At 55.6% G+C, this 57671-nt stretch carries 54 protein-coding genes and 1 pseudogene (1 of these 55 only partly in view); 23 read left to right on the forward strand and 32 right to left on the reverse strand.

The window, feature by feature from the left end; all coding sequences use genetic code 11:
* Positions 1-52 precede the first annotated feature (52 nt).
* The 3 genes from C2E16_RS18765 to C2E16_RS18775 form a co-directional block, all read right to left on the reverse strand.
* Entirely contained in the window at positions 53-1000 is a 948-nt protein-coding gene (locus tag C2E16_RS18765; RefSeq protein WP_084970121.1) for an OmpA family protein, read from the reverse strand.
* Between the two features lie 138 nt (positions 1001-1138).
* Positions 1139-1285: a helix-turn-helix transcriptional regulator gene (locus C2E16_RS21465; protein ID WP_084970147.1), complete on the reverse strand. Its 147-nt coding sequence runs from the start codon at positions 1283-1285 to the stop codon at positions 1139-1141.
* A gap of 233 nt (positions 1286-1518) precedes the next feature.
* Positions 1519-1908 carry a hypothetical protein gene (locus C2E16_RS18775; protein ID WP_084970122.1) on the reverse strand — a complete coding sequence of 130 codons (390 nt, stop codon included), beginning with the start codon at positions 1906-1908 and terminating at the stop codon, positions 1519-1521.
* Between the two features lie 870 nt (positions 1909-2778).
* On the opposite strand from C2E16_RS18775, the gene C2E16_RS20670 reads away from it, so the two are divergent.
* The gene (locus C2E16_RS20670) at positions 2779-3048 is read left to right on the forward strand and encodes a hypothetical protein (RefSeq protein ID WP_146107491.1); all 270 of its coding nucleotides are present in this window, start codon (positions 2779-2781) and stop codon (positions 3046-3048) included.
* A gap of 239 nt (positions 3049-3287) precedes the next feature.
* Here C2E16_RS20670 and C2E16_RS21260 read toward each other — a convergent pair.
* Both C2E16_RS21260 and yghX read right to left on the reverse strand, forming a co-directional pair.
* Positions 3288-3502 (reverse strand): annotated as a pseudogene (locus tag C2E16_RS21260) (hypothetical protein); the annotation flags it as partial.
* Positions 3503-3518: 16 nt separating this feature from the next.
* Positions 3519-4406 carry a YghX family hydrolase gene (yghX, locus tag C2E16_RS18785; RefSeq protein ID WP_084970123.1) on the reverse strand — a complete coding sequence of 296 codons (888 nt, stop codon included), beginning with the start codon at positions 4404-4406 and terminating at the stop codon, positions 3519-3521.
* 278 nt (positions 4407-4684) lie between these two features.
* Between yghX and C2E16_RS18790 the strand changes: the two genes are divergently transcribed.
* Together C2E16_RS18790 and C2E16_RS18795 are read left to right on the forward strand one after the other, a co-directional pair.
* The gene (locus C2E16_RS18790; RefSeq protein ID WP_084970124.1) at positions 4685-5575 is read left to right on the forward strand and encodes a helix-turn-helix domain-containing protein; all 891 of its coding nucleotides are present in this window, start codon (positions 4685-4687) and stop codon (positions 5573-5575) included.
* A 359-nt stretch (positions 5576-5934) separates the two neighbouring features.
* The gene (locus C2E16_RS18795; RefSeq protein ID WP_038623806.1) at positions 5935-8331 is read left to right on the forward strand and encodes a glucose/quinate/shikimate family membrane-bound PQQ-dependent dehydrogenase; all 2397 of its coding nucleotides are present in this window, start codon (positions 5935-5937) and stop codon (positions 8329-8331) included.
* A 43-nt stretch (positions 8332-8374) separates the two neighbouring features.
* Here C2E16_RS18795 and C2E16_RS18800 read toward each other — a convergent pair whose 3' ends face one another.
* The 7 genes from C2E16_RS18800 to C2E16_RS18830 form a co-directional block, all read right to left on the reverse strand.
* Entirely contained in the window at positions 8375-9592 is a 1218-nt protein-coding gene (locus tag C2E16_RS18800; protein WP_104951605.1) for an MFS transporter, read from the reverse strand.
* A 122-nt stretch (positions 9593-9714) separates the two neighbouring features.
* Positions 9715-10617, reverse strand: a complete 903-nt coding sequence (locus tag C2E16_RS18805) for a LysR family transcriptional regulator (protein ID WP_038623801.1) — start codon at positions 10615-10617, stop codon at positions 9715-9717.
* A 107-nt stretch (positions 10618-10724) separates the two neighbouring features.
* Entirely contained in the window at positions 10725-11621 is an 897-nt protein-coding gene (locus C2E16_RS18810) for a manganese catalase family protein (RefSeq protein WP_038623799.1), read from the reverse strand.
* A gap of 73 nt (positions 11622-11694) precedes the next feature.
* Positions 11695-12201 carry a ferritin-like domain-containing protein gene (locus C2E16_RS18815; RefSeq protein ID WP_038623797.1) on the reverse strand — a complete coding sequence of 169 codons (507 nt, stop codon included), beginning with the start codon at positions 12199-12201 and terminating at the stop codon, positions 11695-11697.
* Between the two features lie 324 nt (positions 12202-12525).
* Complete coding sequence (locus C2E16_RS18820) at positions 12526-12711, reverse strand: con-10 family general stress protein (RefSeq protein ID WP_038623795.1); 186 nt, start codon at positions 12709-12711, stop codon at positions 12526-12528.
* A gap of 325 nt (positions 12712-13036) precedes the next feature.
* Complete coding sequence (locus tag C2E16_RS18825) at positions 13037-13393, reverse strand: helix-turn-helix domain-containing protein (RefSeq protein ID WP_052133841.1); 357 nt, start codon at positions 13391-13393, stop codon at positions 13037-13039.
* Positions 13390-13998: a TetR family transcriptional regulator gene (locus tag C2E16_RS18830; protein ID WP_038623793.1), complete on the reverse strand. Its 609-nt coding sequence runs from the start codon at positions 13996-13998 to the stop codon at positions 13390-13392. The genes C2E16_RS18825 and C2E16_RS18830 overlap by 4 nt, the downstream gene beginning before the upstream one ends.
* 488 nt (positions 13999-14486) lie before the next feature.
* Between C2E16_RS18830 and C2E16_RS18835 the strand changes: the two genes are divergently transcribed.
* The 5 genes from C2E16_RS18835 to C2E16_RS21270 all read left to right on the forward strand — a co-directional run bounded on the left by C2E16_RS18835 (position 14487) and on the right by C2E16_RS21270 (position 19185).
* On the forward strand, positions 14487-15356 hold the full coding sequence (locus C2E16_RS18835) for a nucleoside-specific channel-forming protein Tsx (protein ID WP_038623791.1): 870 nt from the start codon (positions 14487-14489) through the stop codon (positions 15354-15356).
* Between the two features lie 672 nt (positions 15357-16028).
* Positions 16029-16835, forward strand: a complete 807-nt coding sequence (locus C2E16_RS18840; protein WP_084970125.1) for a histidine phosphatase family protein — start codon at positions 16029-16031, stop codon at positions 16833-16835.
* Positions 16836-17069: 234 nt separating this feature from the next.
* The gene (locus C2E16_RS18845; RefSeq protein ID WP_084970126.1) at positions 17070-18383 is read left to right on the forward strand and encodes an OprD family outer membrane porin; all 1314 of its coding nucleotides are present in this window, start codon (positions 17070-17072) and stop codon (positions 18381-18383) included.
* 29 nt (positions 18384-18412) lie between these two features.
* Positions 18413-18844 (forward strand): histidine phosphatase family protein, encoded by a 432-nt coding sequence (locus C2E16_RS21265; RefSeq protein WP_257152237.1) that lies wholly within the window; start codon positions 18413-18415, stop codon positions 18842-18844.
* Positions 18845-18864: 20 nt separating this feature from the next.
* On the forward strand, positions 18865-19185 hold the full coding sequence (locus C2E16_RS21270) for a histidine phosphatase family protein (RefSeq protein ID WP_257152238.1): 321 nt from the start codon (positions 18865-18867) through the stop codon (positions 19183-19185).
* Between the two features lie 172 nt (positions 19186-19357).
* On the opposite strand, the gene C2E16_RS18855 is transcribed toward C2E16_RS21270, so the two are convergent.
* Positions 19358-19996 carry an RpiB/LacA/LacB family sugar-phosphate isomerase gene (locus C2E16_RS18855; RefSeq protein ID WP_084970127.1) on the reverse strand — a complete coding sequence of 213 codons (639 nt, stop codon included), beginning with the start codon at positions 19994-19996 and terminating at the stop codon, positions 19358-19360.
* A gap of 443 nt (positions 19997-20439) precedes the next feature.
* Here C2E16_RS18855 and C2E16_RS18860 point away from each other — a divergent pair, with 443 nt between their 5' ends.
* Positions 20440-21606 carry an oligogalacturonate lyase family protein gene (locus tag C2E16_RS18860; RefSeq protein WP_084970128.1) on the forward strand — a complete coding sequence of 389 codons (1167 nt, stop codon included), beginning with the start codon at positions 20440-20442 and terminating at the stop codon, positions 21604-21606.
* A 19-nt stretch (positions 21607-21625) separates the two neighbouring features.
* Complete coding sequence (locus tag C2E16_RS18865; RefSeq protein ID WP_084970129.1) at positions 21626-21949, forward strand: cupin domain-containing protein; 324 nt, start codon at positions 21626-21628, stop codon at positions 21947-21949.
* Between the two features lie 89 nt (positions 21950-22038).
* Here the strand turns inward: C2E16_RS18865 and C2E16_RS18870 are convergent, their stop codons facing one another.
* The 3 genes from C2E16_RS18870 to C2E16_RS18880 are packed head-to-tail and all read right to left on the reverse strand — an operon-like array spanning position 22039 to position 25900.
* Positions 22039-23364 (reverse strand): c-type cytochrome, encoded by a 1326-nt coding sequence (locus C2E16_RS18870; protein ID WP_084970148.1) that lies wholly within the window; start codon positions 23362-23364, stop codon positions 22039-22041.
* Positions 23365-23375: 11 nt separating this feature from the next.
* A complete protein-coding gene (locus tag C2E16_RS18875; RefSeq protein WP_038623785.1) occupies positions 23376-25157 on the reverse strand; it encodes a GMC family oxidoreductase in 1782 nt (593 codons plus the stop codon).
* A gap of 2 nt (positions 25158-25159) precedes the next feature.
* Positions 25160-25900: a gluconate 2-dehydrogenase subunit 3 family protein gene (locus C2E16_RS18880; RefSeq protein WP_038623784.1), complete on the reverse strand. Its 741-nt coding sequence runs from the start codon at positions 25898-25900 to the stop codon at positions 25160-25162.
* Positions 25901-26222: 322 nt separating this feature from the next.
* Between C2E16_RS18880 and sbmA the strand changes: the two genes are divergently transcribed.
* From sbmA to C2E16_RS18895, 3 genes are all read left to right on the forward strand, one after another.
* Positions 26223-27452, forward strand: coding sequence for a peptide antibiotic transporter SbmA (gene sbmA, locus C2E16_RS18885; RefSeq protein ID WP_084970130.1), 1230 nt, complete (start codon positions 26223-26225; stop codon positions 27450-27452).
* 150 nt (positions 27453-27602) lie between these two features.
* Entirely contained in the window at positions 27603-27845 is a 243-nt protein-coding gene (locus tag C2E16_RS18890; RefSeq protein ID WP_084970131.1) for a hypothetical protein, read from the forward strand.
* On the forward strand, positions 27842-28396 hold the full coding sequence (locus C2E16_RS18895; protein ID WP_084970132.1) for a helix-turn-helix transcriptional regulator: 555 nt from the start codon (positions 27842-27844) through the stop codon (positions 28394-28396). Before C2E16_RS18890 ends, C2E16_RS18895 begins: the two co-directional genes overlap by 4 nt.
* Here C2E16_RS18895 and C2E16_RS18900 read toward each other — a convergent pair.
* The 4 genes from C2E16_RS18900 to gltP all read right to left on the reverse strand — a co-directional run bounded on the left by C2E16_RS18900 (position 28389) and on the right by gltP (position 34550).
* The gene (locus C2E16_RS18900; protein ID WP_084970133.1) at positions 28389-30026 is read right to left on the reverse strand and encodes a dihydroxyacetone kinase subunit DhaK; all 1638 of its coding nucleotides are present in this window, start codon (positions 30024-30026) and stop codon (positions 28389-28391) included. The genes C2E16_RS18895 and C2E16_RS18900 overlap by 8 nt on opposite strands.
* Positions 30027-30340: 314 nt before the next feature.
* Complete coding sequence (locus tag C2E16_RS18905) at positions 30341-31885, reverse strand: methyl-accepting chemotaxis protein (protein ID WP_084970134.1); 1545 nt, start codon at positions 31883-31885, stop codon at positions 30341-30343.
* Between the two features lie 272 nt (positions 31886-32157).
* A complete protein-coding gene (gene murQ / locus C2E16_RS18910) occupies positions 32158-33075 on the reverse strand; it encodes an N-acetylmuramic acid 6-phosphate etherase (RefSeq protein WP_038623775.1) in 918 nt (305 codons plus the stop codon).
* Positions 33076-33248: 173 nt separating this feature from the next.
* Positions 33249-34550: a glutamate/aspartate:proton symporter GltP gene (gltP, locus tag C2E16_RS18915; RefSeq protein ID WP_038623773.1), complete on the reverse strand. Its 1302-nt coding sequence runs from the start codon at positions 34548-34550 to the stop codon at positions 33249-33251.
* A 507-nt stretch (positions 34551-35057) separates the two neighbouring features.
* On the opposite strand from gltP, the gene acs reads away from it, so the two are divergent.
* The 3 genes from acs (at position 35058) to actP (ending at position 39124) form a co-directional block, all read left to right on the forward strand.
* Positions 35058-37013, forward strand: coding sequence for an acetate--CoA ligase (acs, locus tag C2E16_RS18920; RefSeq protein ID WP_104951606.1), 1956 nt, complete (start codon positions 35058-35060; stop codon positions 37011-37013).
* A gap of 141 nt (positions 37014-37154) precedes the next feature.
* The gene (locus tag C2E16_RS18925) at positions 37155-37463 is read left to right on the forward strand and encodes a DUF485 domain-containing protein (protein WP_084970135.1); all 309 of its coding nucleotides are present in this window, start codon (positions 37155-37157) and stop codon (positions 37461-37463) included.
* Positions 37463-39124 carry a cation/acetate symporter ActP gene (actP, locus tag C2E16_RS18930; RefSeq protein ID WP_084970136.1) on the forward strand — a complete coding sequence of 554 codons (1662 nt, stop codon included), beginning with the start codon at positions 37463-37465 and terminating at the stop codon, positions 39122-39124. Before C2E16_RS18925 ends, actP begins: the two co-directional genes overlap by 1 nt.
* A 100-nt stretch (positions 39125-39224) precedes the next feature.
* On the opposite strand, the gene C2E16_RS18935 is transcribed toward actP, so the two are convergent.
* Together C2E16_RS18935 and C2E16_RS18940 are read right to left on the reverse strand one after the other, a co-directional pair.
* Positions 39225-39923, reverse strand: a complete 699-nt coding sequence (locus C2E16_RS18935) for an LrgB family protein (protein WP_038623765.1) — start codon at positions 39921-39923, stop codon at positions 39225-39227.
* Positions 39916-40341, reverse strand: a complete 426-nt coding sequence (locus C2E16_RS18940) for a CidA/LrgA family protein (protein WP_038623763.1) — start codon at positions 40339-40341, stop codon at positions 39916-39918. The genes C2E16_RS18935 and C2E16_RS18940 overlap by 8 nt, the downstream gene beginning before the upstream one ends.
* Before the next feature lie 106 nt (positions 40342-40447).
* On the opposite strand from C2E16_RS18940, the gene C2E16_RS18945 reads away from it, so the two are divergent.
* Positions 40448-41350: a LysR family transcriptional regulator gene (locus C2E16_RS18945; RefSeq protein WP_038623761.1), complete on the forward strand. Its 903-nt coding sequence runs from the start codon at positions 40448-40450 to the stop codon at positions 41348-41350.
* 31 nt (positions 41351-41381) lie between these two features.
* Here C2E16_RS18945 and C2E16_RS18950 read toward each other — a convergent pair whose 3' ends face one another.
* The 4 genes from C2E16_RS18950 to soxR form a co-directional block, all read right to left on the reverse strand.
* Positions 41382-43034, reverse strand: a complete 1653-nt coding sequence (locus tag C2E16_RS18950; RefSeq protein WP_084970138.1) for a Na+/H+ antiporter — start codon at positions 43032-43034, stop codon at positions 41382-41384.
* A gap of 210 nt (positions 43035-43244) precedes the next feature.
* Positions 43245-44594 carry an NCS2 family permease gene (locus C2E16_RS18955; protein ID WP_038623757.1) on the reverse strand — a complete coding sequence of 450 codons (1350 nt, stop codon included), beginning with the start codon at positions 44592-44594 and terminating at the stop codon, positions 43245-43247.
* A gap of 350 nt (positions 44595-44944) precedes the next feature.
* Complete coding sequence (locus C2E16_RS18960) at positions 44945-45610, reverse strand: glutathione S-transferase (RefSeq protein ID WP_084970139.1); 666 nt, start codon at positions 45608-45610, stop codon at positions 44945-44947.
* Between the two features lie 41 nt (positions 45611-45651).
* Complete coding sequence (gene soxR / locus C2E16_RS18965) at positions 45652-46119, reverse strand: redox-sensitive transcriptional activator SoxR (protein ID WP_038623753.1); 468 nt, start codon at positions 46117-46119, stop codon at positions 45652-45654.
* 90 nt (positions 46120-46209) lie between these two features.
* On the opposite strand from soxR, the gene soxS reads away from it, so the two are divergent.
* Positions 46210-46638: a superoxide response transcriptional regulator SoxS gene (gene soxS / locus C2E16_RS18970; RefSeq protein WP_038623751.1), complete on the forward strand. Its 429-nt coding sequence runs from the start codon at positions 46210-46212 to the stop codon at positions 46636-46638.
* Here the strand turns inward: soxS and C2E16_RS18975 are convergent.
* A complete protein-coding gene (locus tag C2E16_RS18975) occupies positions 46635-47945 on the reverse strand; it encodes a diguanylate cyclase domain-containing protein (protein WP_084970140.1) in 1311 nt (436 codons plus the stop codon). The two genes, soxS and C2E16_RS18975, sit on opposite strands and share 4 nt — an antisense overlap.
* Positions 47946-48487: 542 nt before the next feature.
* On the opposite strand from C2E16_RS18975, the gene C2E16_RS18980 reads away from it, so the two are divergent.
* Positions 48488-48775, forward strand: a complete 288-nt coding sequence (locus C2E16_RS18980; RefSeq protein WP_038623749.1) for a YjcB family protein — start codon at positions 48488-48490, stop codon at positions 48773-48775.
* A 77-nt stretch (positions 48776-48852) separates the two neighbouring features.
* On the opposite strand, the gene C2E16_RS18985 is transcribed toward C2E16_RS18980, so the two are convergent.
* Positions 48853-49812, reverse strand: a complete 960-nt coding sequence (locus C2E16_RS18985; RefSeq protein ID WP_084970141.1) for an ATP-grasp fold amidoligase family protein — start codon at positions 49810-49812, stop codon at positions 48853-48855.
* Between the two features lie 7 nt (positions 49813-49819).
* Positions 49820-51076: an oligosaccharide flippase family protein gene (locus C2E16_RS18990; RefSeq protein ID WP_084970142.1), complete on the reverse strand. Its 1257-nt coding sequence runs from the start codon at positions 51074-51076 to the stop codon at positions 49820-49822.
* Positions 51077-51604: 528 nt separating this feature from the next.
* Between C2E16_RS18990 and C2E16_RS18995 the strand changes: the two genes are divergently transcribed.
* Complete coding sequence (locus C2E16_RS18995) at positions 51605-52003, forward strand: transposase (protein ID WP_084970143.1); 399 nt, start codon at positions 51605-51607, stop codon at positions 52001-52003.
* Positions 52004-53192: 1189 nt separating this feature from the next.
* Here C2E16_RS18995 and C2E16_RS19000 read toward each other — a convergent pair.
* The 3 genes from C2E16_RS19000 to C2E16_RS19010 form a co-directional block, all read right to left on the reverse strand.
* Complete coding sequence (locus tag C2E16_RS19000; protein ID WP_038623743.1) at positions 53193-54755, reverse strand: methyl-accepting chemotaxis protein; 1563 nt, start codon at positions 54753-54755, stop codon at positions 53193-53195.
* 143 nt (positions 54756-54898) lie between these two features.
* Complete coding sequence (locus tag C2E16_RS19005; protein WP_084970144.1) at positions 54899-55204, reverse strand: helix-turn-helix domain-containing protein; 306 nt, start codon at positions 55202-55204, stop codon at positions 54899-54901.
* A gap of 15 nt (positions 55205-55219) precedes the next feature.
* Positions 55220-55435, reverse strand: coding sequence for a hypothetical protein (locus C2E16_RS19010; RefSeq protein WP_052133836.1), 216 nt, complete (start codon positions 55433-55435; stop codon positions 55220-55222).
* Between the two features lie 10 nt (positions 55436-55445).
* Between C2E16_RS19010 and C2E16_RS19015 the strand changes: the two genes are divergently transcribed.
* The 3 genes from C2E16_RS19015 to C2E16_RS19025 form a co-directional block, all read left to right on the forward strand.
* Positions 55446-56294 carry an MFS transporter gene (locus tag C2E16_RS19015; protein WP_084970145.1) on the forward strand — a complete coding sequence of 283 codons (849 nt, stop codon included), beginning with the start codon at positions 55446-55448 and terminating at the stop codon, positions 56292-56294.
* 83 nt (positions 56295-56377) lie between these two features.
* A complete protein-coding gene (locus C2E16_RS19020) occupies positions 56378-57289 on the forward strand; it encodes an aminoimidazole riboside kinase (RefSeq protein ID WP_084970146.1) in 912 nt (303 codons plus the stop codon).
* Between the two features lie 134 nt (positions 57290-57423).
* Positions 57424-57671, forward strand: the 5' end (the start) of a protein-coding gene (locus C2E16_RS19025; RefSeq protein ID WP_104951607.1) for a carbohydrate porin. It continues 1378 nt past the right edge of the window; 248 of the gene's 1626 nt are visible here — the first part of the coding sequence; the start codon lies at positions 57424-57426; its stop codon lies beyond the right edge, outside the window.

Genomic DNA, 57671 nt, shown 5'->3' on the forward strand with positions numbered 1-57671 from the left:
ATCCTTGTGTAATCAAAGAAACACATTAATGTTCAGAACGCTTCCTGGGCCTTTATAAATTTTTCAGCCCATAGACTTCCACTTCGACTCTTCTGTTTGGCTGATTACAATCAGCAACTTGCTGTCGATTTAAATGACGCTGGTGGCAATCCGCCACAATAAGGTTTGATGCGCCCATTCCTTGCGCAGTAATAATATCGATGGGTAGCCCTGACTCGCTCAGCAATAATGCGACAGTCTGCGCACGCTGCTGCGACAGTAGCTGGTTTTTATCGTTATTTCCTGTAGGATCGGCATAGCCATTCACGATAATTTTATCCAGGGAGGAATAATCCTTTTGCATCTGCTCAGCCAGGCGCTGAATAGACTGCATAGCGCCGGGCAGCATGCCGCTGCGCTCATACTGGTTCAGCTTAAAAAGTGCTGAAGCATTGATGCTGTAAACGCTGCTGGGGCAGCTCTGACTATCCGCTACGCGCGAAAGCGTATGAGTCTGCACCTTCACATGCGCCAACACCTCTTTCGCCTGATCGCGATCGACCCAGCGGGCAAATATTTTCCCGTTATTATCAACGGCGACCTGATAGAAATAGAGCGTCTCTGGTTCTAACCGCGGCGTTTTTTGCGTCGAGCGGGCGAGATCGTCGCTATCGGCATCTATTTTTCCCAGCGTGACGCCCAGTTCTTTCGTTCCGGGACAAAGCGACAGGGCAATAGCCTGATGTTCCGGCAACAGACTGGCATGATAACTGCCGTTAAGAAATATATTAAGGGGCTTATTGGCCAGAGCTTCTTTGTCGCGCGCCAGGCGGAAAACAATGACGCGCGCGCGCGATTTTTCCGTAATCCACTGATTTTCTCCCGGCGGAGCATCCAATACCCATGGTGTTTTTTTCTGCGGCTCCTGTGCGTGAGCACCGGTATTCCAGGCAGCGCTGATAAATAACAGACACATCAGCCATGATAATATTTTCCTGTTCACAAGCATTCTCTTTTCCATGTTTATTATTTATGAAAATCCATCTCCAAAGCGTCTGCATCCACTTAGCGATCAATAAGCCTCTGGCTTAAGGATACACGCTGGAAACCTCTTTTTTTCTTGCAATAAAACGCTTAATACAGACCAACGATCGGCTGCTTATCCTCCTGATGCCCAGTTTATTGAACGCGCTGAGCTTAGATGTGGAAAAGGTTTTACTGAAATATTTAATTTATGTGATATCTCCTTAGGCTTTTCGCCATTAATATAGTGAGCTAAAACCGTGCTTTCTCTGTCAGAAAGTATGACGGAAAAACCTTATTGAACAGCGGCATCGTTGACGCGCTATTGCGCAGGACAAAAATCACGCGCCGCGCCAACAATTTCTTTTATCGATCATGGCATCTCACGGGTGTTATCAGACCTACCTGCCATTTAACGCGCCCTGGATAAAAGCGCGAGCATACCGATTTTAAAAAAGTTATCATTCGAAATGGCGTATGCTTTCATAGCGAAAGTGTCCATGCGACTAATTTTAATTACGCATCCTCTGTAAGAAGGTATAAAGGCCTTACCATATTTTTCTTAATTGAATAACCTTTCACCTCACTCGTTTTAATACGCATAATAAAGTCGTGAGGTACGCCTAACATGGCTAATCTGAAGCGTAAGGTCTGCATCACCTGGCAGAGCCGCTGGCTGGAAGACTTCAGTCCATGTAAATCCCATACGTGATAAAGTATTTCCTCATTCGTCACTATGCGATCGCAGGCGTTTTGCAGCAGATAGAGAAACAAACGCATCATGGTGTCCCGCAGAATAAAAAAATTCTGTGGCCTGCCAAAGGGATCATATTTTGCTACTTTCCTGTAAGCGATATCGAGTTGAATATTCTCTCCGATATAGTATCCAACGAGTTCTTTTTCCATAAAAGAATTGCTCCATTATTGGGATAGCTAAACAATCCGAATATCTCATACCGCGATATGTCGTCCTTACATGATATTTTTTATTCCAAAAAAAGAAAGACACTTTAAAAAATTGAAATCACTCAAAATATTTATCGTATCAAAAATGTAAAATCAGAGTTTACTGCTAGTTGAGAACCAAAATGGCAACAAAAATTAACATTTAAATAACATTTTTTAAAGAGTAGTTATCTAACGGACCAAAAAAAAACATAAAAACAAAGTATCGAATTTTTCACAATAATGGCATAACCTTTCAACTGAGACTCAGTCCCCCGCCTCACTACCCACTATTAGTCAACGCCTCATCTTCGTCAACTCTATATATATTATTTTATTTATATAAGACAAAAAAAATCACTCACAGGAAAATAAGAAAATAAAACGATAAATTTCATTAACTTACATAATACTTAAACACTCAATTAAGATTTCAAGAACGAAAGTCAATTGTTACATTAGAAATAAAGGGGCCTGTAAGAAGGCTCAAAATCAGGGTTATGCTGGTTAAAGTGAATACTGTCGCAGTCTAAGGCCAACAGCCGGGCGGGCGGCTGCTGTCAAAGCCATAATAGCTATCCGCCACTATAAAGCTTATTTATTGTGCACTTTTTAATAGTTTCACCGAACGCTTTCGTAAATTTACGACGATGTTTTTTATGCAAAAATGTAATTTTTAACAAAAATTCCAATTTCATCCATATAATAATTCACACATTCGGCACAGCAGACCCGGCTATATCATCATGTTGCCCTTGCAGCTTTTGGCTGCTCTATGCTGCTTCTGGAAAAACGGGATATCGTGACGCATAAAGCGTTTTATAGCTACGTTTGAAGACAACTGGCAGAGGAGATAACGTCTGGAATGTTTATCAGAACCTTTCCTTACGGCGCAAAGCGCTACGGACTATCTCACAAGATGGTCATAGCAGGATTATTACCGTCACCCGCAAAGGATTAAAAATTTCATCAGCGCCAGAGCTTGGTGTCAGTATAAATGAAGAATACCGCTTAATGGTGAATATGAAAAATTCACTGCCTCCCTGCGCCAGCGTCGCTCTTCCAGGAAAAGAGCAGACCCATGCGCTTTCGCTTAAATAGCCCGCTCTTCGTTATTATAATGGTAATTTGCACTGTTCTGCGGCTCTTCCTTTTTGATTGATTGCTCCTCAGAGAGGCGAAAGTTATCGAAGAGAATTTTTTTCAAGAGGTGGAACTGTGCAATATCTATATTAATAAAAAGGCCCACCCCAGATGTTCATGATAAATTCGTCCTTCTAACGGCGCGCAAGGGTAAGCGTCCGCCCTATATACATAACTGCTTACAGAATACGACGACGTCAACAGAGGAGAAATACAGGCGTCGGCAAATGCAGCATGACTTTAATAGCGTCATTTTGCTGCGCGCGTTCGAAAGCCTTTGCCGCTTCGCTGACCGGAAAAAAATATCAGTAACCAGATCGCGGGTGTCGAAACGGTCATCGGCCAGCCACGGAATCACCACATAGAAATCTTCCGGAATATAGATAGCGACATTCAGCAGATCGCGTTCAAAAATCCTGCCCGCCCGCTTAAGCCAGATAGCGATGGAACCAGGCAATAGTGCGATCCCACGCCAGCTCCGCCGCCTTACGATCATAGCGCGGCGTGGAATCGTTGTGAAAACCGTGATTCACGCCGGGATAGATCCAGGCTTCATAATGCTTGCCCGCCGCCTTTAGCGCCGCTTCATATTCCGGCCAGCCTTCATTGATGCGCGTATCCAGCTCCGCATAGTGCAACAGCAGCGGCGCCTGAATGCGCTCCACCTCTTTCGCTGGCGGCTGACGACCGTAAAACGGCACCGCAGCCGCCAGTTCGGGATAAGCGACCGCCGCCGCATTCGCCACGCCGCCGCCGTAGCAGAAACCGGTAATGCCGACCTTGCCGGTAGAGTGCGGATGCTGCATCAAAAACGCGATCGCGGCGAAAAAGTCATTCATCAGTTTGGTCTGATCGACCTGCTGTTGCAGCTCGCGTCCCTTATCATCATTGCCTGGGTAGCCGCCGACTGAGCTGAGCCCATCCGGCGCCAGCGCGATAAAGCCCGCTTTCGCCACGCGGCGCGCCACATCTTCGATATAGGGATTCAGCCCGCGATTTTCATGCACCACTACCACCGCCGGCATTTTCTCCCGGCTCGCCGTCGGACGCACAAAATACCCGCGCACCGACTGATGGCCGTTCGGCGACGGATAACGCAGGTATTCGGCATGGATATCAGGATCGGTAAACGCCACCTGCTCCGCTAAGGCATAGTTGGGGCTGAGCAGGGAAAGCAGGCTGGCCGCCGTCAGGCCGCCAATGGCATATTTCGCCGCCTGCGAAAGAAATTCGCGTTTGCTCAACATGCCGTGAGCGTAATAATCGTAAAGCTCCAGCAGCTCTTGCGGAAAGTCTTCTGCGGTCAAATGTGCCATATCTCGCTCCTTCTGTCGGGGTTGCTCACAATGTAAACAGCGCCCCGCCAAAAAAGAAGCATTATCTTGGGCGCTGCCTGTCTCTCCGTTACCAACGAGCCGCGCCCGTATCGCTCACGTTTATTACATACCTTTAACAAAAAGGGTATTTATCACGGCCTTTTCATCACACTTATTTACAGTGAGTGCCATTTTGTTACGGCGAATTTTGCTAAATTAGTCACCCTAAAAATTGTATCCATTAAAATTATAACTATCGTTACTGTCTGGGTGGAGAAATGGGCGAAACGCAGAAAACGCAGTACATTCAGGATCTCATCGCGTGGATTGAAGACAATCTTACAGAGGAGCTGAATATCGATACCATCGCGCAAAAATCAGGCTATTCAAAATGGCATATGCAGCGGCTGTTTAAGGAGATGACCGGCCAGACCGTCGCCGCCTACGCCCGAAAACGCCGCCTGACCAAATCCGCCATGGCGCTGCGTCTGACACGCCTGTCGCTAATCGATATCGCCGTGCGCTACGGTTTTGACACGCAGCAGAATTTCACCCGCGCGTTTCGCAAACATTTTTCTTTAACGCCGCATGCCTGGCGTTACGCCAGCGAGCTGAATACCGCGGCGTTTCATAGCCGCTTCGACCCGTCGCGTCATCATCACAGCGAGCCGGAACTGTTAACGTTGCCGGATCGCGTTGTTTATGGCGAACGACAGACCTGGCCCTGTTTATATGGTGAGTTCGTTGAGGATAAGCAGGAAATCCTGACGCAATATTTGACCGAGTTTGTGCGGGAAAATAAGGGCAGCCGGGCGCAGGGATTTATTACACTGGAATTCGCTCCCTGCGCGGAACGCAAAGAGTACCATCTGGTGACCTTAATGCGCGGTCTGGAGCAGCGCGAGGGAGAATATTCCTTACAGGCGCAGCGCGACATTTTACCGGGCGGTTTATGGCTAAAGCTGCCTTTTCAAGGCCACCCACGTCATTTCAGCGCCTTTATTAGTGAAGTTTATTATCACCACCTGGCGCAGCCGGGTTTGGCGCGTCGTCCGGGCGCCGAGCTACAGACGTTCGATCTCGCCCGCTGCCGTCCCGACTGGCTGGAGGGCCATTTTTATATTCCGGTCAGCTTCCATCTGCCAGCTGGCGTTCCACTCGCCTCGTGAACAATAACGCATTTTCTTTGCCGCCGCGCTTTATTCCGGCGCGGCCTGTCGCTGTGCGGTTAATCGTTGTCCGATGGTGAAAAATAAGGCGGTTTTTCCGCCATAAGACGATTCTTAGGGTTATTTTTTGCCCACAAATCAGCCACAGCTGCTATATAAAAAGCAATGAATAATGTTTCCTGCCAAAAAAGTCAGAACTTGTAACGCATATTCATATAAAATTTAACGCATCAGGAACATTGCGCTTACAGGAAGAGCGATATCAGGAACACTGAATACCCGTACTTTATTTATCTGCTGGTATACAGCCAGGCTGGTTGTTTACTTAAGTTTATGGCAACACTCAAGAGGACTAAATTATGGGGAAAGACTCCTCATCTTCGCGCTTCATACGGTTTTTAACCGTCCTGTTCGCAGCACTTTGCGGCGCGTATCTGTTGGTTGGCGGCCTTTGGCTCTCAACCATAGGTGGTAGCTGGTACTACATCATCAGCGGCATCGCGATGCTGGTGACGGCATTTCTGCTGTACCGTCGCCACAGCGCCGCGCTGGTAGTTTATGCGCTGCTGCTGCTCGGCACCCTGGCCTGGGCAGTATGGGAAGTCGGCTTCGACTTCTGGGCGCTGGCGCCGCGTACCGACGTCTGGGTTATCTTTGGCATCTGGCTGCTTCTGCCGTTCGTCTACCGCGGCATTACCCACGGTCCTCGCGGCGGCAAAGCGGGCGCGTCCCTGATGGGCTTAAGCCTGGTGGTCAGCGTCATCGTGCTGGCCTGGGCGGTGTTCAACGATCCGCAGGAGATCAACGGCACGCTGCCGACCGCCGATCAGGCTGCGCCGGCTGCGGCTGACAGCGCGATTCCGCCGGGCGACTGGCCAGCCTATGGCCGCGATCAGGCGGGTACCCGTTACTCTCCGCTGAATCAGATCAATGAGAAAAACGTGAAGGACCTGCAAGTCGCATGGACCTTCCGCACTGGCGATCTGAAAACGCCGAACGATCCGGGTGAAATCACTAACGAAGTGACGCCGATTAAAGTCCGCGACACGCTTTATCTCTGCACCGCGCATCAGATTCTGTTCGCGCTGGATGCGGTAACCGGTAAAGAGAAATGGAAGTTCGACCCGGAGCTGAAGCCTAATCCAACCTTCCAGCACGTTACCTGCCGCGGCGTTTCTTATCATGAAACGCCTGCTGCCGCCGACGCGGGCAACGCGGCTCCGGCGCTCTGCGCACGCCGTATCATCCTACCGGTGAATGATGGTCGTCTGTTCGCGCTGGACGCGGAAACCGGCAAACGTTGCCCGGACTTCGCCAACAACGGCGAGCTGGATCTGCAGCACAAACAGCCGGTCACCACGCCGGGTGCCTATGAGCCAACGTCTCCGCCGATCATCACTGATAAAGTCATTGTGATTGCGGGCGCGGTAACCGATAACTACTCCACGCACGAACCGTCAGGCGTGATTCGCGGCTTTGACGTGAATACCGGCGCGCTGCTGTGGGTATTCGATCCGGGCGCGAAAGATCCAAACGCCATTCCGGCCGACGGTCAAAGCTTCGTGCCGAACTCGCCGAACTCCTGGGCGCCTGCGGTCTATGACGCCAAACTGGATATGGTTTATCTGCCGATGGGCGTCTCCACCCCGGATATCTGGGGCGGCAACCGTACGCCTGAGCAGGAGCGTTACGCCAGCAGCGTGCTGGCGCTGAACGCCACCACCGGTAAGCTGGTGTGGTCTTATCAGACCGTCCATCATGACCTGTGGGATATGGACCTGCCCTCTCAGCCGACGCTGGCTGACATTACCGATAAAGATGGCAATACCGTACCGGTGATCTACGCGCCGGCGAAAACCGGCAATATCTTCGTGCTGGATCGCCGTAACGGTAAGCTGGTAGTGCCTGCGCCGGAAACACCTGTGCCGCAGGGCCCGGCGGAAGGCGACCGCCTTTCTCCGACCCAGCCTTACTCTGAGCTGACCTTCCGTCCGAAGCAGAATCTTTCTGGCAAGGATATGTGGGGCGCCACCATGTTCGACCAGCTGGTGTGCCGCGTGATCTTCCATCGTCTGCGCTATGAAGGTCCGTTTACCCCGCCGTCTGAGCAGGGCACGCTGGTCTTCCCTGGCAACCTGGGTATGTTCGAGTGGGGCGGCATCGCCGTTGACACCAACCGTCAGATCGCTATCGCTAACCCTATGGCGCTGCCGTTTGTTTCCAAACTGGTGCCACGCGGTCCGGGCAACCCCATCCAGCCGGCGGAAGGCGCTTCTGGCGGCTCAGGCACTGAAACCGGCATTCAGCCGCAGTACGGCGTGCCGTTCGGCGTGGAGTTGAATCCGTTCCTGTCGCCGTTTGGCCTGCCGTGTAAACAGCCTGCCTGGGGTTATATCTCCGCGCTGGATCTGAAAACCAACGAAGTGGTCTGGAAGAAACGTATCGGCACCGTTCGCGACAGCGCGCCGGTTCCGCTGCCGTTCAAAATGGGCATGCCGATGCTGGGCGGCCCGGTAACGACGGCAGGTCACGTCTTCTTTATCGCCGCGACCGCTGACAACTACCTGCGCGCTTTCAGCACCAACACCGGTGAGAAGCTGTGGGAAGGTCGTCTGCCGGCCGGTGGTCAGGCAACGCCGATGACCTATGAAGCCAACGGTAAACAGTACGTGGTGATCGCCGCTGGCGGCCACGGTTCCTTCGGCACCAAGCTGGGCGATTACATCATCGCCTACGCCCTGCCGGATCAGAAATAAGCTGTTCCGCTGTAAACCAACCCCGGCCTGCGCCGGGGTTTTTTTATGCCTTTCGCCCTGCCCGCCGCATCTGATAATGGTTATAGAACGCGCCTGCCGCCATCACCGCGCAGGTGGCGAGAAACACCGATCGCATCCCAAACGCGCCGCCGACAAACCCGCCGAACAGCGGCCCGCTCACCTGCCCCACATATTGCGCGGAAGTGGAGAAGCCTAGCGCTTTGCCCGTCTGTCCGGCAGGCGCATGATGCCGGATCAGGCTGGCGATGCAGGGCAACAGTCCGCCTAACGCGACGCCCATACAGAAGCGCAGCGCCACCAGCTGCCAGGCGGAGGTGATAAACGCCTGCGGGATCAGCAACAGCGCGGCGACAGCCTGCCCCGCGATCAGCACGCGCCAGTGGCCGATGCGATCCGCCAGCCTTCCCAGCCAGGCGGCTGACAAAATACTCCCCAGCGCCGCCGCCGACATCGTGACGCCAGCCATCAGCGTCACCTGATGCGGTTGATGAACAAACTGCGCCACGTAGAGGGTAATAATCGGCTCCACGGACATATTGGCGAAGATCAGCAGCATGCCGGAAAGCAGCATAACCGGCAGCATTCCCTGGCGCAGGCTGAGCGCGGCGGTTTCTCTCTGTCGCTGCTGCGGCGCAGGACGCGGCGCCTCTTTCAGTAGCAGGCTGGTGGCGAGAAAGGCGAGAAAGATGACGCCGCCCGCCAGCCAGAAGGTAGCGCGAATGCCGATCAGCGGCGGCAGCAGGCCACCGATCAACGGCCCGACCACATTGCCCGCCATCACCCCAGACGAGAGCATTCCCAGCGCCCAGCCGGTATGAGCTTTCGGCGTCTGGGCGGCGATGAAAATGGTCGCGCCCGAAGCGTAGCCGCCGAGCAAGCCCGCCAGCAGCCGCAGCGCCACCAGCTGCCACGGCGCGCTGGCCATGCCGATTAACGACATGGCGATCGCCATGCCGAGGCTGGCGCGGATTAGCATCAGTTTGCGTCCGTAACGGTCCCCCAGGCGTCCCCATAATGGCGCGGTGAGCGCGGCAGTGAAAAAGGTGGCGCCGTAGGCGACGCCTGACCAGCGGGCGACAGCGGCAGGCTCGCTCACGCCCAGCTCCGCCACATAGAGCGGTAAAAAAGGCAACAGCAGCGTCATCGCGATAAGCGTCGTGAACGATCCCGCCATGCAGACCCATAAATTACGTCGCCAGTAGCGTTCCGGCTCCGCTTCCCCGTCCGATTGTTGCGTCATGGTTTTTTCTCCCGTCATTATCCGACCACCATGCTAACAAGCTATCGGCGTTAAGCGGCGCAGCGCGCCAGAAGTTCTCCAGCCGCACGCTTTTGTTTACGCCAGGAAACAATCGCCGTTATTCAGACTTCCGCTGCGGCCAGCGCCGTCCGTAACTTTTCACAGAACAGCGCCGTCAGCGCGCTGGCGGGTTCAGTGACGCCCGACACCAGGTAGCTGTGATAGCAGTCCATCCGCCAGCCGGACAGCAGACGCACCAGATGCCCCGCACGCTGTGCCGAACGGGTGATGTAGCAGGGAAGATAAGCGATGCCCGCGCCCGCGATAGCGGCGCTCAGCAACGCCTCACTGTTGTTGATGCGAAAACGGCTGTGCACGTCGATATGCAGCTTCTGTTTTCCCTGGCGAAACGGCAGGGAGAGCGTATGCGCCGGGCCGCGAAACAGCAGAAAGTCGTGACGCGGCAGCTGGTGCGGATGAATAAGCGGCTCGCGTGCGACCGGATAGTCCGGTGCCGCAAACAGTCCCCACTCCACCTGCGACAGCGCGTGACAGGCGGCGACCGGCGGAGGCGCCGGCCCGACCGTCACCGCCAGATCGTAGCGATCGCACTGCCAGTCAATTGATCGATCGGTCAGATCGAGATCGACCTGCACATGAATATGCCGCGCTACAAAAGCATTCAGCACCGGCAGGACAAACTGGCGACCAAAATTGACCGGCGCGATCAGCCGTAGATTGCCCGCGGGTTCCTGATGGTAGTCGCGGATAAAGGCGTCGGCGTTGTTCGCCTCCTGCAATGCCTTCGCGCAGAACTGATACCAGGCGCGCCCAACCTCGGTTACGGCAATGCGTCGGGTGGTGCGCTCCAGCAGTTTGACGCCAAGGCGGATCTCCAGCTGCGCAATCTCTTTACTGACGAAGGATTTTGACAGACCGAGGCTGTTCGCCGCTTCGGTAAAACTGTGGGTTTCCACCACGCGCGCGAATACCATCATCGCGGTGATATTTTCAATCGAATGCATGTAACGATCCCGTCAGAGCGTGACGGACAGAGTGGCAAAAAGAGGGGGTAAAAGCCAGCGTTCGGAGAGGGTGAAAAAGCGGGGCCGCCAGTCAGCGGCCCAGCGGATTATTTTTTCTTCTCTTTCTGCAACTCAGCAGGTACAGCCTGAGAGCCCAGCTCAGCGCCGGTCATCGGATTGACATCGGGGTTGGAGCTGGTGCGCAGCGCCATGCTTTCCAGATCGGCTTTTTCGCCTTTAGAGAGCATGACCGACGCCAGGCCGTCGCCGCCGTCAACCGCCGGCTGCGGATCTGCGACGTAATCGAAATTCTCGTCGGAGTTCCAGCTGCCGCGCACTTCACCGCCTTCAGACATATTGAAGTAGGTGTTGGCATACTGCTCGATCGGGGGCAATTTGCCCGGCGGGAAGTTATTGCGAATTGAATACAGGGCTTTTTCAAACGAAATCTGGTGCGCGACTTCACGCGTCATCAGGAAGCCCAGCGCATCTTTGACGCCCGGATCGTCCGTCAGGTTGATCAGACGCTCATAGATGATTTTCGCACGCGCTTCTGCGGCGATGTTAGAGCGCAGATCCGCCGTCACTTCACCAATGGTGTCGATGTAGGCTGCGGTCCACGGCACACCGGCAGAGTTCGTCAGCGGCGGCCCACCACCGTACAGCAGCGAGGTGATGTGGCTGTCGTTGCCGTTGCCGGTTAGGGAACGGTAAAGCTCAGCTTCCTTCTCGGTGCCTTCCGCCAGCGCGCCCTTAGCGCCTTTGTTCAGCATCCCTACCAGGGAACCGATGATTTCAAGATGGCTCAGCTCTTCCGTTGCGATATCCAGCAGCATATCTTTGCGGCCCGCATCATCTTCGCCAAGACCCTGGGTAAAATAACGGCAGGCGGCAGCCAATTCCCCTTGCGGTCCACCAAACTGCTCAAGCAGCAGGTTCGCCAGCCCAGGGTTAGGCTCAGCCACACGTACCGTGTACTGCAACTGTTTGACGTGTCTAAACATTGCTCACTCCTCTGTTAGGGTTGCCAACCGTGGCAACCCCGATAACAGTGAAACGCCATTGCTGGCTTTGGTTTTATTTTTTTGCTTCTGTGTCCGGCTGCGCCGAACGCACCATAAACTGTTCAGTAACGTCTGGCAGGTGGGTCAGCGCCCAGTCAGCCATCGCTTTTTCCTGTTCGCGGATCTGCTCAAATACGCGTGCGCCTTCGTGGTCGCCCGCCAGTTCAGCGGCAGCGATCAGGGAGGTATAACAGGCGATTTCAAACTGTTCGAAGACATAGCCGCTAATGGCGCCTTTCACCACTTCGTCAGAAGCGAACATGCCGCCGACAGCCTGGCCCATCGCCGCCACTTTACCCATCATGTCTTTCATGGTGGAGTTAGAGGTGTCCTGACGATCGATAACCTGTTGCAGCATCTGCTGCTGTTGACGCGTTTCTTCGATATGTTGTTGCAGACGAGATTTCAGATCCGGGTAATGTTCCAGACGTGCGGACATTTTTTCCAGCATCTCTTCCGCTTGTTTTTCCATTGCATGCGCGTCGCGCAGCCAGCTGAGATAGTTTTCCTGATAAGTCATATTTTCACCTCGTGATAAGTGACCCAGAAAATAAGCCTGACGTAATAAATAGACGCAACGCCAGAATTATCTCTTTTGCATTATTCATCGATAATTAGCAGATAAAGTTTATAATCAAAACTTAAAAAGCGTAGGCAGCGAAACAGTAAATAACAACCCCAACGGCAAAAAAATTTGAGTTATCATTTTGTTAACAAAGATTAAAATAAGAATAAACTGAATAGCGTTAGAGAAAGGAAACCTGGATCAAAAATAATAAACCCCCGGCACGCTTAGAAAAACATGCCAGGGGTTAATAAACAGAATTAGCAAGCAAACTAATTATTAGCTGCCTGACGGACGACCGCCGCCGTGGCTGTTCTGCCCACCTTTTTTACCTGCTTCGGATGCTTTTTCGCGGTCGTTTTTAAAGTTACCGCCACTGTTCTGGCCGCCTTTTTTACCGGCTTCAGAAGCTTTTTCACGGTCTTCAGCGAAATTACCAGGATTGCCACGATGTTGTTCAGCCATCTATTCCTCCTCGTTATTCCAAAATAATATCCTTATCCAGTACGCTTGTAATGGAGAAGAATATTTGCGACTTCGGGTATAAATTTAGTCGACGGACAGGAGAAAGCAAATTGCTAACGCAGCGGCAATAAGCTTTTGATATGACAGCAAACATCATGAAATAACAGGTTTTTTGAAAGATTTAATTACAATCAGACGTAAAAAACCAATAAAACCGCCACCGGTAAATAAGCGAAGCGGCAAATGCGTTTTTTTGCCAGTATGGCTATTCAGGACGTATGCGGAAGACACAATAGCGGCAGCGCTTTACCGTGAAAGTAAAAAGCTATTGCCGACATTTCTGGCGGAATTCGCCTGGCGTCATGCCGTAGTGGCGAACGAAGGTTTTGTGGAAGGTGTCATGTGAAGAAAAACCGTGCTGTACCGCAACGTATTCGATAGTGACGTTATCTTCCACCAGCATTCGCGCTGAAGCGACCAGACGCTTTTCCCGGCAAAAAGCGGCCAGCGTTTTGCCGGTTACCGCATGAAAATAGCGCTGTAAATACCATTTGGAGTAGCCGGTTTTTTCCGCGCAATCGTCCACCGTAATACGCCGATGCGGATTGCTTTCAATCCAGCGCATCAGCTCACGGATAACGCCATAGGTAAAGACTTTTTCACTTGCTGCGCTTACGTTCATGTTAACTCCCTTTGCGATACGCCCATCACCGGTTGCAGCTCCAGCCGGATGATATGAAGCAGGTTGTTGCGCAGCACATCTTCCCGATCGTTAAGCACGCCGTGCATATCCAGCGCATCCTGTCCCAGCGTCAGGCCGATCAGCCGCCATGCCGTGGCTGACGGCGTATCGTGACAGCGCAGCAGGTTTTGCTGGATGCCGCGCGTAATCGCGTCGCTGACGGTGTTGTGCCAAAGATTAAGCGCGTAGACGAAGATGTCATGCAGCGCTTTATCCTGCTGGGAAACGACGGAGACTTCGCGCCACAGTTCCGTTTCATGCTGTGCTTTATCCGGCTCGTATAGCAGCGCCAGCACCGCGTCAATACCGCTCAACGCTTCGCTGGCGGCCTGATGCACAGCCACGGTTTCATTAACAATGACAAGAAAAGCTTCGCATTTTAGCTGGTTGAGCGAGGCGAAATGGCGGTTGATATGCCCAATGGCCGCGCCGCTCTCTTTGGCGATTTTGCGGGCGGTAACGGCGGTATAACCTTCTTTCCTGATTAACTTTTTTGCGGCGGCAATCAGAAGATCCGCGCGTGCGTCCGCTTTTAAATAGCCCATCCTTTTGCCTCGCCTGATTTAACCGGCCCACATTCTGCCTTTTTTTGAACATCCGTTCAATATTATTCTGAACAGATGTTCAAAACTTTCCGTCAAGCGGCTGATAAGCATTATGTCGAGTTGTAATCTGAAACTATCTGCTGCTCTTGATGACAGTCAAAACCGAAGTTGTAGCTAATCGTTTGCGCAGCATGCGAAACCGATTGCCTATCGTTCTAAACCATCTTTGTGACGTTAATTTTACCCTTTGTGTCATTGTTCGTGATCTGAGTCACAAAATGATTGAATCGAAATGAAACAAACTTTGACAAACGTGAGCAATATCTATTTTCTATCGGCAGGATAGAGGCACCCTATGCGGGCTGCCCCGGCGTACCTGTACGCCTCCCCCGGAGCGGCATACAACAATACCTTCCCGTCCAGCAGTGGACACTGATTCGCGGCCCTTCTCTGGCTCAGCAGAGAGGCCTTTAAGCATGTGGTAAACCATGAAAAATAAAATGTTGGTGGCTGGCGCGCTGTTGGCTGCGTCATATAGCATCTCTTCTCAGGCGGAAACTGGCGCGCCTACCTATGTGTCAGACTGGTGGCATCAGAGCGTTAACGTGGTGGGAAGCAACCACACCCGTTTCGGGCCGCACCTGAACAACGATGTTTATCTGGAATATGAAGCCTTCGCCCATAAAGACTGGTTCGATTTCTACGGCTACGTGGATATTCCGAACTTCTTCGGCGCGGCGAACAGCTATCAGCAGGGTATCTGGGACAACGGCTCGCCGCTGTTTATGGAGATTGAACCGCGCTTTTCTATCGACAAGCTGACCGGCACCGACCTGAGTTTCGGCCCGTTTAAAGAGTGGTACTTCGCCAACAACTATGTCTATGACATGGGCCGCGACCATAACAACCGCCAGAACACCTGGTATATGGGCCTGGGCACCGATATCGATACCCACACCAAAATGTCGCTGGCGCTGAACATTTATGCCAAATACCAGTGGGAAAACTACGGCGCGGCGAACGAAAACAGCTGGGACGGCTATCGCTTCAAGGTAAAATATTTCCTGCCGTTGACTACCTTGTGGGGCGGCAACCTGAGCTATATCGGCTTCACCAACTTTGACTGGGGTTCCGATCTGGCGGATAAAACGCCAGGTTCTTTCCGTTCCAGCAACTCTATCGCCTCCAGCCATATCCTGGCGCTGGGCTACGATCACTGGCACTACTCGGTGGTGGCGCGTTATTTCCATAACGGCGGCCAGTGGGCCGACGGCGCCAACCTGAACTTCGGCGACGGCCCGTTTGAAGTGAAATCTACCGGCTGGGGTTACTATCTGGTAGTGGGTTATAATTTCTGACGTATTTTCTGGCGGGGCGGAAATAATGCCCCGTTTTCCTTCCTGAATGAATTGGCTTATTAACGATTCCCTTTCCATTAAAGCGTTACTTTTTACTATTATTTATCCTTATATTTATTCCGACAGGCTTACGGTAAAGCGATAATCACGATTTACTTTCATTCCGTCTGTCTTATGAGGGAAATCACAAATTCAATAAATAACCGGCGCTGGCTATTTATTTTTTTAACAGCCGTGCTAGCGTAGCAGCTCAAAGGATTGCTACTGTATTTACAGGCAAAACCTGCGTTTCTGAACAAGCACGGCGACAGTGATTCTCGCTGCGTGGTCATTCAGTTACGCAGGTTTTTTTTTGCCTCATGAATGGCATAAAAGTTTGCTCTTTTTTTATTGCCGTTTTTCTTATTGCTAACTGTGCAGCAGAGGAATTATTCATTATAAGGAGGATGACAAGCCGGCCAAATAATTCACGAGTTCTGTTTATGTTTAACAAGACCTTCCTGGCGTAATTATTCTGCGGCTGATGACTGTTATTTACAGGAAAAAAACCGCGGTCCTGATTAATTGCGCCAGCGGAATGCACTCTTTTAATGCTTTTAGGGACGCGGTGCTTTTTATCCCTCTCGCCTGCCGCTTACTACGCGTCGGCGATAAAAACATAAGGAATATCACATGAAAAAATGGCTTGTTACGCTAACTCTGCTTCTGGCGTGTGGCTCAGCATGGAGTATCGAAAAACCGGTTAATGCGGGTGCGAAACAGGATAAGCCTGTTACGCTCTGGTTTGTACGTCATGGTAAAACGCTGCTGAACACGCTGGATCGCGTTCAGGGTTGGGCCGACTCCCCATTAACCGACGAGGGAAAACAGGTGGCGCGCTATCTTGGCGCAGGATTAAAGTCTGTCCCCTTTGGGGGTTTTTATACCAGCGATGCCGGACGTCAGCGTGAAACCATGCAGATTATTTTGCAGCAGACAGGAAGAGAAGCGGTTCGTCCAACTGAATTAACCGGCCTGCGTGAAGTTTTCTTCGGTAGCTTTGAGGGTAGCTTTAATAAAGAGATGGCCGCCGCCGCTGCCGCTCAACTGGGCCTGCCGAATGCACAGGCGCTGTTTGCCGGAATGAAAGCAGGCACGTTGTCCGTTGAGCGCAGTATCAACGCGATAGCTGCCGCCGATCCCGCCGGGCAGGCAGAAAACTATCAGCAGGTGAAGGCGCGTACCCAGGCTGCGCTGCGGACAATCATCGATAATGCGTTGCGCGAAAAACAAAGCAATGTGCTGATCATTTCTTCCGGCTCAGCCATCCAGATTATGATTTCTGATCTGACTACCGATCCGGAAAAAAATAAACCGCTGGCAAACTCCGCCGTTGTAAAAATCGTTTATCAGAATGGGAAATTAACCGTTACCGAGCTCGGTAATATGTCCTATATCGATGCAGGAAAAAAGCTGCTGGCACAACAGCCGCAAGCCTGATTCGCAGCCGCAGGCTGGTTACGCAGGCTCATTTTAAATCATTAGGTTATTGCGGCATTAATAAATTCATCCGTTAGTTAAATCACTAAACGTTTTAATGACCCTGCGCGCCCGCTTTTATTTTCCGGGCGGCGGCCTGCCGCCTTATTACAGGGGATATCAAAATTACAGGAAATACCCCAATCACAGGGAATATACCTACTACAAGAAACGCCAACATTACAGGGAATAGCAATGAAAAAGAAAATAGCCATTATTATAACTGCCGGATTATTACCTTGCCTGTCGTGGGCAGAAGGCCGCACCGATAATATTGCGGCAATACCTTTAATTAGCGACAGCTCACTTGATGTTTCATTACGTAATTACTGGAAATACCTGAAAGAAGATGCTGCTAATCCCAAAACCGTCCACGCCGCCTGGGGGCAAGGAGTGGCGCTGGATTATACGTCAGGCTATTTTGCCGATTTGATAGGTTTCAACCTCTCTTACTATGGCGCGATAAAACTGGGCGCCAGCGATCGCTTTGATTCACGCGGCATTCTGTATAATGCAGGCCACGGCAATACTAAAGGCGACGCGCAGGGCTTCAGCAAACTGGGACAGCGCTACGTTAAACTGAAGCTGGGTAACGAGACGCTGAAAGGCGAACTGCATGGCGGCTGGGAGATGCTGCCAAATTTCGGCATTATCGGCACGTCGTGGCGCCTCTCACCGATCACCTATCTTGGCTGGAACGGTGTCGCCGCGTTCAATGATACACAGCTACGCATTGCCTGGATCAGTCGCTCTCTTGACCGCAGCTCGCCGGAACAGACCCATTTCAAAACTAACGACAACCGGAATATCGATCATATCGTCACTGGCGATATCACCTACCAACACGACAGTCTGAAGCTGCAATACGGTGCAGGCGAAAGCGATGGCTACCTGCGTCGGCAACATCTCTTCTTTAGCGACGCCGTCACGCCACGCCTTTCCATCGGCAGCCAGATTTACCTTACCCAGGCGCTGGACGCTTATCGCGCTATGCCTGCACAGCGACGCGATTTCGATCGCTACGCCCGTCACTACGCGCTGGAAATGACCTGGCAAGAAAACGGTTTCCGCTCTCGCTGGGGGCTGGGCTATACCCGCGCGGCGAAAGAAAACAGCGTTGGTTTTTATCCCCGCCATATGAGCCGCCTCTCCTTCGGTAATTTTATCTCTCTGGCTTCTGCCGGTGATGATTACCTGCGCGATAAAGAGTTGATGCTGGCGACCATGACTGATTACCAGTTCACGCCTGAACTGCTGGCTGGCGTAGCGGCCAACGCCGGTACGTTCCGCTATCGCGGCCTGAATGTGAAGACCGGCGAAGTCAATCTTTATGGCCGCTGGACGCCCTCCTCTCCAGATCTGAAAAATCTTAGCGTCTGGGTGATGTTCGGTCCGGGTTGGTCTTATAAAAATGTTAAACGCACACCGATATTGCACCACGGAGACTACAACCACTCCCACTTTCTGGCAGGCGAAATCATTATCGATTATCGCTTTAAGCTGCTGTGATGCTTTATCGGTTTAACGGGAGTAAAACGATGAAAAGATGGATTGGGATTATCGCGCTATGTTTAACCTGTAGCGTCAGCGCAGCAGCGCCAGCGGTGGACGACACCGTTACCGTCTGGTTCGCCCGCCACGGCAAAACCTGGCTCAATATGCTGGATCGCGTGCAGGGCTGGGCGGATACGCCACTGACGAAAGAGGGCGTAGAGACGGCACGCTACCTGGCGGAAGGCTTAAAGCCTGTTCCCTTTGACAGCTACTATTGTGGCGATGCGGGCCGTCAGCGGGAAACGATGCAAATTATTCGAGCCGTCCGCGCTGATTCATCAGTGCCGACCATTGAGATGCAGGCGCTGCGCGAGGTCTTTTTCGGTGGTTTCGAAGGGCTGCCAAATCATGAAATGATCGGGGCGGTGGCGAAAAAAAAGGGTTGTCCGCGCCCGATGAGGTATTTAACGAAATAAAACAGGGCAGGCTGACGCTCGTGGGTTATCTGGATGAGATTGCAGACGTTGACTCGTATCATCTGGCTGAGCGTGCCGGTCATGTAAAAACACGAATGCAGTCTGCGCTGCATGCCATAATCGACAAAGCGCACGCGCGTGGTGACAAGAATGTGCTGGTAGTCTCATCAGGAGCGGCGATTCTAATGATGATTGCCGATCTGACCGATGACGCACGTAAAAATCAGCCGTTGGAAAATGCCGCCGTGGTGAAGCTGGTTTACCAAAAAGGTGCGCTGAAGGTCACGGAAATCAACGATATGCACTACGTCAACGACGGTAAGGCCCGGCTGGCGCCGTAAAGCGAAGCCAGCGCCCGCTGTCGGCAAGCTCCGAAAGCGGGCGGCATGGCCCGGCAGGTAAAACACCCCGCGCTACAGACGGCGCAGGCTGGCATAAAGCCGTTTTTGCAGCCCGACGATCTCGCCGCCGGGCTGCGTCAGGCCAGGACGGGCTGGCCTGAAACATGCGTTACTAGCCCAGCACCTCACGCACAAAGGCTTCGATCTCTTTATCCTGACAGTTTTCAAAGAAGCACTGCTGGAAACGCTGGCCGCTGACGGCGGTTTTTACCAGCTCAGGATCGATGGCGCGCAGCGTATCCAGATAGTTATCTTTCACGACCGCCGCTTTGACCTGGTTAAGAATGCCAGCGTTGCGCACCTGAGGCTCTTTACGCTCCGGCGGATAGCCCTGACCTTTCTCGCCGCTGAACGCTTTTTCAAAGATAAAGCGCAGATTCAGCTCGGCGCCCCAGCCAAAACCTTTTGCAAACGGCAGCGCCAGCGCATTGCCGTTATTGATCTGGGCGAACAGATAGGCGTCCGCCGGATCGATGCAGTAGCCGCAGGCCACGCCGGGATGAATATTCAGTGACATCAGCGCACCCTGGCCGGTGCCGCAGCCGGCGATAACGAAATCCACCGCTTTCGAATTCAGCAAAATGCTGGCCATGATCCCCAGATGAATATAGGTCAGATGGTGATCCTGCTCATCGCTCATGCCCACGTTAAACACCGGATAGTCCAGCCCGTTCGCTACCTGTTGCAGCTCTTTCAGCACAATGGCGTTTTTCGCCGCCTGGCTGTTTTCCATCATTAACGCGATTTTCATCGTTTATCCTCTTATTACATGGCGTTTATCAGGCGTGTAATGTCGGCTTCCGCTTTCCGGCCGCGTTTCCGCAGCCCGTTTGTTTGCAGCTCACCGCACCGTTCCGCCGCCTCGCCTGCGGTTGTTGTTCAAAGGAGGTTTAACGCGCCGCCAGGGCATACGTCAATACAATTATGAAACACTGTTTCATATTTTAGAATCTGACGTTCCTTATAGATACCGCGCGGACATATTACTGTGACAGTTTTCACATTTTCCCGGCAGAACGCCTTTTTAAACTGCATTTTGCGAGGCGCATTCCATTTGCGGCACAGGGAAAAAATTGTGTGATCCTTCCTGCATTTTCACTCTGCGCCGCTCGGCAAGCCCCTCGAACGGGGTATGATTTTGTAATCTGAAACACCGTTTCAATTTAAATCAAACTCTGGCGTGAGGAAAACGTTATGGCGAAAGGAAACCGTGTACATTTGCCTTTTCATCATTTTACCGATGAAAAGACCGGTGCCGAAATGGTGCGATTAACGCCGCCTGAGGTGTTATGTCATCGCAACTATTTTTATCAGAAGTGCTTTTTCAACGATGGCAGCAAGCTGCTGTTCGCGGGCGAGTTTGACGGCAACCGTAACTATTACCTGCTCGATTTACAAGAACAGCAGGCAACGCAGTTGACGGAAGGCGCGGGCGATAATACGTTTGGCGGCTTCCTCTCGCCGGACGATCGATTTCTGTTCTATGTGAAAAACGAACGCCAGTTGCGCTGCGTCGATTTGCAGACTCTGGAAGAACGCGTCGTCTATACCGTGCCGGAAGCATGGGTCGGCTACGGCACATGGGTCGCCAACAGCGACTGCACCAGGCTGGTCGGCATCGAAATTGACCGCCAGGGCTGGGAGCCGCTCAGCGACTGGCAGGTATTTAAGACCTTCTTTGAAAAGAAACCGCACTGCCGTCTGCTGCGGGTCGATCTGCAAACCGGCGAGGCGCAGACCATCCTTGAACAGCGTCTGTGGCTGGGACATCCCATCTACCGTCCGTTTGACGACCATACCGTCGCCTTCTGCCACGAAGGTCCGCACGATCGCGTCGACGCGCGCATGTGGCTGATCGATGAAGACGGCGCCAATATGCGCAAAGTCAAAGATCATGCCGAGGGTGAAAGCTGCACCCATGAATTCTGGGTGCCGGACGGATCGGCGCTGATCTATGTCTCCTACCACAAGGCGCGAGCCGATCGCGAGATCTGCCGCTTCGATCCGGTCACCGGCCATAATGAGGTGCTGATGACCATGCCAGCCTGTTCTCACCTGATGAGCAACCAGAACGGCACGCTGCTGGTAGGCGACGGCTCCGGCACGCCGGTGGATGTGCAGGATACCAAAGGCTATACCATCGACAACGATCCGATGCTGTGGCTGTTTGACGTGGCGACGCGCCAGCATCGCCCGCTGGCGGCGCATAACAGCTCCTGGCGCGTGCTGGACGGCGACCGTCAGGTCACGCATCCGCATCCGTCATTTACGCCGGACGAAAAACAGGTGCTGTTCACCACAGACTATGAAGGCCAGCCAGCGCTCTATCTGGCAACCATCAAAGATAACTTTTTCAGCTAACAGCAGGACGAATAAGCGCATGTTTACTTTCAGAGAACAAACCCAGGTCGAGCTGGCAGGCGAAGGCGTTACGCGGCGCATTCTGGCGCACGGCGGCGGTATGATGGCGGTCGAAGTGACCTTTGAGAAAGACGCGGTCGGCCCGCTGCACCATCATCCGCACGAGCAGCTGACCTACGTGTTGTCGGGGCGCTTCGCCTTTACCATCGATGGCGAAACCCATGAGGTCGGCCCTGGCGACACGCTGTATAAGAAACCCAACGTGGTGCACGGCTGCGTCTGCCTGGAGGCGGGTGTGCTGCTGGATACCTTTACGCCGCAGCGCGAAGATTTTCTTTCCTGAAAATAACGCGGCGGCGGACGCCCTCTCAGACGCCCGCCGCCGTTTTTTATTGCCGCCTCACACGTCAGGCGGCGCGTCTACCGCGTCGATTAATGTTCGGCCTGCGGCAGTTTTTCGATATCCACGTCGCCCTGCTGCTGCGCCACGAAGGTCTCTTTGCGCACGTCGGCGACATCGGCCGCCGTGACCGGCTTCTCGCCTTTATTGCCCCAGCTGGTGCGGATAAAGTTCACGACGTCCGCTACCTGATGGTCGTCCAGACGCCAGCCGAAGCCCGGCATCACCACGGTAGTCGGCGCGTTCTTCACGCCCGGCAGCGTACTGCCGGTCAGCACGATATGGATCAGCGAGGTCGGATCGTCCGCCAGCACCACCGGGTTGCCGCGCAGCGCCGGGAAGAAGCGCTTGTAGCCGCGTCCGTCGGTGCGGTGACAGGCGGCGCAGCTGTCAACATACTGCGCCGCGCCCGCTTTGCTGTCGTCGCCTTTCCACAGCGCCTGCGCCACGGCGTCGTCAGGCTGGAAGCCCGTCTGCGACGGGTCCTTCGCGCCCAGCGATTTCAGGTAGCGCGCGATCGCCCGGATATCCTTATCGTCGAGATATTGCAGGCTATGCTCCACCACCTCCGTCATGCCGCCAAAGGCCGCCGTATCGTCGTTGCGGCCGGTGCTGAGGAATTGCGCCAGATCGTCTTCGCTCCAGCGCCCCAGCCCGTCGCGGTTATCGCCGCGCAGGTTGCTGGCTGTCCAACCGTCGATGGGCGCGTTGCTGCCGGAGAGATAATCGCCGCCCTTCTCATCGCTCAGCGCTTTCTCCTGCATAGTGAAGCTGCGCGGCGTATGGCAGGCGCCGCAGTGCCCTAAGCCTTCCACCAGGTAGCGTCCGCGCGCCAGGTCCGCGTCTTCGCCGCTTTTCGGCTGGAACGCCTTCACGTCCGGCGCGAAAATGCCGCGCCAGATCGCCAGCGGCCAGCGCATGGAGAGCGGCCAGGGAATGTCGCTCTCTTTATTCTGCTGCGCCACCGGCGCCACGCCGTGCATAAAGTAAGCGTAAAGCGCCTGCATATCCTCGTCGCTGACCACGGCGTAAGAGGGATAAGGCATCGCCGGATAGAGCGTATCGCCGTTTTTCGCTACGCCATGACGCACTGCCTTCTGGAAGTCGTCATAGCTGTAGCTGCCGATGCCGGTCTCTTTATCCGGGGTGATATTAGTGGAATAGATGGTGCCGATCGGGGTTGCCATCGCCAGCCCGCCGGCAAAGGGTTTACCCTCTTTGCTGGTGTGGCAGGCGACGCAGTCTCCCGCGCGCGCCAGATATTCGCCGCGTTTGATCAGATCGCCGGCCTGGTCGTCGGCCGCCATCGCGCCAGAGGCTGTAGCCAGCAGGCACAGCGCCAGTAATGCGTTTTTCATCGCCATCATCCTTATGCCTGCACCAGCGGTCCTGGGTTTTTCAGATACTGTTCGCGGATCGCCTTCGCCGACCAGTAGGTCAACGCGGCAACCATGCCGGTCGGGTTGTAGCCCAGCCCCTGAGGGAACGCCGAGGCGCCCGGCACAAAGACGTTCGGCACGTCCCAGCTTTGCAAATAGCGGTTAACCGCGCTGGTCTTCGGATCTTCGCCCATAATCGCGCCGCCGTTCATATGCGTGGTTTGATAAACAGTGGTGTCGAAGTGGGTGCCCTGCACTTTCGGCGCGCCGATGATCTCTTTCGGGTTCATCGCGACGGCGATTTTACGCATGCGGTCATGCATAAACTGCGACATCTTGATGTCGTTATCCTGCCAGTCGAAGGTCATGCGCAGCAGCGGCTGACCAAAGGCGTCCTTGTAGTTCGGGTCGAGATCGAGGTAGTTGGCGCGGTAAGACTGATGCGCGCCGTGGGCGTCCATCGAAACGTGGTGCGTATAGTGATCGGCCACCGCCGCTTTCCACTTGCTGCCCCAGCCCGGCGTGCCCTGCGGCACCGGCAGGCCGGAGATCGGCTTCACGCCCGCCTGGTTGACCCAGAAAGGCGAGCCGCCGACAAAGCCATATTTGCCGTGGTCGAAGTTATCGGCGTTGAAGTCGTCGACGCCGACGCCCGCGCCGCCCGCGCCGATAAAGTTATTGGTATGCACATCTTTGCCGAAGAACGCCTTGATAGTAGAGATGTTCTGATAGGCAAAGTTGCGGCCCACCACCCCTTCGTTGGTGATGGGGTTATAAGGCTGGCCGATGCCGGAAAGCAGCATCAGATGCACGTTGTGGAACTGGAACGCGGAGAGGATCACCAGATCCGCTGGCTGTTCGATCTGGCGGCCCTGCGCATCGACATAGGTCACGCCGGTGGCGCGTTTTTTATCGTCGGTGAGATTGACGCGCAGCACGTGCGAGTTGTCGCGCAGCTCGAATTTCGGCTCCTGACGCAGCGCAGGCCAGATATTGACGTTCGGCGACGCTTTGGAATACATGTAGCAGGCGTAGCCGCTGCAATAGCCGCAGAAGTTGCATGGGCCCATCTGCGCGCCATAGGTGTTGGTGTAGGGGCCAGAGGTGTTGGCCGACGGCAGATCGTAGGGATGATAGCCCACCGACTCGGCCGCCTTCGCGAACAGCTGCGCGGAATAAGTGCGCTTCTGCGGCGGCAGCGGGAAATCGTCAGAGCGATCCGGCGCAAACGGGTTGCCCCGGCCCTGGCCGACGATTTTGCCTTTAACGCTCCAGGCGGAGCCGGAGGTGCCGAACACCTTTTCAGCCTTGTCGAAGAACGGCTCCAGCTCGTCGTAAGTGACGCCGAAATCCTGAATGGTCATGCCTTCCGGGATAAAGTCTTTGCCGTAGCGCTCCTCATAGTGGCTGCGCATCCGCAGCTCTGTCGGATCGACGCGAAAATGGACGCCGGACCAGTGCAGGCCTGCGCCGCCGGTGCCGGTACCCGGCAGAAACGCCGCCAGCTGACGATAGGGCTGCGCGGTCTGCGAGACGTTGTGACGAATGGTGACGGTGCTTTTCGACAGATCCTGGAACAGCTTTTTGCGGACGTTATAGGTCAGCTCATCGATCACCTGCGGATAAGAGCCGTCCGGGTAGGTATCGCGATGCGGACCGCGCTCCAGCGCCACCACGTGCAGGCCCGCTTCCGTCAACTCTTTCGCCATAATGGAACCGGCCCAGCCGAAGCCGACAATCACCGCGTCCACTTTTTTCATTACGTTTGCCATGCTTATGCTCTTTCTCCACGAATCGATACCGCCGGGAAGGGATAGCGCTCGCCGCGCTCCACCCAGTCCATAAAATCAGCGCGCGCGCCGGGGAAGCCGATCAGCTTCCAGCCCACCATGTGCTGATTGCCGCCATGCAGCGGATCGCAGAAAAAGCCCTCGCGGGTGTTTTGCAGCAGGTAAGCGAAGAAGACTTTCGCTGGCAGCTGCTTAAAGCTCGCCTTGTTGCTTTCAAACTCGCCGAGCAGCGCATCCTGCTGTTCGGCGCTCAGCGCGGCAAAAGCTTTGCCATGCTGCTGTTTCGCCCAGGCGTCCGCTTCGGCGATGCCCAGACGATAGATCTGCTGCGGCACCAGCGGGAGTTGATAGCCCAGCTCTTTCGGCGCGTCAGGATCGAACGGCCCCTGCATATACCAGTTGTTGCCGGTCGCGTAAGGGGTATTCATTTGGCGATCGATAAATTCCGGCACGCCCGCTTCCAGCGCGCCCGGACCGCGCTCGTCCGCCGGGATCAGGCGCGCCACGGCGGCCTTAATAAAGGCGAACTCTTCGGCGGAAAACCAGACGGGCTGATAGTCGCGTGCGGTTTGCGGGCCGGCAGGCGCCGCGTTTTCGTTGGCCTGGGCGCTGCCGCTGAGGCCCAGTGACGCAATCCCGGTGGTGCCCATCGCGACGGCGGGCGCCAGCGTGATGGTTTTCAGAAGAAAGTCTCTTCTGGAAGTACTCGTTTTTTCTTTCGACATAACATTGCCTTAGCGCACGTTGCGTAACAGCGCAACAGTTGATCGTCTCTGTTTTATTATTGTAGTTATGGTTTTATGCAGGGATTCCCGGATGGAAAACAGGCTCATTGTTACCGGTAACAGCGGCGCGCATTGTAACAGCTATTTTGTAAAATCTTTAGCAGCACAAAACAAAATCACACAAATTCCTTAACATTAAACTGACATCGCTCCGTTTCGTTCGTTATCAATGGGGCGCGCCGTAACGACTGGACACAACCCACCACAGACTGTTAATCACTGCGCAGGCTATAAAGAAGCGAATCTTTTTTGCGGAGTCGCTATGTTCAGTTCCTTTTTCCCCCGGCCCGCGCTGTTTTTCAGCACGGCAGCCCTGTTCAGTCTGGCGGCGGTTTTTCTCTGGTTCGACGGCGCCAGCCAGCTGGTCTTTCATCTGCCGACGTTTGCGCGGTACGCTGGCAAAGCGCTGCCTGACAGCGCATGGCGCTTTCTCCAGCCTGACGATCTCTGGTTTTACTGTTACTTCGCCGCGTTGACGGCGCTGTTCGCTACGGTCTGGTCGTTCGCTAGTCCGCATCCCTGGCAACGCTGGTCGGTGCTGGGAACGGCGCTAATCCTGTTTATTACCTGGTTCGATGTGCATGTCGGCGTCACCATCAACGCCTGGTACGGCCCTTTTTACGATCTTATTCAGCGCGCGCTGACTAAAGCGGGATCGGTATCTATAGCCGATTTCTACCAGCAGATCGGCGATTTTCTTAGCATCGCGCTGATTGCGGTAGTGATCGGCGTGCTGAACGCCTTTTTTATCAGCCACTGGATATTTCGTTGGCGCACCGCGATGAACGACTGGTATATGGCGCACTGGCAGAAGCTACGACATGTAGAAGGTGCTGCGCAGCGCGTACAGAAAGATACGATGCGTTTTTCCAGCACGCTGGAAGACTGGGGCGTGAGCCTTATTCAGGCGGTAATGACGCTGGTGGCGTTTCTGCCGGTGCTGGTGGGGCTGTCGCAGCATGTAAAAAGCGTGCCGATCCTCGGCCACACGCCTTATGGCCTGGTGCTGGCGGCGCTGTTCTGGTCGCTGTTCGGCACTCTGCTGCTGGGTCTGGTGGGCGTTAAGCTGCCGGGGCTGGAGTTCCGTAATCAGCGGGTGGAAGCCGCTTACCGTAAGGAACTGGTCTACGGTGAAGATGATGCTCGCCGGGCGGCCCCCGCCACGGTGCGCGAGCTGTTTAGCCGGGTGCGCTACAACTATTTCCGCCTCTGGTTTCACTATCTTTATTTCAACGTGACGCGCATCCTCTATTTGCAGGTGGATAGCATGTTTGGCCTGTTTATTCTGCTGCCAACCATTATCGCCGGCGGCCTGACGCTGGGGCTGCTGCAACAGATCACCAACGTGTTCGACCAGGTGCGTCAGGCGTTCCAGTACCTGATCACCTCGTGGTCGACGCTGGTGTCGCTGATGTCGATATACAAGCGTCTGCGCAGCTTTGAGCGCGTTATCGAGGGTGAAAACCGACAGGAGGCGTTGCAGCAGAATTAAGGGATAACGCGGAAAAATAACAAATAACAGGCAGTTATTCCGCTCTTCGCTTTTACTCCGCCTGCGGCTGGTGAAAGATAATGGCAGGAACAAAAAAATGTTGACAGTTGTCAACACCGCCTGTAATTTCGCCACTGTCCAGGATGGATAATGAAAAAGCATCCCAATAAACATATTCAGGCCGCGATCGAGTACGCCCTGCTGTGCGGCTGGCAATTTCGCCCTTCCAACGGGCACGCCTTCGGCAGGCTGATATGCGCGGTGCCCGAACACAGCGAGCATCAGATGAGCGTCTGGTCCACGCCGCGCGCGCCTGAACGCCATGCGCAGCAGATTCGCCGTAAAGTTAACAGCTGCGCGCTGGATGTTACGCCCCACATCAGGAGGAACTGATGATTTATCACTTCACGCTCATCCTTACCGGCGTTGAGGCCCATACGCCAGGGCTGGAAAACACCCTGTTCGAATGCGGCTGCGACGACGCCCTGCTCTGCTTTTACGGCGACAGCGTTTATCTGGAATTCGATCGTGACGGCGACAGCTTTGAGCAGGCGGTGCTGAGCGCCATTGCGGATATCGAAGGCGGCGCGCTGCCCGCGCGCGTTGTCGCCGTGGACGCCACGCTGCTTGGTCTGAGCGATATCGCCCAGCGCAGCCAACTCTCCCGTCAGGCGGTCGCCATGCTGAAAGACGGCACGCGCGGGCCGGGCCGCTTTCCGGCGCCGGTTCAGCGCCTTGCCGGACACTCGCCGCTCTGGCGCTGGGCAAGCGTGGCGCGCTGGCTGCACGAAAACGGCAAGCTGAGCGACGAGCTGGCGGAAAATGCGCAGGTGATGGAGAACATTAATCTGGCGCTGGCGCTGCGGGAAACGCCGCAGCGCCAGTATGTCACCCAGCTGGCGGCGCGTCTGGATCGGGCCGCCGGAAAAGAAGAGGCTATTTAAGCGCGGCGAACACGCGCTCTACCGCGTAAGCGCCCGGATCTTTCACCCCGTTGAGGCTCTCCTGATTCAGGTAGGAGGAGCGTCCCGCTTTAGCCGCGCCCATGCTGGCGGTGGCATCCGCGCCCTGCTGCGCGGCGGCGGCGGCGGCGCTCAGCCCTTTGCCGTCGATCAGCGTCTGCAACGCAGGCTCCAGCGCATCAATCAGCGTGCGATCGCCGACGCGTGCGCCGCCGTAGTGCTTCATGCGATCCAGTCCGGCCATCAGCGCCTGCGGCAGCGGTTTACCCTCTTCCAGCTGCTGTCCGGCGGCGGTAAACATAATTGACATCAGCACGCCGCTGGAGCCGCCCATCACTACCGCCAGCTGCTCGCCGACCAACGTCAGCAGGCGGGACGGTTCATTAAACGGCAGCGCCTTCTGCTGGCTCCCCTGAAGAATTTTGCGCGCGCCAGCGGCGAAGGTGGAGCCGGTGTCGCCGTCGCCGACTTTGGCATCCAGCTTATTCAGCTCGCCTTCAAGATCGATCAGCGTCTGGCACACGATGTCCACCACGCGCTGCACCGCCGCATTGTCTGAAGGCGACATCTCCTGCTGGCGTTTGATCGCCTCGCCTTTAACCGCTGCGGGCATCTGCAACCTCTGCACCGGCTGCCAGCCGCTCGCCTCGACCGGCGCCTGGAGCGCCTTCAGCCGCTCGTCATCCAACAGCAGCGTCGTGAGAGAGAAGCCTTTCATATCCAGCGAACTGACCAGCGTGGCGGGGCCGAGCAGATGGCTGATGCGTTCGCCCAGCGGTGTCTTTACGGCCTCCCGCACCAGCACGCCCATTTCCAGCAATGAAAAGCCGCCGAGATTGTTTATCAACAGCAGCGCCTTTTTATCCTGCGGCACCTTTTCCGCCAGCTTTTCCGTCATGATTTGTACGATTTCGCGGCTGTTCTGCGTTTTTAGCGTTTTCACGCCCGGTTCGCCATGGATGCCCATGCCGAGTTCGCTTTCCCCTTCCGCCACACGGTTATCGGGCGCTTCGCCGGGAATATGGCAGGTAGAGAACGCCAGACCGATGCTGGCGGTCTCATCAATCGCCTGCTGCGCGTGCTGTGTGACTTCCTGGAGCGAGGCGCCCTGTTCCGCGTAGTAGCCTGCGAGCTTATGGATTAATACCGTGCCAGCCAGGCCGCGCGGTTGCGGATTATCCGGCAGCGCGATGTCATCTTTTACAATCGCCAGTTCTACCTTATAACCCAGCGCACGCGCCTTTTCCGCCGCCAGGCCGAAGTTAAGGCGGTCGCCGGTATAGTTTTTCACGATCAGCAGGCAGCCCGCCTCGCCGGTGACGTTGATAATGGCGCTCAGCACCGCGTCCACGCTGGGCGAGGCGAACACGTCGCCGCATACCGCCGCGGTCAGCATTCCTTTTCCCACAAAGCCGACGTGCGCCGGTTCATGGCCGGAGCCGCCGCCGGAGATCAGCGCCACCTTGCGCTTATCCCAGTCGTTGCGCACCACGACGCGAATACCTTCGCCAACCTCAAGCCGACTCAGATTATGAAAAGGCGTGCTCAGCAGCGCGCCCTCGATCGCTTCGTTCACCAGCTCGCTTTTTTCGTTCATGAAAAACTGACTCATGGTTTCCTCTCTTGTGTTGACGCGCCCAACCGCGGCGGCGCAAAAAGTTAACTGTAGTTGAAAAAGCAGGCGCTTAGTCAGCAAGAAAGGCGAGCCGGACGGGTGGATCAATGACGAAATAAGGCGGAAAGCGGGCTAACACATTTAAGATACGGAAAGATCCGAGAGATGGAATTGCCAGATATCGTCTGCATTTTTAAGGGCCCGACGCAAACCTGAGCGGCATACGACCTTACGCGGGAGGAGGGACGTAACCGCCTGGCGGCTACCCGCAGGAGCGGGCTGTCGGGCGCCTGGGCCCGACAGCCTTTGGGTTAGCGGAACACGCTGATCGCTTCGACCAGGCGCGTCGCCTGGCGCGTCATGCGTCCTGAGGCCTCGGCGCCTTCCTGCACGCGCGCTGCGTTTTGATGGGTGATCTCGTCCAGGTTTTCCACCGCCAGGCTGACTTCGCTCAGCGCGGTCGCCTGTTCGGCGGTGGCGGCGCTAATCTGACCAATCAGTTCCGATACCGTCTGCACCTGCCCGACAATCTCCTGCATGGTGCTGCCGGTATGATTCACCTGCCCGGCGCCGATCTCCACCCGCTTCACGCTCGCCTCCACCAGCGCTTTGATTTCGCTGGCCGCCTTCGCACTGCGGCTTGCCAGATTGCGCACCTCGCCTGCTACCACGGCGAAGCCTTTGCCCTGTTCGCCCGCGCGCGCCGCCTCGACCGCCGCGTTGAGCGCCAGGATATTGGTCTGAAAGGCAATGCCGTCGATAACGCTGATAATGCTGGCGATTTTCTTTGAACTGTCAGTCATATCGCCCATCATGCCGATGGTCTCCTGCATCGCCGCACCTCCCTGCCGCGCCGCCTCGCTGGTGGTGGCGGCAAGCTGGTCCACTTCCGTGGCGCGCGCTTTGTTACTGTTTACCGTCGCGGTCATCTCGTTCATGGTGGCGGCGGTCTGCTGCACGTTGGCCGCCGCCTGCTCGGTACGTTGGCTCAGCTCCTCATTGCTGCGCGCCATGGCGTCGCTGGCGCTCAGCACGTTGATCGCCTGACCGCTGACGTCATCCACCAGCCAGCGAAACATCAGCCCAAGCTGCCCGATGGCGCGCAGGGTCATGCCGATCTCATCCACCCGATCGGGGGCGTCGACCTTATGGCTGTTGCCGGTGGCGACATCCAGCGCCTGCTGGCAGACGCGCTCCAGCGGACGCGAAATCTGCTGTTCCAGCCAGAGACTCGCCAGCAGCAACAGACTAGCCATGCCGCCGCTGAACAGACCCAGCGCGCCCGCGCTAACGCCCAGCGTCCAGACGCCCGCGACGCTGAGCGGCAACAGGGCCAACAGCGTGGATCGTATGCGCCAGCGCAGCGGCAGGGTTTTAAACAGCGAACGCCAGCTTCGCCAGCCGCTGTAGACCAGCAGCCCTTTATGTAATCTACGTCCTTTATGTCGGCCCGCCCTGAAATCGCTGTAGAGCGCTTCCGCCTGCTGAATCTCCGCCGCTGTCGGCCGGGTACGTACCGACATATACCCCTGCGCCGCGCCGTTGCGGATCACAGGGATCGCATTCGCGCGCACCCAGTAGTGATCGCCATTTTTACGCCGATTTTTTACCAGCGCCGACCAGGGCTGTCCCTGCTTCAGCGTGGCCCACATATCCGCAAACGCCTCCGGCGGCATATCGGGATGGCGCACCAGATTATGCGGCTGGCCGTCAATCTCCTCCTGCGTGAAGCCGCTGACGTCAATAAAGGCGTCGTTGGCGTAGGTGATACGGCTGTTGCGGTCGGTCGTCGTCATCAGCGTTGCGTCATCGCTAAACGCGAACGCCTGTTGGGTAACGGGTTGGTTGTTACGCATGAAATAATCCTTGAAAGAGGCGCGGAGCCAGATGCGATGAATAGATTATGTTTTTTATAATTTCGGCAGCCGCAGGCGGGATCTTTAGCGTTAAAAACCAGGATTAGCTTGATTCGGGTCGCATTTTAAGCAGCATCTAAGGCACAGCAGTGAAAACCGGGGAAATTTGCGGATAAATAAATCGTAAGATTTATTTAGGAGAAGGTGCGAATGGGGTCTGAACAGGCTTCTTCTTCAGGCAAGGACGTGCTGAAAAAGAAGCCTTTTTTCTGTTACGGTCGTCCCGAAACCGCCTCACGCAGCGCCTGGCGGATAAAGCCGTGATGCTGTGCCAACAGGCGAGTGGCTTCCGGCGCGGAAAGATGACCCAGCACCATCAGAATGGCGGTTTTGCAGTGTCCGTTACAGGCGGCCAGCGCCGCCTGCGCCTCTTCCGCGCCGCAGTCGGTCGCCTGCATGACGATATTGATCTGGCGCTGCACCAGCTTCTGGTTAGTCGCTTCCACATCTACCATCAGATTACCGAACACCTTGCCGCTGCGAATCATCGCGCCGGTAGTCAGCATATTCAGCACCAGCTTCTGTGCCGTTCCGGCTTTCAGGCGCGAAGAACCGGTCACCACTTCCGGTCCCACCACCGGCGTCAGGGCGATATGCGCCACGCGCGCCATTTCGCTGTCGGGGTTACAGGTCAGCGCCACGGTGGTCGCGCCCTGACGCCGCGCATAGTCGAGCGCGCCCAGTACGTAAGGCGTGCGCCCGCTGGCGGCGATGCCGACCAGCACATCGCGCGCGCTGAACTCAATCGCCTGCAAATCGGCCGCGCCCCTCTCTGCATTGTCTTCCGCGTTTTCCACTGCCTGCAAAATGGCCGTATGGCCGCCAGCAATCAGCCCCACCACCTGCTCGCGCGGCGTGCCGAAGGTAGGCGGACATTCGCTGGCATCGAGAATACCCAGTCGCCCGGAAGTGCCGGCGCCGCTGTAAATCAGGCGTCCGCCCTGCTGAAACGCGGCGGTAATGGCATCTACCGCCTCAGCGATCTGCGGCACAATCGCCTCTACCGCCAGGGCGACCTTTTTATCTTCGTTGTTGATGACGCGCAGCATCGCTTCGGTAGACAGCTCATCGATGTTTTCGCTGGCCGGATTGCGGCTTTCGGTGATCATGCGTGACAGATCGAGACTCATAGCTACTCCCTTATAAGGCGGACAGAGACGGCGGCAGGCGAACTGCGCCGCGCAATATAATGAGCAACTCTTTCCCAGAATGGAACCGCTTAAGCGGAGAGGTGGGACAAAACAACGGATAAAAAACGCCGCCCGAGCGGAAGCAGGGGCGGCGTCAGGATGCATGAGGCGGCTTAGCGTGCGGTTTGTATACGCAGCTGCTGCTCATATTTCTCCGCCTGAGCGGTATCGAACTGGTCTTCCCACTTGGCGATAACCAGCACTGCCAGCGCATTGCCCACCACGTTCAGCGCGGTGCGCGCCATATCCATGATACGGTCGACGCCAGCGATAAAGGCCAGGCCTTCCAGCGGAATACCGACGCTGCCCAGCGTTGCCAGCAGCACCACAAAGGAGACGCCCGGCACGCCCGCAATCCCTTTCGAGGTGACCATCAGCGTCAGCACCAGCACGATCTCATCCGTCAGGGAGAGGTCGATGCCGTAGAGCTGCGCGATAAAGATCGCCGCGATGCTCTGATAGAGCGTAGAGCCGTCGAGATTGAACGAGTAGCCGGTCGGCACCACGAAGCTGGTGATCGCCTTCGGCGCGCCGTAGGCTTCCATCTTCTCCATAATACGCGGCAGCACCGTTTCGGAGCTGGAGGTGGAGTAAGAGAGGATCAGCTCATCTTTCAGGATGCGCATCAGCGTGGTGATTTTCAGCTTGCAGATGCGCGCCACCGCGCCCAGCACCACGAAGGCGAAGAACAGAATGGCGGCGTACACCAGCAGCACCAGCTTCGCCAGCGGCCAGAGCGAGGAGAAACCAAAGTTGGCGATGGTCACAGCGATCAGGGCGAACACGCCAATCGGCGCGTAGCGCATGATCATATGCGTCACTTTAAACATGGTTTCCGACACTGAGCGGAACACTTTCACCAGCGGATCGCGGTGTTCGGACGGCAGCGACGAGAGGCCGAGACCAAACAGCACCGAGAAGAAGATGATCGGCAGCATATCGCCCTTGGCGATGGCCGCGAAAATATTCTGCGGGATCAGCGACAGAATGGTGACCACAAGGCTATGCGCCCCGCTCTGCACTTGTTCGGTAGTCGCTTCATATTTAGAGATATCCACCGTTGCCAGCGTCGACATATCAATGCCGGTGCCAGGCTGAAAGACATTCGCCAGAGTAATCCCTACAACGATGGCAATGGTGGTAATCACTTCAAAGTAGACAATTGTCTTGACGCCGATTCGTCCAAGCTTCTTTGCGTCGCCCACGCCTGCAATACCTACCACAAGAGTAGAGATCACGATTGGCACCACAATCATCTTGATCAGATGAATAAAGATATCACCGGCAGGCGAGAGGATATTGGTGATTAACCATTCACGATCCTCAGGTTGGTTATGCAAAATCGCACCAACGATGACACCCAGCACTAATGCAATCAGTATTTGCCAGGCAAGGCTGATTTTAAAACCTTTCATAGTGTTTCATTTCCTTAACAAACCCTGGTTCCGCACAGGAGCGCGGATATTTACACACTAAGGGAAATGGACAAAGTCCGGTAAAATCGAGGGTTATTGATGGTAGCGCCCGGAAAGGGCCGTTGATAAGTACCATTATCAACGGGCGAAAAGCAACCTTTGCGGCGATCTCTTTCGTCAGTCCAGGAAGCGGCAAGATAAATGCCTTCCGGTTATCAAAACTGTAACTCTATGTTATGAAAAGTAATATAGCTTCTTCTTTTGGCATAGGTATGCATTACAAGATGTGAATCGATCGCTGTTTTTTTCAACAGCGCCGAGCGTAATTACCTACACTTAATGGAAAAGAAGTAAAGCGATTCCCTACCGCCAGGCTGGCGAAAACCTGCACATTTCATCGCGTTTGTTATTCCCGTGATCTGTCGCGCAAAAAAGAAACAAAGCGCTGCTCCTCGCTGTTATTAACCTTTGATTGACATATGATTAACATCTTCAAGGAGACCAGCCATGAGCCAAATCATTAAACATCCCGTTCCCGCCAGCATTGCGGAACATACGCTGATAAATGCGGAACAGTACCAGTCGATGTATCAACAATCGGTACAGGACCCTGACGCTTTTTGGGGCGAGCAAGGGAAAATGCTGGACTGGATCAAGCCTTACACCAGAGTGAAGAATACCTCTTTCGCGCCGGGCAATATCAGCATTCGCTGGTATGAGGACGGCACGCTCAATCTGGCGGCCAACTGTCTGGACCGCCATCTGCACGAACGCGGCGATCATCCCGCCATCATCTGGGAAGGCGACGACGCCAGCGAAAGCAAAACGCTGACCTACCGCCAGCTTCATCGTGAGGTCTGCCGTTTCGCCAATGTGCTGAAAGAGCTGGAGACCAAAAAGGGCGACGTCGTTGCAATCTATATGCCGATGGTGCCGGAAGCGGCGGTGGCGATGCTGGCCTGCGCACGCATCGGCGCGGTGCACTCGGTGATTTTCGGCGGCTTTTCGCCGGAAGCGGTGGCGGGACGCATTATCGACTCCAGCGCCAAACTGGTGGTGACCGCCGACGAGGGCATCCGCGCGGGCCGCACTATTCCGCTGAAAAAGAATGTCGACGAGGCGTTAAAAAACCCCGGCGTCACCAGCGTGGAGCATGTGGTGGTGCTGAAACGCACCGGCAATGAGATCGCCTGGCAGAACGGCCGCGACAGCTGGTGGCACGAACGCATGAACAGCGCCTGTTCGCACCACCAGCCGGAAGAGATGAATGCGGAAGATCCGCTGTTTATCCTTTATACCTCTGGATCTACCGGCAAGCCGAAGGGCGTGCTGCACACCACCGGCGGTTATTTGGTTTACGTCGCCGCCACCTTTAAATATGTCTTCGATTATCAACCCAGCGACGTCTACTGGTGCACCGCCGACGTAGGCTGGATCACCGGCCACAGCTACCTGCTTTACGGCCCGCTGGCCTGCGGCGCCACCACGCTGATGTTCGAAGGGGTGCCTAACTGGCCGCAGCCGAGCCGCATGGCGGAAGTGGTAGACAAGCATAAGGTGACGCTGCTCTATACCGCGCCGACGGCGATCCGCGCGCTGATGGCGGAAGGCGACCGGGCGATTGCCGGCACCAGCCGCGCGTCGCTGCGCATTCTGGGATCGGTGGGTGAGCCGATTAACCCGGAAGCCTGGGAGTGGTATTACAAAAAAATCGGCGACAGCCGCTGCCCGATCGTCGATACCTGGTGGCAGACCGAGACCGGCGGCTTCATGATCACCCCCCTGCCCGGCGCCACCGAGCTGAAAGCGGGTTCGGCGACCAAACCTTTCTTCGGCGTGCAGCCAGCGCTGGTGGATAATGAAGGACAAAGTCAGGAAGGCGCCTGCGAAGGCAACCTGGTCATTGTCGACTCCTGGCCGGGCCAGGCGCGCACGCTGTTCGGCGATCACGAGCGCTTTGAGCAAACCTATTTCTCCACCTTCAAAAATATGTATTTCAGCGGCGACGGCGCGCGACGCGACGAGGATGGCTACTACTGGATCACCGGCCGCGTGGATGACGTGCTGAACGTCTCCGGTCATCGTCTGGGCACTGCCGAAATCGAATCGGCGCTGGTTTCCCACGCCAAAATCGCCGAAGCAGCGGTGGTCGGCATCCCGCACAGCATTAAGGGCCAGGCAATCTACGCCTATATTACGCTGAACCATGGCGAAGAGCCGACGCCGGAGCTGTATGCGGAAGTGCGCAACTGGGTGCGCAAGGAGATTGGGCCGATCGCCACCCCGGACGTGCTGCACTGGACCGATTCGCTGCCGAAAACCCGCTCCGGCAAGATTATGCGCCGCATCCTGCGCAAAATCGCCACCGGCGACACCAGTAACCTGGGCGACACCTCAACACTGGCTGATCCTGGCGTAGTGGAAAAACTGCTGGAGGAGAAACAGAGCATCGCCATGCCATAACCCGCAGGGCGGCGAACGCCGCCCCTCTGATTAACGAGCGGCACGGCTGGCGCAGGCCAGCCGGTAAAACAGACGTCATAACACTATAAAAAGTTCCTGAAGGGATCTCCCCGATCTTTTCTTACCTCTGGAGACGCTGTAATGAACGACGCTATCTATGCCCGGATAGAGAACAGCGCGCGCTTTAAAGAGCTGGTGCAAAAGCGCCAGCGTTTCGCGCTGATTCTGTCCATCATCATGCTCATCCTGTATGTCGGCTTTATTTTACTTATCGCTTTCGCCCCCGACTGGCTGGGCGCCCCGCTGCATGAGGGCACCAACGTTACGCGCGGCATCCCCATCGGCGTCGGCCTGATTGTGATCTCTTTCCTGTTGACCGGCGTTTACGTCTGGCGCGCCAACGGCGAGTTCGATCGCCTGACTAAACAGATTATCGATGAGGTGAAATAATGATCGGGCTAAAACGCTTTGCCGCAGGCCTGACGCTGCTGCTTCCCCTGCCGCTGCTGGCCGCCGATGCGATTAGCGGCGCGGTGCAGAAACAGAGCACTAACTATCAGGCGATTGTCATGTTCCTGGTGTTCGTTGCCGGGACGCTCGGCATCACCTGGTGGGCTTCAAAACGCACCCGCTCGCGCAGCGACTACTATACCGCGGGCGGCAATATCACCGGCTTTCAAAACGGGCTGGCGATGGCCGGCGACTTTATGTCCGCCGCCTCGTTTCTCGGCATCTCCGCGCTGGTTTACACCTCCGGCTACGACGGCCTGATCTATTCGCTGGGCTTTCTGGTCGGCTGGCCGATCATTCTGTTTCTGATCGCCGAGCGGCTGCGCAACCTGGGCCGCTACACCTTCGCTGATGTCGCCTCTTACCGCTTACAGCAGAAGCCGATCCGCACGCTTTCCGCCTGCGGCTCGCTGGTGGTGGTCGCCCTTTATCTGATTGCGCAGATGGTCGGCGCAGGCAAGCTGATTCAGCTGCTGTTTGGGCTGGATTACCATGTGGCGGTAGTGCTGGTCGGCATTCTGATGGTGCTGTACGTGCTGTTCGGCGGCATGCTGGCGACCACATGGGTGCAGATCATCAAAGCGGTGCTGCTGCTGTTCGGCGCTTCTTTTATGGCGATCATGGTGATGAAATCGGTCGGCTTCAGCTTCAACACGCTGTTTACCGAGGCGATGGCGGTGCATCCCAAAGGTCAGGCGATTATGCGCCCCGGCGGGCTGGTCAACGATCCTGTCTCCGCGCTGTCGCTGGGATTGGGTCTGATGTTCGGCACCGCCGGTCTGCCGCATATCCTGATGCGCTTCTTTACCGTCAGCGACGCGCGCGAGGCGCGCAAAAGCGTGTTCTGGGCTACGGGCTTTATGGGCTATTTCTACTTCCTGACCTTTATTATCGGCTTCGGCGCGATTTTACTGGTCGGCGCCAACCCGGCATTTAAAGACGCCACCGGCGCGCTGATTGGCGGCAACAATATGGCGGCGGTGCATCTGGCGAACGCGGTGGGCGGCAGCACCTTCCTCGGCTTTATCTCCGCCGTCGCCTTCGCCACCATTCTGGCGGTGGTCGCCGGGCTGACGCTGGCGGGCGCCTCCGCCGTATCGCACGATCTCTACGCCAGCGTGGTGCGTAAAGGTCAGGCGACCGAACGCGAGGAGCTACGCGTCTCGAAAATCACCGTGCTGGTGCTGGGCGTGGTGGCGATTGCGCTGGGCATTCTGTTTGAAAAACAGAATATCGCCTTTATGGTCGGTCTGGCCTTCTCTATCGCCGCCAGCTGTAATTTCCCGATCATTCTGCTGTCGATGTACTGGTCGCGGCTGACCACGCGCGGCGCGATGATCGGTGGCTGGCTGGGACTGCTGACGGCGGTGTTGCTGATGATCCTTGGCCCGACGGTATGGGTGCAGGTGCTCGGCCATGCGACGCCGGTTTTCCCGTATGAGTATCCGGCGCTGTTCTCGATGCTGGTCGCCTTTATCGGCACCTGGCTGTTCTCGATCACTGACCACTCCGCGCAGGGCGCGCAGGAGCGTCAGCTGTTCCGCGCCCAGTTCGTGCGTTCGCAAACCGGCATCGGCATCGATCAGGGCAAAGCCCACTAAAGCACGGGCCACCCTCAGGTTATGGACCGGGGCGGCCCGTGCCTTAATATTGTTCAATCTTCTACGGGCCGCTTAGCGGCCCTTTTTTATCAGGCGGCGCTTAGCTCGTCGCCCACATCAGCTGGCCGATCAGCGGCGCGATCACCACCGTGACTACGCCCGACAGCATCATCACCAGGCTGGAAACCACCCCCTCCTGCTGCCCTAACTCATAGGCGCGCGCGGTGCCTGCGCCATGTGAGGCGGCGCCGAAGCCCGCGCCTTTCGCCAGCCCCTGCTTAACCGCCAGCCGCAGAAACAGCACATCGCCGACCGCCATGCCGAAGACGCCGGTGATCACCACAAACAGCGCCACCAGGTCGGGCTGTCCGCCCACCTGCTGCGCCGCGGCCAGGGCGAACGGCGTGGTGATCGAACGCACCGCCAGGCTACGCTGGATAATTTCCGGCAGCGTCAGCAGACGCGCCAGCCAGACCGAGCTGCATACCGCTACCAGCGTAGCGGTTACCACGCCCGCCGACAGCGACAGCCAGTGGCGACGGATAATCGTCATGTTTTCATAGACCGGCACCGCAAACGCCAGCGTCGCCGGGCCGAGCAGCCACAGCAGCCAGCGGCTCTCGCCGATATAATCCTGCCAGGAGATATGGGTCAACAGCAGCATCCCCACCAGCAGCAGCGGCGTCAGCACCAGCGGCATCAGCAGCAGCTTACGCCAGCGGCGATAGAGCCGTTTATTCAGAAAATAGACGCAGAGCGTGGCGATAAAACAGAGCAGGCTGATAATCAGATCATTCATGGCGCGCCTGCTTACGCTGCGCCAGCCAGATCTCCAGCCGGTAAACGCGATCGACCACCAGCGCCGTAGCGCCCAATACCATCAGCGTGCTGAGAGCGATAACGACGCAGATGCGCCAGCCTTCCACTTTCAGCAGGTCGCCGTAGTTAACTACCGCCACCACCGCCGGTACGAAAAACAGCAGCATTTCCGCCAGCAGCCAACTGCCGCCCGCCTTCACCCACTTCAGCGGCACGATGCGCAGCACAATCAGCGTCAGCAGCAGCAGCATGCCGACGATATTGGCCGGCAGCGGCAGATGCAGCCAACCCACCAGCTGCTGAGCGAAGATAAACAGACCGATATAAATGCCCACCTGCAACGGCACCTGTAAACGCCGCAGCCAGCCCGTACTTTGAGGGCTTATCGCTACCGCCATAATTGGTTTCTCCTGTTTTTCTGTGACGGCTGTCAGTATACGGCGCTGTTAAAGGGTGAAAAAAATGAATTAAAATCATCCGAACTATGCACAGAGGGAATAGTTTATGGACGTTCGGGCGCTACGTTATTTTGTCGAGGTGGTGCGTCAGCAAAGCTTTACCCGTGCGGCGGAGACGCTGTTCGTCACGCAGCCGACCATCAGTAAAATGCTGCGCCATCTTGAAGAAGAATTAGGCTGCACGCTGCTGCTGCGCGAAGGCCGCAAGCTGCATCTGACCGACAGCGGCCAGGTGGTATATCAGCGCGGCCTGACGATTTTGCAGGCGTTCAAGCAGCTGGAGATGGAGATCGGCGATATCAATCAGTTGAAGACCGGCGAGCTGCGCCTGGGCGTGCCGCCGATGGTGGGCATGCAGATCGCCGGGTCCGTCTCCGCCTTTCGTCAACGCTATCCCGGCATTGCGCTAAATATTGTCGAATCAGGCGGCCTGGCGGTACAGGAAGCCGTGCTGTCAGGCGGTCTCGATCTGGCGCTGACCGCACTGCCGGTAGATGAGCAGCTGCCGCTGAATACCCTGACGCTGATGCAGCATCCGCTCTGTGTGCTGGTGCCGCACGCGGCGCCCTGGCGCGATCGCCTGAGCCTCTCGCTGACGGAAGTGGCGCAGCATCCGCTACTGATTTTCAATGAGGAGTTTTCGCTAAACCGCCAGCTGAAAAAGGCGTTTCAGCGCGCGGGCCTGACGCCGCAGATCGCGGTGCGCAGCGGGCAATGGGATTTTCTGGCCGCAATGGTACAGGCGGGCATGGGCGTGGCGATTCTGCCGGAGCCGATTTGTCAAAGGCTCGATCGAAAATCGCTGCTGTGGCTGCCGCTGGAATCGGATTTAACGTGGACGCTGGGATTAATTTGGCGCGAAGGAAGCTATCTGTCCCGCAGCGCGCAGGCGTGGATTGACTGCTGTCGCGCCTTCTGGCCGGGCGAAGCGCCGAAGATTTCGGTATAAGGCGGACAGGTAGCCCTGCCCGCCTTCGCGATTAATGCTCCTCTTTCTCGACCAGCAGCGCTTCCAGCAGGTCGAGATCGCGCAGCAGCTTCTGCATCGTCTCGTTGCTGATCTGCTGCGTGGCGCGCAGATGATAAAGCTCAGCGCGTTCGGCGCGCAGCGCGGTGAGGCGGAAGCGGCGCTCCAGATCCTCCGCCACGTGCGCATTCTCCAGGTCGCTCTGTCCGTCGGCGCGGCGGCGCAGGTTGCCTATCACCCGTGAGCTCACCTCTTTCAACAGCTCGTTATCGATATTCTCTTCGGCATCCTGCGTCAGGCGCTCTTCCATCTTATAGAGGCTTTCAACCGCCGCACCCGCCATTACCGCACGCGCCTGCTGCAGTTCGCGGCGATGCACGCTCTTATCAATGCCGTCGATGCCGCGCAGCAAGACTGGCAACAGAATGACGCCGACAAACAGCGAGAAGAGAATGACGCCGGTCGCAAGGAATACCAGCTCGTAACGGCCAGGGAAAGCGTCGCCGTTCGGCAGGAACAGCGGTATCGACAGCACACCGGCCAGCGTAATCGCGCCGCGCACCCCGGCAAAAGAAGCAATCAGCAACTCGCGCGTGCTGTAGCTGCTGAACTCCATGGGCTTTTTGGTCAGCAGGCGCTTGCTGAGGCGCTGCATAGTCCAGAGCCAGCCGAAACGCACCAGCATCAGGGCGGCGTACACCAGCAGAATGTCGGTAAACAGCATCCACAGCTCGACGTTTGGATCGGCGTTCGCCTCGGTAATCGAGGTTTCCAGAATGCCAGGCAGTTGCAGGCCGAGCATCAGGAACACCATGCCGTTAAACACGAATTCCAGCATCTGCCAGACGCTGTTGGCGCGCAGGCGCATCGCCAGCGGCGCGCGGCGCATAATGCCGGAGCGGGTGATCATCATACCGGCCGCCACCGCCGCCAGGATGCCTGATACGCCAAGATGCTCGGCGATCAGATAGGAGGCGAACGGCAGCAGCAGCAGCAGTACCGTCTGGGTAGTGGGATCGTCGCCGCTCAGACGGCTGAAAAGACGCAGTGATTTGCCGAACAGCCAGCAGACCGCAGCGCCCGCCAGCAGGCCGCCGATCGCCACTTTCAGAAACTCTACGGTCGCGCCGGAAACGGTAAAGACCATCGTTCCCATCGCCACCGCAACGGCGAACTTGAGCGACACCAGGCCCGACGCGTCGTTCATCAGCGCCTCGCCCTGCAAAATTGACATGATCTTCTTGGGAATGCGCCCTTCGCCGACGATGCCCGACAGCGCCACGGCATCCGTCGGCGACAGCACCGCCGCCAGCGCGAAGGCGGGCACCAGTGGAATGCCCGGCACCATCCAGTAGATCAGATAGCCGATGCCCACGACGGTGATCAGCACCAGCACTAAGGCCAGGCCCATGATTTCACGGCCATGATGAAGAAACTCGTTAACCGGCGTTTTCCAGCCGTCGGCGAACAGCAGCGGCGGAATAAACAACACCAGAAACAGCTCCGGGTCAAAATCGACATGCAGGCCGAAAGTCGGCCAGGCAAGCAGCGCGCCCGCGGCGATCTGCACCAGCGGCAGCGGGATTTGAAACGGGATAATACGGGCGGCGACGCCGGAGAGCGACACCACTAACGTCATAATGAGAATAGTAAAAAAGATTTCCATGCTTTCCTTATAGCCTCTTCCGGCAGGCATATGTGAATCGATTACCCTGGGGGTGCCCCGTTAGCAGTGTAAAACAAAACGTTAAACCTGTTAAAAACAAGGCGTGCGATTCGCAACGCTTCAGGACGATTCTCTGTTTATCAGGCGGAAGGCAGGAAATGCGGCGGAAGGAAGGAACATGGCGCGGCATCGCTGCCGCGCCAGACAGGATTAAAGCGCCCAGCCGCCCGCGTAAAAAGCGACCAGCGCCACCGCGATAATCACGGTGCCGATATTCAGCTTGCGCCATTCGCCAGCGAACAGACGACCAATCACCAGCCCGCCGAAGCCGAGCATAATGCCGGTGACGATATTGCAGGTCAGGACGATAAACACCGCCGTCACCAGCCCGGACATCGCGTCGACGAAATCGTTGAAATCGATTTTCGCTACGTTGCTCAACATCAGCAGGCCGACATACATCAGCGCGGGCGCCGTAGCATAGGCCGGTACTAAATAAGCCAGCGGCGACATAAACAGGATCAGCAGGAACAGCAGGCCGACCACGATCGCCGTCAGGCCAGTTTTACCGCCCGCCGCCGTGCCGGCCGCCGATTCGATATAGACCGCCGCGGGCGAGGCGCCTACCAGCCCAGCGAAAATACTGCTGATGGAGTCAGTGGTCAGCGCCTTGCCGCCGTTGATGATCTGCCCCTCTTTATCCAGCAGATTAGCCTGCCCCGCCACCGCGCGAATGGTGCCGGTGGCGTCGAAAACTGCCGTCATCACCAGCGCCAGCACGCTGGGCAGCACCGCCGCCTGTAGCGCGCCGCCGATATCCAGGCTGAACAGCAGCGAATGGCCGTTAGCGTCACTCAGGCTCGGCATGGCAAACAGCCCTTTAAAACTCACCGCGGGATCGAACGCGAGGCCAATCAGCGAGATGGCGATAATGGTCAACAGGATGCCGCCTGGCACGCGACGCTTCTCCAGGCCAAAAATCACGGCCAGGCCCAGCAGCGACATAATGACCGGAAACGAGGTGAAATGCCCCAGCGCCACCGGCAGGCCCGGCGCCGGATTTTTCACTACCAGCCCGACGCCGTCAGCGGCGATCAGCAGCAGAAACAGCCCGATGCCGATGCCGGTGCCGTGCGCCACGCCCATCGGCAGGTTGCGCAGAATCCAGGCGCGAATGCCGGTGGCGGAGATCAGCGTAAACAGCACGCCCATCAGGAATACTGCGCCCAGCGCGACCGGAATGCTGATCTGCTGCCCCAGCACCAGGCTAAAGGCGGTAAAGGCGGTCAGCGAGATCGCACAGCCAATCGCCATCGGCAGGTTCGCCCACAGGCCCATAATGATCGAGCCGAAGCTGGCGACCAGGCAGGTAGAGACGAAGACCGCCGCCGGAGGAAAACCGGCTTTGCCCAGCATGCCCGGCACGACGATAACCGAATAGACCATCGCCAGAAAGGTCGTTAAACCGGCGATAATCTCCTGACGCACGCTGCTGCCGCGCGCTGAGATCTGGAACCAGGCGTCAAGCGAACGGCGCGCAGGTTGTGAAGGAGTGGACATGTAAAACCTCGTTATTTTGGATGACAGCCTGCGCGACGCTGGATAACGCATCGTCGTCTTTATTCCCTGGATGAAGACCGGCGTGCAACTCGTTGCCCGACGCCTGCTAAAAAAGCAAACGTTTACCTCGCCGCGCGAAAAGGGGCCGAAAAGCGACCTGTAAAAAGGCAAACGATTATCCTGCCTTTTCCGGCATATTTTCAACTGCTGTTTGTAGTCAATTCAGCACAATTAACAAGCAGCGCGCCGGAAGGCGTGAGGTAAGACAGGAAGGTTCAAAGAAAAAAAAGGGATAACTGTCGGACGGCTAAGATTTTTTTACTCCTTGCCGTCCATGAGCCTGAGGCGGCTTAGTCCGGCAAATTCAGTTCGCCACCCTGCTGAATCGCCCGCTGCCAGGCGGGACGGCGGCTGATTTTATCCAGCCAGGCCTGTGTAGCGGGCATGCCATCCAGCCCGCCGCGCGCCGCCAGCCCCTGAATGGGGAAGCTCATCTGAATATCGGCCAGCGTCAGATGCTGTCCAGCGAACCACGGCAGCCGGGTCAGATGCTGTTCGATAAATTGACGGTGCGTGGTCAGCTGTTTATCGAGAAAGCCTTTACGGACGCCGTTGCCGAACGCCGCGCCGATCGGGCGTAGCAGCCACGGCACCGGCGGCTTGCCCATGCGGCTGAAGATCAAGCGCATCACCACCAGCGGCATCAGCGATCCTTCCGCATAGTGTAACCAGTAGCGGCATTCAAGCGCTTCTTCCTCATCCAGCGGCGTCAGCAGCCGGTTGCGATCGTAACGCCCGACCAGATATTCCAGAATCGCGCCTGATTCCGCTACGACGCGGTCGCCATCGGTGATTACCGGCGCTTTGCCCAGCGGATGCACTTTTTTCAATTCCGGTGGGGCGAGCATCGACGCCTGACGCTGATAGCGCTTGATTTCATACGGCAGCTCCAGCTCTTCCAGCAGCCAGAGAATACGCTGCGAACGGGAGTTATTCAGATGATGAACCACGATCATGGCAGGCTCCAGAAGTCATGCGTCAGCCTCCAGTATAGCGGCTACTCCTCTTCGCGCTGCGGATCGAGCAGGATGGCGCCGGTGCCCTCTTCAGCCAGTCGATCGTTGGGGTTGCGCAGCGGACAATCGCGCATCGATAAGCAGCCGCAGCCGATGCAGCCGTCCAGGTCGTCACGCAGGTGCGTCAGAGTTTCGATGCGCTTGTTCAACTCGGCGCGCCACTGCTCGGTCAACGCCTCCCAGGCTTTCGCCGAAATGCGCTTATCGACCGGCATATGCGCCAGGCTTTCGCTGACCGTCGCCAGCGGAATGCCGATGCGCTGAGCGATTTTAATGATCGCCACGCGGCGCAGCACGTCGCGGCTGTATCGCCGCTGGTTGCCACCGTTGCGCGTGCTGGCGATCAGCCCTTTCGACTCATAAAAATGCAGCGCCGACACCGCTACCCCGCTGCGCTTCGCCACTTCTCCTGGCGTCAGCACCGGTTTTGGATAATTGCTTTTTTTCATTTTTACGCTTTACCTCAAGTTAACTTGAGGAATTATACTTGCCCACCATCAAACCCGCAAAGCGCAAAATCTAATCAGAAGGACGTCGTCATGATGCATAAAGATATTATTCATTCTCTGACTGACTGGATTGATCGGAACTTAGATAAAAATCTTTCCATTGATGAAGTCGCAGCCAAAGCTGGCTACTCCAAGTGGCATCTGCAGCGGATGTTTCGCGCCGTCACCAGGCAGACGCTGGGCAGCTATATCCGTGAACGTCGGCTGACGCTGGCCGCGGAAGCGCTGACCCTGACGCAGCGTCCGGTATTTGATATCGCCATGCAGTACGGCTTTGATTCGCAACAGACTTTTTCCCGCGTTTTCCGCCGCCAGTTTTCGCAGACGCCGACCGCCTATCGTCACAGCATGCGTCGCCAGAACGCGCTGCGTCAGCGTCCGGCCGCCTTTCCGCGCGGCGATGCGATGAGCAGCTTCGCCCAACGCACCACCGGCGTCTGCTGCCCGGTCAGCGGTTAAAACACGGCGTCCGGCCCGGCCTGAAGGATTTCAGACTGCGGCTGGCTCTGCCAGAGCGGCGACAGGTACCAGCCGCCGCCCAACGCTTTTATGTGGTACATGGCGGCATCCGCCTGCGCCAGCAGCCCTTCCGCCGAGCGTGACGATTTGCCCAGCGCCGCGCCGATGCTCAGCGACCAGACGATCGGGTTGCCGTCGGGCAGGATCAGCGGCGCTTCCATCGCGTTCATAATATGCTGCACTACGCGCGCGACCTGCGACGGCTCGCTGATATCGCGCAGCAGGATGGCGAACTCATCGCCGCCGAGCCGCGCCACCATATCTGTCTTCCGCACCTGCCCGCGCAGCCGCTGCGCGGTGGCGGTAATAATGGCGTCACCGGCGGCATGGCCCCAGGTATCATTGATCTGCTTAAAACGGTCGCCGTCGATAAACAGCAGCGCCAGCTTGTGACGCTGGTCGTCATCGGCAAAGGCGCGGCCCAGCGTCCGTTCAAAGGCGATGCGGTTAGGCAGTCCGGTCAGGCCGTCATGACTCGCCTGATGCACCAGGCTGTCATGTTCCTGCTTCATATTTTTCTGCCATTCATCCAGCTCCTCCAGCAATATATTGAAATCATGGCTCAGCGCATGCAGCTCGGCGATCTCTGCTTCCGGCACCCGGCGCGCGAAGGCGCGACGTTCGCGCACGTCGCGCGTGACCGAAGTGATGCTTTGCAGCGCCTGCAGAATGCCGGCGTGCATACGGCGGGAGAGCAGCGAAGCGAGCGTAGCGGTGGTCATCAGGCTCGCCGCAAGCCAGGCGAACGTCTTATAGAGATACTGAATGACCTCGTAGGCGTTGCCGACCAGCCAGATACGCCCCACCTCCTCGCCTGACTGCATCACCGGCGTGCTGACCGGCTGAGGAAACAGCCAGCGCGCAATCAGCCGTTCGATGGTGTTTTGATGCTGATGCGGAGAAGCGTGCCAGCCAGCCAGCAGCTGCCCCTGGCGATCGTAAACGCGCGCCCAGGCAAAGCTGCCGCGCTTGCCGATTTCCGCCAGCGCCTCGCGCACGATCTCACCGTCGCCCTTCACGACCGACGACTGCACCGTAAAGCTGAGGGTGGAGGCGAGCAGTTCCAGATTGTTTTCCGCATAGTTGCGCAATGCGATCAGCGAGAGCGTAGAGAGCGAAATACCGGAGATGGTCATCGAGACGACGATGATGATCAGATGAATACGCTGCAACGATTTACGCAGCGTAGGACGCGGAAGCGGCTTCATGCTGGCAACATCGTTCCGATCTGCGCTGCGGTTAGACATTGCTTACCCCGCATGCGAAACCGCTCAACGAAGCATCGTTCGGCAACGGACGACACCCCAGATATACGTCAGAGGCAAAAAGCACCCTTGTCATAATTTCATCCTGAATAAGATTGGCACAAACAGGGCGTGGCAGAGATGGCAAAAAGCACGCCGAATCTGGTAACGCTGAGTGGTTAAACCTGTACGAGAGAGCCTATCCGGCCCATCACGCAGGTACAACGACCCAGACTGTCAGATTCATCCCAAAGCCCTGCGGCTGTTATGGGTTTGCTGAAAAAACATCTTATTAGCCGTACCGCTACGCCAGGTCCGCAAGCGAAATCAGAGTCGTCCTGGCGCGCGGATACGTGCGATCCCAACGTATCAAACCGTTACCGTTCGGTGTAAATTTTGTTCAACTTTTAAAAGCCAGTGATATAATGTGATTCAGGTCACACTTTGTGTGTTGTACATCGACGACCGGTAAAGACTCCCTGGCATCTTTATCGCGTTCTTCACTTCAGGCGTCAGGGTAGATAAAGAAACAGAGGTTGCATGTTATGGCTACGCTTACCGCCAGCCTTGTTGTAATGCGTTGGGAATTACTGAGCGCCGTATTGATGTTTTTCGCCAGCACGTTTAAAACCAAATGCCGTCAGACGAGCCATCCGGTTATGGCCTTTCTGTTTAGCGGCATTGGCGTGGGCGTGACCTGTTGGTTTGTCGCCGGTCTGCTGGGCATGACGTTCAGTATGGAAAATATGAATAATTTCCTGAACATCATGAAAGAGGCCTTTATTAATATCATGAGTCAGACGCCGCCTGAATGGCCGATGCCGATGCCCTGATAACCTGCACGATAAAAAAAGCGAGCTGCCCGGCTCGCTTTTTTATTCGTCCTCTATTCGCCCACGCGCCCGGACGCTTATACTTTTTTCAGCATCGCTGGCAGCGTAACATCGGTGACGTCCGCCACCCCGACTGGCGCCTGCGGCGTAACAATGCGATCCTGCAACCACATTTCGCCCATCATTTTATTCAGGCCGCGATCGAGTCCGGTGACCAGCCCGGCGCCAGGCGTAAAGGTTAATTCGCCGAACCAGATCTGCTCTTCATGGATATACCAGTCAACGCGCACATAATCGAAATCTTTCGCCAGCGTCTTACTCAGGGCTAATGCGTGCTCCAGCTTCGGCATCATCGGGTTAATATCCAACCCGGTATCACGAATTTTGTACCAGGCTTCCTGAAGATTATTAACGTAGAAATTCATCGACAGCGCCGGATTGCTGCGGTTATAGATCACCTGCAACACATATTCAAAATTGCCGTCTTTTTTATTGAACATGTGAAATTTATAATCGATCGGCGCGCTTTTCCCGTCGCCTATATACTGCTCCACCAAAATACGTGGCTTGATATAGCGATAGTGAATCTCACGGGCTTCTTCAGAAAAGTCTTTGCGCAGCCATTCATGGCAGCGATTCACAATCAGCTGCTTTTGCAGGCTGTCCGGCTCTTCCAGCAGAATTTCCACCATGTTGGAGCCGTGGTTCGGCTTAACGACCGTGTTCTTCAGGCTCGGCAGACTCAGCAACGTCGTGGGGTCGCTGGTCTCATGCACCAGCGGAATCAGGTACTCTTCGCCAATCACATCAGCGATATAGTCGCGTACCGTAAATTTATCGGAAAGCTTGCTGTAGCGTACGTAGTCGCCGTTGACGAACTTGCGGTACAGCACCTTTTCGTTGAACAGCTTGGGTTCACGAATATTGGGTAGTCTTTTAAACTTACGAAAATAGTGAATGCGATCCTGGTATGCCCACGGCATTTTTTTTACAAAATAAAGAACGCTTCTTCTTAATTCATCTTTAAACTTAGACATCTTAACCTCATTTGTAAGTTTTGTAGTTGAGTGAGGAAACGTGGATCTTGCGAATGACGCCATTTTTGAAGAAGTAGTTCATTACGGTCAGGGACAGGATCTCTGTGATTAAAACACTCCACGCCGCGCCTTTTAGCCCCAGGCTGGTAATGCATACCCAGCTCAGCGGAACGCTAATTAGCATCAGGCAAAGAATTTTCTTCAACAGATAATTAAAACCTCCTTCTTTGACCATATAACGATACGCGACCGTCCCCATTGACGAAAAGCAGGTTGCTAACGACAATAATGTAATGATACTTCCAGACTGTGTGTAATCTTGCCCATAAAGGGTAATAATGATCTTCTCACCGTACAGGGACACGATAAGCAGCATCAAGAGTGAAACAACCATGACATAGCCATTTAAACGGGCAGTCAGTTTTAAAGCTCTTTCCGACTGCTCCCTGAATATTTCAGTAAAACTTGAGGTAATGATCGCCGCTGGAATAAATATCCATGAAGCCGATATCATATTCGCCGCAGTGAACAGCCCTACATCCTTTGCCGTCCCCACACTGACAAGGAAGAATTGCGCCAGTTTTATCTGAATCGAAATAAATATGCTCGAAATTGCCAATGGCAGTCCGGCATAAATTAAATAACGCAGATAATTGCCGCTTTTTCCGCGTGGCGGCGCTTCATCGCTAAAACGCTGATAAAACGTGCGCCTTTTGATCATATAAGGCACCAGCGTGAGTGCGACGATGGACAGCGTCAACCAGAGCGGATTCAGTTTCAGCCAGGCGACACTGAAACTGATCGCGAAGCTCAACAACATGCCTGCCGTGTTGGCGAGGGTATTCAACCGGGACGCCAGCCGAGCGTTGTTAAAGACGCTAAACGTATCCTGCGTGACAAACAGCGCCGACAGGAACGAAGCCATCGCAAAGGCGAGATAGTTCTCGCGCATGTGATAGTACATCCACACCAGCAAAGGCAAAGAGATCAGCAACAGCAGAGACAGGCGCAGCTTTTTGGCGATGGTCATCAGACGCACCCCTTTCTGCGCGCTTTTGCTGATGCGCTTGAACAGAATCGTCTCAGTGCCAAAGATGGCGATAGTTTGCACCACGGAAAAGAGTGATGCTGAAAAAGACATCTGGCCAAATACCGTGGGTCCAAATGATTTCGCCACATAAGACGTGACAAAAATGACGCCAAATATGGAGACAAATTTTTCGGATATCATCCAGGCGGCATTGGACATTACACTGTATTTCATCGACGCATCCTTTGTATTTCCACTACTCACATATGAAAACGACATCCATGTTTAAAACGTACAATTACGCACAGTGTACTCTGGGCTAAAGCATTAAAAAACACGTCTGCCTGACGGATATTTTAATAACAATGACTTGCCATTTCATGAGATTAATCTCAGAGACTGCCTGATAAAAACTGGTCTTTTCAATTCCCTGTAAACGATTTCATAAAAATTATTTTAAATGACAACCCTGGCACAACTTTGCCGTTCCGCAAGCCATAAAATCGCGCCGTGGTTGTCGAAATCGTTTCATCTGTTCGGAAGAGAATTTATAACAAAACTTAGTTTTGAGGAAGGTATGGGGAGGAGGCAAAGTTAAAATAAGAGAAATCCCATGATGATATTTCTACAGGATAACTTAACTTATTGCTTGCCATTCAAATCGCGCACTTTAATACGCTGCTCTAATATTCCAGGGGATTAGATCCATTTATTATTGCAGCCGTTCTCATCCATTAATTGATTAGAAAGGTAACAGCATTTATGAGAAAGTCACGATACACCGAAGAGCAAATCACCAATGCGATTAAAGCTTCCGAGTGTGGCGTTAAGGTCAAGGATATCTGTGAAGATTTGGGTATTTCAGAAGCGACCTTCTATAGCTGGAAGAAAAAATACGCAGGGCTCTCCTCAGAGGAGGGGAGGAAAATCAAGGAGTTAGAGGAGAAAGTACAGGCCCTTAACCGCGAATTGCAGATGCTCAGTTCTGACAAAGCCATGCTGCAAAGCGTCGTAAAAAACTTCTTTACTACCAATGATAAGCGTCAGGCGGTTAATTATTTGCAGGATACGTTTGAGATTGGCACGCGTCGCAGCTGTCGCTTGCTTGATATCAGCCGCAGCGTTTATCACTATCCATCCAGCCAGTGTGATAATCGCTGATTAACAGTTTATTGAAAATGACAGGATGACACTCTTAAGCAAAGACATGTGAAATTAATAAAAAAGTTAAGAAATAGCCTTTCGTACCATTTTTTCCTGAACTGTTTCAGTCCGGGCGTAATTGTTTTGCAGGCTTTCTTTTAACACAGTTACATTAAAACCCTTTATTTCAGGCATTTCCCGGCTTACTTTTCTTTACGTATTCAGGAAAAGGGGCCGGGAAGTACTTTATCTCTACTAATGCCCTTCCCTTTTTACCCCCTTTCTTGTTAAATTCTGCTTATGATTTTATGATGGACATCACAGTTTGCTGTCGCATTTTGCCGCGCTTACAGGGCGGAGAATCCTGCTTAAAAATAGGGTTATTATGCCATGCCGCCCAAATATTAGTTAAGACATCGTAATATATGTACGGCAAATCGTCTTATTCATGCGTTCAGAGCACATTTACTTTCACAATATTTAATGTTTTATCGGCTAATTCACGCGCTAGCGCTTCGTTTGTTTTGACAAACTCAAGTAATGAATGGAGCACAAACTGTCAATGATTGAGATCTACGTCACATTAGCAATACAGTAGCATTCCTGGAGTTTGACCCCTTATGGCTGAAACCTTTTAGCGAAAAATCCGATAGCGCTGTAACAGGCACTTATGGCATGACAATCATAGAGTTAGTGCGTTATAGCGCCGTCAACGCCTTCTGTAACACTTCAGGTTAATCCTAATAACAGGGCCATTTTATATCCGCCCAGTTATTAGCTTCGGTTCAGCATATTTTTTATTTCTGTACCGCGCATTTTCACCATAAAAATGACTATTGAATAAAAATCCAACCATAAATAGCGAAAAGGCGATGAGGGTTTTCTTAAAATCGTTCTTTAACAAGGGGTAAGACGTCGATTTCCCCCTGAGATTTATGGAAAAAAATCGCTCTTTCATCTACTCGTTCGGTTTTTCGAAAACCATGTTTACTGCATCAGCGATAACGGTTATTTACAGGCCGCGCTACGCTTCAGCTTTTGCCGGTTAGCGGGATACGATTAAGCGCGCCGCCTGCCGCTTGCGCTAAGCGTGTGAGCGGCGCGCATCCGTTACGGTTAAGTTTAGCTGTAAACGCTTTCACTTTTACCCGGCTGCTGCGGAAAGAAAGAGGCGGCCTTTTACGACCGCCTGAATGAACAGAGACGCTTAGTGAGCCGATGCTGAGTGAACCGGCAGCTGGAATGCCGATACGGTGTTTTTCAGGTAGTTGACCTGCTCCTCCAGCGAAGAGGCCGCTGAAGCGGATTCCTGCACCAGCGCCGCATTCTGCTGCGTCACGCCATCCATTTCCGTTACCGCTTGTTCGATTTGCAGGATGCCGCGGCTTTGCTCGTCAGACGCGGTGGAAACCTCCTGCATCAGCGCATTGACGCGGGAAACGGTGTTGATGATGTTAGCAATCGCCTCACCGGTTTTGGTGACCTGCTGCGAACCCTGGCTGATGCTGCTTACCGAATCTTTAATCAGCCCCTCAATTTCACGCGCGGCGGCGGCGCTGCGCTGCGCAAGATTACGTACCTCGCCGGCGACCACAGCGAAGCCGCGCCCTTCTTCTCCGGCGCGCGCCGCTTCGACCGCTGCGTTCAGGGCCAGAATATTGGTCTGGAATGCGATGCTGTTGATCACGGAGGTGATCTCTTCAATCTTACGCGAGCTCTCGGTGATGCCGCTCATGGTGGTGATCACCTCTTTCGATACGTCGTCGCCGGTCTGCGCCGCTTGTACCGCTTCCTGGGTTAAGCGCGTGGCCTGATAGACATTATCGGTGTTCTGTTTCACCGTTGCGCTCAACTCCTCCATGCTGGCGGCGGTCTGCGTCAGCGCCGACGCCTGCTGCTCGGTGCGGGAAGAGAGATCGATATTACCCGCAGCGATCTCCTGTGATGCGTTAGCGACGCTATGACAGGAGTCGCGTACCTGGCTGATGATTTGAATCAGAGACAGGCGCATCTGCTCGATAGAACGCAGCACATCAGAAATTTCACTGCGCGAGGCGGCGCTCACCGGCACGGTATGCTGGAGCTGCCCCTCAGCGATTTTGCTGCACTGCTCTTTTGCCGCCAACAGGGAGTCGAGCAGGTATTTTTTCAGCAGGAAGTAGATCAGGCCGATAATAAAGAGAAAAAGCACGGCAAAAATGACCAGCATAAGCACCGAGAAGTTGAAATTCTGCTGAGCGGTGACGTTCAGCTGCTTTGCATAGGTCTCATGCAGCGCCAGCACCTTATCCAGCGCGATTTCATACTGACGGTCCAGCTTCGCCACTACCGCGAGCTGATTGGTGAATCCCGCCTGATCGCCATTGCGCACGGCGGCCATCAGCGGCTCGATCCCCTGCTGCTTATAAGCCATCCAGGCCTGCTGGTACGCTTGCAGCAGCGCATCCTCGTTCTCCAGACGCGGCGCTTTTACATAGGCGTCAAAGGCGTCATCCATTTTTTGCACCAGCGTATCCACGCCAGCCAGCCGGGCGTTGGCATTTTCCATATCGCCTTTTTCCAGCTGTTTCATATATTCCATCAGATGCACGCGCAGGTTGCGGCTGTGGTTGATCGGATCGATGATCGACAGCACCACGCGGATCTCTTTATTCACACTATCAAGGGAGTTGTTACTGCGGACGAACAGCCAGGCGTTAGTGACGGAACTCACCATGAAAATGCCTAAGAGCGTAATCAGAATTAACAATGAACTGCGTTTTATGGTCATTAGAAATGTCTCAATACAGAATCGTACCTTATATATCGGCATTTCCAGGACGGGCTTAAGCGCATTTTCGCTGCAAAAATGGCGATTTAGAGTCATCTTATTGCAGGCGATTGATTAGGCTGCTAAAAAAATAAAAGCTTTCCTTATGCTCCGGCTTCTTTTTTCCCGCTTTCGCTCTGCGCCGCCATACGAGCCCATTCGCGCTGCCGCCATTCGCTGGGCGTCTGTTGATAAACTTTGCGGAACAGGCGGGCAAACTGCATCTGATCGCTATAGCCCACCGAGCAGGCCACCACCTTTACCGGCAATTTCTTATCCTGCAGCAGCGAAACCGCCTGCGACATGCGCAGCAGCAGCAAATAGTGATTGGGGCCATAGCCGAACTGCTGATGAAACAGACGGCTGAGATAGCTGCGGTCGATGCGACAGTAACGCGCCACGTCAGCGATATCGAAACGCTTCTGCTAGTTGCGCTCCATCCAGGCGATGGCCTTATCAAGGTGGCGGTTTTCGCTGGCTGCCGGGCGGCAGCCCGCCGCCGCATGGCTGACCATCGCATCCAGCAGCAGCAGCGTCTGCCCGGCGATGCGCAGCGCCTGATGCGTTTCCAGCGCGATAATTGCACCGAGCGTTTGCGCCACTTCCATTTCCTCCGGCCGCTGCGCGCGATAGCGCGGCACTGGGCTACTAATCTATATCTGGGCGACCTACCTGCTGTGGGGTTTCACCTACACCATTATGGATGTGCCTTTCTGGTCGCTGGTACCCTGTATTACCCTCGACAAACAGGAACGCGAAGCGCTGATGCCCTGGCCGCGCTTTTTCGCCAGCAGCGCTGGCTATCTGACCGGCGTGCTGAGCCTGCCGCTGGTTCACTGGCTGGGCGCAGGCAACGAGGGCGAAGGTTTTATGCGTTTTACCTTTATCCTGGTGTTCTTTTTTATCCTCTCTACGCTGGTCATCCTGCGCAACGTGAAAGAGCGTTACTCATCTTCGCACAGTACGCAGCAGGTCGCGCACCGCCTGCGTGACGTGCTGACGCTGATTTACCGCAATAAGCCGCTGTTTGCCCTGCTGATTATGGCGCTGTCGTGGAACCTGGCCCACAACATCATTACTTCGTTCGCCATTTATTACTTTAAGTATGTGGTGGGCCGCGCCGATCTTTTTCCGTGGTATATGATGTTTGCCGGCGTCGCCAACCTGCTGGCGATCGTGCTGTTTCCCAGGCTGGCGCGCCGCTTTTCACGCCGCAAGCTCTGGGGCGCCGCCTCGCTGCTGCCGGTGCTGAGCTGCTTTTTACTGCTGAGCGTCGCGCTGTTCGCGCCGCCGACAGGCCGCCTGCGCAGCGCGGCCTGTCGGATCCTTCTCTCCCTCGCGGCACAGCATAACCGCTTATTGTCGGCCTGCGCGGCGCGACCTGACGGCGCCTCTCTCCCCGGAGCCTTGCCGCCCGATCGTGCCTTACTCCGGTGCGGGGCCGCCGTGTCTCGCATTAATATTCCGTTTTGCCGCCTGCCTCACAGCGTGCGCGATTAACCTTCGCTGACGCTATCGCCGTTGTCGAAAAATGTGCAATGATAGCTAAATCGGTTTAGCTTCATTAGCAAAAGGATAAACGCATGACAAAACGTGTCTGGGTATTGGGTGATGCCGTGGTGGATCTGTTGCCGGAGGGCGAACAGCGCCTGGCTATCTGTCCAGGCGGTGCGCCTGCCAATGTTGCGGTCGGCATCGCTCGCCTCGGCGGTAACAGCGCCTTTATCGGCTGCGTCGGCCAGGATCCCTTCGGCCAGCTGCTGCAAAGCACGCTGGAGCAGGAAGGGGTCGATACGCGCTGTCTGCGTCAGCTGCCGGACCAGCGCACCTCTACGGTGCTGGTCGGGCTGGATGACGAAGGCGAACGCACCTTTACCTTTATGGTGCGCCCCAGCGCCGATCTCTTCCTCAGTGAAAGCGATCTGCCGGCCTTCGCCGCCGGCGAAGGCTTACATCTCTGTTCTATTGCACTCAGCGCCGAGCCTTCGCGCAGCGCCGCGTTTAGCGCCATGCGCCGCATACGCCAGGCGGGCGGCTGGGTCAGCTTTGACCCTAATCTGCGCGAAGATCTCTGGCGCGACGCGCAGGCGATGCGCAGCAACGTGGCGGAGGCGCTGCGTCTGGCGGATATCATCAAGCTGTCGCTGGAGGAACTGCACTACCTTACCGACAGCAGCGATCTGCACCAGGGCATCGCACGCTTTACCACCACCTATCAGCCTGCGCTGCTGCTCATTACCCAGGGGAAAGCAGGCGTAACGCTGTGGCGCAACGGCGAGACGCAGCATTTTCCCGCCCCGCAGGTGAAGGTGGTCGATACCACCGGCGCCGGCGACGCCTTTGTCGCCGGGCTGCTGGCGGCGCTGATCGCTGACCCGACGCCGCTGGCACCAGACGATATGGCGCGAGCGATCGCGAACGCGCAACGCTGCGGCGCGCTGGCAACCACTGCCCGCGGCGCGATGACCGCGCTGCCCCGCCTGGAACAGGCATAAAAAGAGAAAATTGCTGGCCCGGTCACATTTACTAAACCGGGTTAGCAAGATCTGTTGATCATCCGATCCGCTTTTCAATATTCTCCTGCCGAACCGGTTTAGCAAAACCGCTAATTCTCTGGAGAAAACACCCATTGATTAAGCTCAACCCTTTGGCCGCTGCCGTCGCTTTTGGCTTATGCAGCGCCCCTGCCGCCTTTGCCGATACCAGTGTCGATCAGCTTGCCGCCCGTCTGGCGGCGATGGAGGCGCGCCTGCAGGCCGCCGAACAGCGCGCCGCGGAGGCGGAAACCCGTGCCCGCCGGGCTGAGCAGCGCGTCGCGGCGATCGCCAGCCGGCACGATCCGGCGCGTGATAATACGCAACAACCGGCGCTGGCGCA

It is taken from the genome of Mixta calida, assembly GCF_002953215.1.
Lineage (GTDB): Bacteria > Pseudomonadota > Gammaproteobacteria > Enterobacterales > Enterobacteriaceae > Mixta > Mixta calida.

Coding starts and splice junctions, on each gene's coding strand:
- C2E16_RS18765 (WP_084970121.1), bottom strand. CDS start 1,000: ATGGAAAAGAGAATGCTTGTGAACAGGAAAATATTATCATGGCTGATG.
- C2E16_RS18775 (WP_084970122.1), bottom strand. CDS start 1,908: ATGGAAAAAGAACTCGTTGGATACTATATCGGAGAGAATATTCAACTC.
- yghX (WP_084970123.1), bottom strand. CDS start 4,406: ATGGCACATTTGACCGCAGAAGACTTTCCGCAAGAGCTGCTGGAGCTT.
- C2E16_RS18790 (WP_084970124.1), top strand. CDS start 4,685: ATGGGCGAAACGCAGAAAACGCAGTACATTCAGGATCTCATCGCGTGG.
- C2E16_RS18795 (WP_038623806.1), top strand. CDS start 5,935: ATGGGGAAAGACTCCTCATCTTCGCGCTTCATACGGTTTTTAACCGTC.
- C2E16_RS18800 (WP_104951605.1), bottom strand. CDS start 9,592: ATGACGCAACAATCGGACGGGGAAGCGGAGCCGGAACGCTACTGGCGA.
- C2E16_RS18805 (WP_038623801.1), bottom strand. CDS start 10,617: ATGCATTCGATTGAAAATATCACCGCGATGATGGTATTCGCGCGCGTG.
- C2E16_RS18810 (WP_038623799.1), bottom strand. CDS start 11,621: ATGTTTAGACACGTCAAACAGTTGCAGTACACGGTACGTGTGGCTGAG.
- C2E16_RS18815 (WP_038623797.1), bottom strand. CDS start 12,201: ATGACTTATCAGGAAAACTATCTCAGCTGGCTGCGCGACGCGCATGCA.
- C2E16_RS18820 (WP_038623795.1), bottom strand. CDS start 12,711: ATGGCTGAACAACATCGTGGCAATCCTGGTAATTTCGCTGAAGACCGT.
- C2E16_RS18825 (WP_052133841.1), bottom strand. CDS start 13,393: ATGAACGTAAGCGCAGCAAGTGAAAAAGTCTTTACCTATGGCGTTATC.
- C2E16_RS18830 (WP_038623793.1), bottom strand. CDS start 13,998: ATGGGCTATTTAAAAGCGGACGCACGCGCGGATCTTCTGATTGCCGCC.
- C2E16_RS18835 (WP_038623791.1), top strand. CDS start 14,487: ATGAAAAATAAAATGTTGGTGGCTGGCGCGCTGTTGGCTGCGTCATAT.
- C2E16_RS18840 (WP_084970125.1), top strand. CDS start 16,029: ATGAAAAAATGGCTTGTTACGCTAACTCTGCTTCTGGCGTGTGGCTCA.
- C2E16_RS18845 (WP_084970126.1), top strand. CDS start 17,070: ATGAAAAAGAAAATAGCCATTATTATAACTGCCGGATTATTACCTTGC.
- C2E16_RS21265 (WP_257152237.1), top strand. CDS start 18,413: ATGAAAAGATGGATTGGGATTATCGCGCTATGTTTAACCTGTAGCGTC.
- C2E16_RS18855 (WP_084970127.1), bottom strand. CDS start 19,996: ATGAAAATCGCGTTAATGATGGAAAACAGCCAGGCGGCGAAAAACGCC.
- C2E16_RS18860 (WP_084970128.1), top strand. CDS start 20,440: ATGGCGAAAGGAAACCGTGTACATTTGCCTTTTCATCATTTTACCGAT.
- C2E16_RS18865 (WP_084970129.1), top strand. CDS start 21,626: ATGTTTACTTTCAGAGAACAAACCCAGGTCGAGCTGGCAGGCGAAGGC.
- C2E16_RS18870 (WP_084970148.1), bottom strand. CDS start 23,364: ATGAAAAACGCATTACTGGCGCTGTGCCTGCTGGCTACAGCCTCTGGC.
- C2E16_RS18875 (WP_038623785.1), bottom strand. CDS start 25,157: ATGGCAAACGTAATGAAAAAAGTGGACGCGGTGATTGTCGGCTTCGGC.
- C2E16_RS18880 (WP_038623784.1), bottom strand. CDS start 25,900: ATGTCGAAAGAAAAAACGAGTACTTCCAGAAGAGACTTTCTTCTGAAA.
- sbmA (WP_084970130.1), top strand. CDS start 26,223: ATGTTCAGTTCCTTTTTCCCCCGGCCCGCGCTGTTTTTCAGCACGGCA.
- C2E16_RS18890 (WP_084970131.1), top strand. CDS start 27,603: ATGAAAAAGCATCCCAATAAACATATTCAGGCCGCGATCGAGTACGCC.
- C2E16_RS18900 (WP_084970133.1), bottom strand. CDS start 30,026: ATGAGTCAGTTTTTCATGAACGAAAAAAGCGAGCTGGTGAACGAAGCG.
- C2E16_RS18905 (WP_084970134.1), bottom strand. CDS start 31,885: ATGCGTAACAACCAACCCGTTACCCAACAGGCGTTCGCGTTTAGCGAT.
- murQ (WP_038623775.1), bottom strand. CDS start 33,075: ATGAGTCTCGATCTGTCACGCATGATCACCGAAAGCCGCAATCCGGCC.
- gltP (WP_038623773.1), bottom strand. CDS start 34,550: ATGAAAGGTTTTAAAATCAGCCTTGCCTGGCAAATACTGATTGCATTA.
- acs (WP_104951606.1), top strand. CDS start 35,058: ATGAGCCAAATCATTAAACATCCCGTTCCCGCCAGCATTGCGGAACAT.
- C2E16_RS18925 (WP_084970135.1), top strand. CDS start 37,155: ATGAACGACGCTATCTATGCCCGGATAGAGAACAGCGCGCGCTTTAAA.
- actP (WP_084970136.1), top strand. CDS start 37,463: ATGATCGGGCTAAAACGCTTTGCCGCAGGCCTGACGCTGCTGCTTCCC.
- C2E16_RS18935 (WP_038623765.1), bottom strand. CDS start 39,923: ATGAATGATCTGATTATCAGCCTGCTCTGTTTTATCGCCACGCTCTGC.
- C2E16_RS18940 (WP_038623763.1), bottom strand. CDS start 40,341: ATGGCGGTAGCGATAAGCCCTCAAAGTACGGGCTGGCTGCGGCGTTTA.
- C2E16_RS18945 (WP_038623761.1), top strand. CDS start 40,448: ATGGACGTTCGGGCGCTACGTTATTTTGTCGAGGTGGTGCGTCAGCAA.
- C2E16_RS18950 (WP_084970138.1), bottom strand. CDS start 43,034: ATGGAAATCTTTTTTACTATTCTCATTATGACGTTAGTGGTGTCGCTC.
- C2E16_RS18955 (WP_038623757.1), bottom strand. CDS start 44,594: ATGTCCACTCCTTCACAACCTGCGCGCCGTTCGCTTGACGCCTGGTTC.
- C2E16_RS18960 (WP_084970139.1), bottom strand. CDS start 45,610: ATGATCGTGGTTCATCATCTGAATAACTCCCGTTCGCAGCGTATTCTC.
- soxR (WP_038623753.1), bottom strand. CDS start 46,119: ATGAAAAAAAGCAATTATCCAAAACCGGTGCTGACGCCAGGAGAAGTG.
- soxS (WP_038623751.1), top strand. CDS start 46,210: ATGATGCATAAAGATATTATTCATTCTCTGACTGACTGGATTGATCGG.
- C2E16_RS18975 (WP_084970140.1), bottom strand. CDS start 47,945: ATGTCTAACCGCAGCGCAGATCGGAACGATGTTGCCAGCATGAAGCCG.
- C2E16_RS18980 (WP_038623749.1), top strand. CDS start 48,488: ATGGCTACGCTTACCGCCAGCCTTGTTGTAATGCGTTGGGAATTACTG.
- C2E16_RS18985 (WP_084970141.1), bottom strand. CDS start 49,812: ATGTCTAAGTTTAAAGATGAATTAAGAAGAAGCGTTCTTTATTTTGTA.
- C2E16_RS18990 (WP_084970142.1), bottom strand. CDS start 51,076: ATGAAATACAGTGTAATGTCCAATGCCGCCTGGATGATATCCGAAAAA.
- C2E16_RS18995 (WP_084970143.1), top strand. CDS start 51,605: ATGAGAAAGTCACGATACACCGAAGAGCAAATCACCAATGCGATTAAA.
- C2E16_RS19000 (WP_038623743.1), bottom strand. CDS start 54,755: ATGACCATAAAACGCAGTTCATTGTTAATTCTGATTACGCTCTTAGGC.
- C2E16_RS19020 (WP_084970146.1), top strand. CDS start 56,378: ATGACAAAACGTGTCTGGGTATTGGGTGATGCCGTGGTGGATCTGTTG.